The 56,435-nt window shown below is 61.7% G+C and carries 53 protein-coding genes and 2 pseudogenes (2 of these 55 only partly in view); 30 read left to right on the forward strand and 25 right to left on the reverse strand.

Features of this window, described 5'->3' with window-relative positions:
- Nucleotides 1–123 carry the beginning of an NCS1 family nucleobase:cation symporter-1 gene (locus tag AC3ITA_RS16105; protein WP_095944146.1) on the reverse strand. 1,362 nt of this gene lie to the left of the window's left edge, so 123 of the gene's 1,485 nt are visible here — the first part of the coding sequence; its start codon is at nt 121–123; its stop codon lies beyond the left edge, outside the window.
- A gap of 540 nt (nt 124–663) precedes the next feature.
- Between AC3ITA_RS16105 and hydA the strand changes: the two genes are divergently transcribed.
- The 3 genes from hydA to preA all read left to right on the forward strand — a co-directional run bounded on the left by hydA (nt 664) and on the right by preA (nt 4,901).
- Nucleotides 664–2,103, forward strand: a complete 1,440-nt coding sequence (hydA, locus tag AC3ITA_RS16110) for a dihydropyrimidinase (protein WP_489277826.1) — start codon at nt 664–666, stop codon at nt 2,101–2,103.
- 155 nt (nt 2,104–2,258) lie between these two features.
- Nucleotides 2,259–3,626: an NAD(P)-dependent oxidoreductase gene (locus AC3ITA_RS16115; protein ID WP_489277828.1), complete on the forward strand. Its 1,368-nt coding sequence runs from the start codon at nt 2,259–2,261 to the stop codon at nt 3,624–3,626.
- Nucleotides 3,627–4,901 (forward strand): NAD-dependent dihydropyrimidine dehydrogenase subunit PreA, encoded by a 1,275-nt coding sequence (preA, locus tag AC3ITA_RS16120; RefSeq protein WP_095944143.1) that lies wholly within the window; start codon nt 3,627–3,629, stop codon nt 4,899–4,901. It begins immediately after the preceding gene.
- A 114-nt stretch (nt 4,902–5,015) separates the two neighbouring features.
- Here preA and AC3ITA_RS16125 read toward each other — a convergent pair whose 3' ends face one another.
- The gene (locus AC3ITA_RS16125; RefSeq protein WP_095944142.1) at nt 5,016–5,636 is read right to left on the reverse strand and encodes a TetR/AcrR family transcriptional regulator; all 621 of its coding nucleotides are present in this window, start codon (nt 5,634–5,636) and stop codon (nt 5,016–5,018) included.
- A gap of 212 nt (nt 5,637–5,848) precedes the next feature.
- On the opposite strand from AC3ITA_RS16125, the gene AC3ITA_RS16130 reads away from it, so the two are divergent.
- The 7 genes from AC3ITA_RS16130 (at nt 5,849) to AC3ITA_RS16160 (ending at nt 13,057) form a co-directional block, all read left to right on the forward strand.
- The gene (locus AC3ITA_RS16130) at nt 5,849–7,144 is read left to right on the forward strand and encodes an OprD family porin (protein WP_191628399.1); all 1,296 of its coding nucleotides are present in this window, start codon (nt 5,849–5,851) and stop codon (nt 7,142–7,144) included.
- A gap of 263 nt (nt 7,145–7,407) precedes the next feature.
- Nucleotides 7,408–8,232 (forward strand): NAD-dependent epimerase/dehydratase family protein, encoded by an 825-nt coding sequence (locus AC3ITA_RS16135; RefSeq protein WP_414928848.1) that lies wholly within the window; start codon nt 7,408–7,410, stop codon nt 8,230–8,232.
- A 52-nt stretch (nt 8,233–8,284) separates the two neighbouring features.
- Entirely contained in the window at nt 8,285–9,172 is an 888-nt protein-coding gene (locus AC3ITA_RS16140; RefSeq protein WP_489277832.1) for an SMP-30/gluconolactonase/LRE family protein, read from the forward strand.
- Between the two features lie 76 nt (nt 9,173–9,248).
- Nucleotides 9,249–10,220 carry a TRAP transporter substrate-binding protein gene (locus tag AC3ITA_RS16145; protein ID WP_150673233.1) on the forward strand — a complete coding sequence of 324 codons (972 nt, stop codon included), beginning with the start codon at nt 9,249–9,251 and terminating at the stop codon, nt 10,218–10,220.
- Nucleotides 10,221–10,298: 78 nt separating this feature from the next.
- Entirely contained in the window at nt 10,299–10,826 is a 528-nt protein-coding gene (locus tag AC3ITA_RS16150) for a TRAP transporter small permease (RefSeq protein ID WP_095944138.1), read from the forward strand.
- Nucleotides 10,827–12,107: a TRAP transporter large permease gene (locus AC3ITA_RS16155; RefSeq protein WP_095944137.1), complete on the forward strand. Its 1,281-nt coding sequence runs from the start codon at nt 10,827–10,829 to the stop codon at nt 12,105–12,107.
- 59 nt (nt 12,108–12,166) lie between these two features.
- A complete protein-coding gene (locus AC3ITA_RS16160) occupies nt 12,167–13,057 on the forward strand; it encodes an aldose 1-epimerase (RefSeq protein ID WP_489277835.1) in 891 nt (296 codons plus the stop codon).
- Here the strand turns inward: AC3ITA_RS16160 and AC3ITA_RS16165 are convergent.
- From AC3ITA_RS16165 to pedF, 13 genes are all read right to left on the reverse strand, one after another.
- Nucleotides 13,033–14,769, reverse strand: a complete 1,737-nt coding sequence (locus AC3ITA_RS16165; RefSeq protein WP_489277837.1) for a PAS domain-containing hybrid sensor histidine kinase/response regulator — start codon at nt 14,767–14,769, stop codon at nt 13,033–13,035. The genes AC3ITA_RS16160 and AC3ITA_RS16165 overlap by 25 nt on opposite strands.
- Entirely contained in the window at nt 14,753–15,916 is a 1,164-nt protein-coding gene (gene ercA, locus AC3ITA_RS16170) for an alcohol dehydrogenase-like regulatory protein ErcA (protein WP_057715188.1), read from the reverse strand. The genes AC3ITA_RS16165 and ercA overlap by 17 nt, the downstream gene beginning before the upstream one ends.
- A 202-nt stretch (nt 15,917–16,118) precedes the next feature.
- Nucleotides 16,119–17,261 carry a pyrroloquinoline quinone biosynthesis protein PqqE gene (pqqE, locus tag AC3ITA_RS16175; protein ID WP_150673235.1) on the reverse strand — a complete coding sequence of 381 codons (1,143 nt, stop codon included), beginning with the start codon at nt 17,259–17,261 and terminating at the stop codon, nt 16,119–16,121.
- Nucleotides 17,239–17,511, reverse strand: a complete 273-nt coding sequence (gene pqqD / locus AC3ITA_RS16180; RefSeq protein WP_095944134.1) for a pyrroloquinoline quinone biosynthesis peptide chaperone PqqD — start codon at nt 17,509–17,511, stop codon at nt 17,239–17,241. The genes pqqE and pqqD overlap by 23 nt, the downstream gene beginning before the upstream one ends.
- Nucleotides 17,508–18,260, reverse strand: a complete 753-nt coding sequence (gene pqqC, locus AC3ITA_RS16185; RefSeq protein WP_150673236.1) for a pyrroloquinoline-quinone synthase PqqC — start codon at nt 18,258–18,260, stop codon at nt 17,508–17,510. The genes pqqD and pqqC overlap by 4 nt, the downstream gene beginning before the upstream one ends.
- 120 nt (nt 18,261–18,380) lie before the next feature.
- Nucleotides 18,381–19,295, reverse strand: a complete 915-nt coding sequence (pqqB, locus tag AC3ITA_RS16190) for a pyrroloquinoline quinone biosynthesis protein PqqB (RefSeq protein ID WP_095944132.1) — start codon at nt 19,293–19,295, stop codon at nt 18,381–18,383.
- Nucleotides 19,296–19,350: 55 nt separating this feature from the next.
- Nucleotides 19,351–19,422, reverse strand: a complete 72-nt coding sequence (pqqA, locus tag AC3ITA_RS16195) for a pyrroloquinoline quinone precursor peptide PqqA (protein WP_003253598.1) — start codon at nt 19,420–19,422, stop codon at nt 19,351–19,353.
- Nucleotides 19,423–19,680: 258 nt separating this feature from the next.
- Complete coding sequence (exaC, locus tag AC3ITA_RS16200; RefSeq protein WP_046037291.1) at nt 19,681–21,201, reverse strand: acetaldehyde dehydrogenase ExaC; 1,521 nt, start codon at nt 21,199–21,201, stop codon at nt 19,681–19,683.
- A gap of 259 nt (nt 21,202–21,460) precedes the next feature.
- Nucleotides 21,461–23,236, reverse strand: a complete 1,776-nt coding sequence (locus AC3ITA_RS16205; protein ID WP_095944131.1) for a PQQ-dependent methanol/ethanol family dehydrogenase — start codon at nt 23,234–23,236, stop codon at nt 21,461–21,463.
- Nucleotides 23,237–23,514: 278 nt separating this feature from the next.
- Entirely contained in the window at nt 23,515–24,453 is a 939-nt protein-coding gene (locus tag AC3ITA_RS16210; RefSeq protein WP_489277842.1) for a quinoprotein relay system zinc metallohydrolase 1, read from the reverse strand.
- A gap of 31 nt (nt 24,454–24,484) precedes the next feature.
- A complete protein-coding gene (locus AC3ITA_RS16215) occupies nt 24,485–25,246 on the reverse strand; it encodes a quinoprotein dehydrogenase-associated SoxYZ-like carrier (protein WP_095944129.1) in 762 nt (253 codons plus the stop codon).
- Nucleotides 25,247–25,256: 10 nt separating this feature from the next.
- Nucleotides 25,257–26,132, reverse strand: a complete 876-nt coding sequence (locus AC3ITA_RS16220; protein WP_095944128.1) for a substrate-binding periplasmic protein — start codon at nt 26,130–26,132, stop codon at nt 25,257–25,259.
- 3 nt (nt 26,133–26,135) lie between these two features.
- Entirely contained in the window at nt 26,136–26,597 is a 462-nt protein-coding gene (gene pedF, locus AC3ITA_RS16225; protein WP_095944127.1) for a cytochrome c-550 PedF, read from the reverse strand.
- A gap of 210 nt (nt 26,598–26,807) precedes the next feature.
- Here pedF and AC3ITA_RS16230 point away from each other — a divergent pair, with 210 nt between their 5' ends.
- From AC3ITA_RS16230 to AC3ITA_RS16255, 6 genes are all read left to right on the forward strand, one after another.
- A complete protein-coding gene (locus AC3ITA_RS16230) occupies nt 26,808–27,992 on the forward strand; it encodes an ABC transporter substrate-binding protein (RefSeq protein ID WP_489277845.1) in 1,185 nt (394 codons plus the stop codon).
- Between the two features lie 30 nt (nt 27,993–28,022).
- A complete protein-coding gene (locus AC3ITA_RS16235; RefSeq protein WP_095944125.1) occupies nt 28,023–28,982 on the forward strand; it encodes a YVTN family beta-propeller repeat protein in 960 nt (319 codons plus the stop codon).
- Nucleotides 28,979–29,710: an ABC transporter ATP-binding protein gene (locus AC3ITA_RS16240; protein WP_095944124.1), complete on the forward strand. Its 732-nt coding sequence runs from the start codon at nt 28,979–28,981 to the stop codon at nt 29,708–29,710. The genes AC3ITA_RS16235 and AC3ITA_RS16240 overlap by 4 nt, the downstream gene beginning before the upstream one ends.
- Nucleotides 29,707–30,498: an ABC transporter permease gene (locus AC3ITA_RS16245; protein ID WP_489277848.1), complete on the forward strand. Its 792-nt coding sequence runs from the start codon at nt 29,707–29,709 to the stop codon at nt 30,496–30,498. The genes AC3ITA_RS16240 and AC3ITA_RS16245 overlap by 4 nt, the downstream gene beginning before the upstream one ends.
- A gap of 222 nt (nt 30,499–30,720) precedes the next feature.
- Nucleotides 30,721–31,278: a PQQ-dependent catabolism-associated CXXCW motif protein gene (locus tag AC3ITA_RS16250; protein WP_489277850.1), complete on the forward strand. Its 558-nt coding sequence runs from the start codon at nt 30,721–30,723 to the stop codon at nt 31,276–31,278.
- Nucleotides 31,279–31,334: 56 nt separating this feature from the next.
- Nucleotides 31,335–32,000, forward strand: a complete 666-nt coding sequence (locus AC3ITA_RS16255; protein WP_095944121.1) for a response regulator transcription factor — start codon at nt 31,335–31,337, stop codon at nt 31,998–32,000.
- Nucleotides 32,001–32,110: 110 nt separating this feature from the next.
- On the opposite strand, the gene nahK is transcribed toward AC3ITA_RS16255, so the two are convergent.
- From nahK to AC3ITA_RS16285, 6 genes and pseudogenes are all read right to left on the reverse strand, one after another.
- Entirely contained in the window at nt 32,111–34,744 is a 2,634-nt protein-coding gene (gene nahK, locus AC3ITA_RS16260) for a hybrid sensor histidine kinase/response regulator NahK/ErcS' (protein ID WP_095944120.1), read from the reverse strand.
- The gene (gene nosP, locus AC3ITA_RS16265) at nt 34,674–35,831 is read right to left on the reverse strand and encodes a nitric oxide-sensing protein NosP (protein WP_150673247.1); all 1,158 of its coding nucleotides are present in this window, start codon (nt 35,829–35,831) and stop codon (nt 34,674–34,676) included. The genes nahK and nosP overlap by 71 nt, the downstream gene beginning before the upstream one ends.
- A gap of 154 nt (nt 35,832–35,985) precedes the next feature.
- Nucleotides 35,986–37,170: a porin gene (locus AC3ITA_RS16270; protein ID WP_095944118.1), complete on the reverse strand. Its 1,185-nt coding sequence runs from the start codon at nt 37,168–37,170 to the stop codon at nt 35,986–35,988.
- Between the two features lie 208 nt (nt 37,171–37,378).
- Nucleotides 37,379–38,185: a sulfite exporter TauE/SafE family protein gene (locus tag AC3ITA_RS16275; RefSeq protein ID WP_095944117.1), complete on the reverse strand. Its 807-nt coding sequence runs from the start codon at nt 38,183–38,185 to the stop codon at nt 37,379–37,381.
- Nucleotides 38,186–38,197: 12 nt separating this feature from the next.
- Nucleotides 38,198–38,347, reverse strand: a pseudogene (locus AC3ITA_RS16280) (pyridine nucleotide-disulfide oxidoreductase); the annotation flags it as partial.
- Nucleotides 38,348–38,489: 142 nt separating this feature from the next.
- On the reverse strand, nt 38,490–38,831 hold the full coding sequence (locus tag AC3ITA_RS16285) for an ArsR/SmtB family transcription factor (RefSeq protein WP_008052731.1): 342 nt from the start codon (nt 38,829–38,831) through the stop codon (nt 38,490–38,492).
- 103 nt (nt 38,832–38,934) lie between these two features.
- Between AC3ITA_RS16285 and AC3ITA_RS16290 the strand changes: the two genes are divergently transcribed.
- Nucleotides 38,935–39,798: an MBL fold metallo-hydrolase gene (locus AC3ITA_RS16290; protein ID WP_095944116.1), complete on the forward strand. Its 864-nt coding sequence runs from the start codon at nt 38,935–38,937 to the stop codon at nt 39,796–39,798.
- Nucleotides 39,799–39,813: 15 nt separating this feature from the next.
- Nucleotides 39,814–39,900, forward strand: a pseudogene (locus AC3ITA_RS16295) (outer membrane lipoprotein carrier protein LolA); the annotation flags it as partial.
- Here AC3ITA_RS16295 and bkdR read toward each other — a convergent pair.
- Entirely contained in the window at nt 39,896–40,381 is a 486-nt protein-coding gene (gene bkdR, locus AC3ITA_RS16300) for a Bkd operon transcriptional regulator BkdR (protein ID WP_095944115.1), read from the reverse strand. The pseudogene AC3ITA_RS16295 and the gene bkdR overlap by 5 nt on opposite strands.
- Before the next feature lie 185 nt (nt 40,382–40,566).
- Here bkdR and AC3ITA_RS16305 point away from each other — a divergent pair, with 185 nt between their 5' ends.
- The 5 genes from AC3ITA_RS16305 to AC3ITA_RS16325 all read left to right on the forward strand — a co-directional run bounded on the left by AC3ITA_RS16305 (nt 40,567) and on the right by AC3ITA_RS16325 (nt 46,760).
- Nucleotides 40,567–41,802, forward strand: a complete 1,236-nt coding sequence (locus tag AC3ITA_RS16305; RefSeq protein WP_095944113.1) for a 3-methyl-2-oxobutanoate dehydrogenase (2-methylpropanoyl-transferring) subunit alpha — start codon at nt 40,567–40,569, stop codon at nt 41,800–41,802.
- Nucleotide 41,803: 1 nt separating this feature from the next.
- Entirely contained in the window at nt 41,804–42,862 is a 1,059-nt protein-coding gene (locus AC3ITA_RS16310) for an alpha-ketoacid dehydrogenase subunit beta (RefSeq protein ID WP_095944112.1), read from the forward strand.
- Complete coding sequence (locus AC3ITA_RS16315) at nt 42,863–44,134, forward strand: dihydrolipoamide acetyltransferase family protein (protein WP_095944111.1); 1,272 nt, start codon at nt 42,863–42,865, stop codon at nt 44,132–44,134.
- Nucleotides 44,135–44,137: 3 nt separating this feature from the next.
- Nucleotides 44,138–45,520 carry a dihydrolipoyl dehydrogenase gene (gene lpdA, locus AC3ITA_RS16320; RefSeq protein WP_489277855.1) on the forward strand — a complete coding sequence of 461 codons (1,383 nt, stop codon included), beginning with the start codon at nt 44,138–44,140 and terminating at the stop codon, nt 45,518–45,520.
- 220 nt (nt 45,521–45,740) lie between these two features.
- Complete coding sequence (locus tag AC3ITA_RS16325; RefSeq protein WP_095944109.1) at nt 45,741–46,760, forward strand: branched-chain amino acid aminotransferase; 1,020 nt, start codon at nt 45,741–45,743, stop codon at nt 46,758–46,760.
- A 162-nt stretch (nt 46,761–46,922) separates the two neighbouring features.
- Here AC3ITA_RS16325 and AC3ITA_RS16330 read toward each other — a convergent pair whose 3' ends face one another.
- The gene (locus AC3ITA_RS16330) at nt 46,923–47,687 is read right to left on the reverse strand and encodes an ArsR/SmtB family transcription factor (protein WP_489277857.1); all 765 of its coding nucleotides are present in this window, start codon (nt 47,685–47,687) and stop codon (nt 46,923–46,925) included.
- Between the two features lie 78 nt (nt 47,688–47,765).
- On the opposite strand from AC3ITA_RS16330, the gene AC3ITA_RS16335 reads away from it, so the two are divergent.
- From AC3ITA_RS16335 to AC3ITA_RS16345, 3 genes are all read left to right on the forward strand, one after another.
- Nucleotides 47,766–48,890, forward strand: a complete 1,125-nt coding sequence (locus AC3ITA_RS16335) for a cytochrome P450 (protein WP_489277859.1) — start codon at nt 47,766–47,768, stop codon at nt 48,888–48,890.
- Between the two features lie 112 nt (nt 48,891–49,002).
- Nucleotides 49,003–50,064, forward strand: a complete 1,062-nt coding sequence (locus tag AC3ITA_RS16340; RefSeq protein ID WP_489277861.1) for a M4 family metallopeptidase — start codon at nt 49,003–49,005, stop codon at nt 50,062–50,064.
- On the forward strand, nt 50,061–50,384 hold the full coding sequence (locus AC3ITA_RS16345) for a protealysin inhibitor emfourin (protein ID WP_489277863.1): 324 nt from the start codon (nt 50,061–50,063) through the stop codon (nt 50,382–50,384). The genes AC3ITA_RS16340 and AC3ITA_RS16345 overlap by 4 nt, the downstream gene beginning before the upstream one ends.
- Nucleotides 50,385–50,401: 17 nt before the next feature.
- On the opposite strand, the gene AC3ITA_RS16350 is transcribed toward AC3ITA_RS16345, so the two are convergent.
- The gene (locus AC3ITA_RS16350; protein ID WP_150673256.1) at nt 50,402–50,740 is read right to left on the reverse strand and encodes an FKBP-type peptidyl-prolyl cis-trans isomerase; all 339 of its coding nucleotides are present in this window, start codon (nt 50,738–50,740) and stop codon (nt 50,402–50,404) included.
- A gap of 173 nt (nt 50,741–50,913) precedes the next feature.
- Between AC3ITA_RS16350 and AC3ITA_RS16355 the strand changes: the two genes are divergently transcribed.
- The 3 genes from AC3ITA_RS16355 (at nt 50,914) to AC3ITA_RS16365 (ending at nt 55,257) form a co-directional block, all read left to right on the forward strand.
- Nucleotides 50,914–51,987, forward strand: coding sequence for a sensor domain-containing diguanylate cyclase (locus AC3ITA_RS16355; RefSeq protein WP_095944103.1), 1,074 nt, complete (start codon nt 50,914–50,916; stop codon nt 51,985–51,987).
- A gap of 220 nt (nt 51,988–52,207) precedes the next feature.
- Nucleotides 52,208–54,016, forward strand: coding sequence for a monovalent cation:proton antiporter-2 (CPA2) family protein (locus AC3ITA_RS16360; protein ID WP_095944102.1), 1,809 nt, complete (start codon nt 52,208–52,210; stop codon nt 54,014–54,016).
- Between the two features lie 143 nt (nt 54,017–54,159).
- The gene (locus AC3ITA_RS16365; protein ID WP_489277866.1) at nt 54,160–55,257 is read left to right on the forward strand and encodes a DNA alkylation repair protein; all 1,098 of its coding nucleotides are present in this window, start codon (nt 54,160–54,162) and stop codon (nt 55,255–55,257) included.
- A 105-nt stretch (nt 55,258–55,362) separates the two neighbouring features.
- Here the strand turns inward: AC3ITA_RS16365 and AC3ITA_RS16370 are convergent, their stop codons facing one another.
- Entirely contained in the window at nt 55,363–56,253 is an 891-nt protein-coding gene (locus AC3ITA_RS16370; protein ID WP_095944100.1) for a LysR family transcriptional regulator, read from the reverse strand.
- Between the two features lie 132 nt (nt 56,254–56,385).
- Here AC3ITA_RS16370 and AC3ITA_RS16375 point away from each other — a divergent pair, with 132 nt between their 5' ends.
- Nucleotides 56,386–56,435 carry the 5' portion of a GMC family oxidoreductase gene (locus AC3ITA_RS16375; RefSeq protein WP_489277868.1) on the forward strand. The gene runs 1,600 nt beyond the window's last position, so the window shows 50 of its 1,650 coding nt (coding positions 1–50); its start codon is at nt 56,386–56,388; its stop codon lies beyond the right edge, outside the window.

Below are 56,435 nucleotides of genomic sequence, written 5' to 3' on the forward strand. Positions count from 1 at the left end.
GCGTTCGTGCACCTTGGTCGGTGCGATGTCGTGGTTGTAACGGGGACTGTCAAGGACATCGCTGCCGGCTTCGAGCTCGAACAAGCCGTCGCGCTCGGTCACTTGCGATCTGATCTGTTGCATGGCCGCTCCACTGTTCTTTTGATTATTGTTGCTCATCAGGGTCTGGCGACATCAATAAACGTGCCGTGTACCCCGATCAAGCATCGGGCAGTTCCATAAACACATTGCAACCCACTGATGTTTATCAGTTTTATTCGCTGACTCGACTATTTGTCAGGCCACTCAGGCCGAATGCCAGGCAAGTTGTCGAAACAGTCAGGACTCAAACTGGTGCGTTGATCTTTTTTCAATGGCTGCGCATCAACCATAGACCATACTCAAACAGCTGATTTCACATAGGAAATCTTGACTATTTTTCGATCCTGTCAAGTGCGTCAAAATGGTGAGCGGCCTCACCATTTTGGTGATTCTTGAATTTAATCGTTAAATATCAATTAGTTGATAACCGTATAAGCTTATAAAAAATATTCTTGCCGATTCGGATAACTGCAGCTAGCGTTTAATCCTGACAGCGCTGACAGGAATCAATCTGTCCGGGCTGTTTTTATATAGAACATCTAGAACCGGCATAAGCCGGTCATTGCCTGCGAGGAACTCGGAATGTCTCTGTTGATCCGTGGCGCCACCGTTATTACCCATGATGAAAGTTATCGCGCCGATGTGTATTGCGCAGACGGCGTGATCAAGGCCATCGGCGAAAATCTCGATGTTCCTGCTGGCGCCGAAGTGCTCGACGGCAGCGGCCAATACCTGATGCCCGGCGGCATCGATCCGCACACCCACATGCAGCTGCCGTTCATGGGCACCGTGGCCAGCGAAGACTTTTTCAGCGGCACGGCGGCGGGACTGGCCGGCGGCACCACGTCGATCATCGACTTCGTGATTCCCAATCCTCAGCAATCCTTGCTCGAAGCCTTCCATCAGTGGCGCGGCTGGGCCGAAAAGTCGGCGTCGGACTATGGCTTTCACGTCGCCATCACCTGGTGGAGCGAACAGGTCCGCGAGGAAATGGCCGAGCTGGTCAGCCAGCACGGCGTCAACAGCTTCAAGCATTTCATGGCCTACAAGAACGCGATCATGGCCGCCGACGACACCCTGGTGGCGAGTTTCGAACGTTGCCTGGAACTGGGCGCGGTGCCGACCGTTCACGCGGAAAACGGTGAACTGGTGTATCACCTGCAACGCAAGTTGATGGCCCAGGGCATCACCGGGCCGGAAGCGCATCCCCTGTCGCGCCCTTCCCAGGTTGAAGGCGAAGCCGCGAGTCGGGCGATCCGCATCGCCGAAACCCTGGGCACGCCGCTGTACCTGGTCCACGTCTCGACCAAGGAAGCACTGGACGAAATCACCTACGCCCGGGGCAAGGGCCAGCCGGTCTACGGCGAAGTGCTGGCCGGGCACCTGCTGCTGGACGACAGCGTCTACCGCGATCCGGACTGGCAGACCGCCGCCGGGTACGTGATGAGCCCACCGTTCCGTCCTCGCGGCCATCAAGAGGCGCTCTGGCATGGCCTGCAATCGGGCAACCTGCACACCACCGCCACCGACCACTGCTGCTTCTGTGCCGAACAAAAAGCCGCTGGCCGCGACGACTTCAGCAAGATCCCCAACGGCACCGCCGGCATCGAAGACCGCATGGCGGTGTTGTGGGATGAAGGCGTGAACAGCGGACGCTTTTCGATGCAACAATTCGTCGCGCTGACCTCCACCAACACGGCGAAGATCTTCAATCTCTACCCACGCAAGGGCGCGATTCGTGTGGGCGCCGATGCCGACCTGGTGCTGTGGGACCCGCAAGGCACGCGGACCATTTCCGCCAAGACCCACCATCAGCAGGTGGACTTCAACATCTTCGAAGGCAAGACCGTGCGCGGCGTGCCCAGCCACACCATCAGCCAGGGCCATGTGGTCTGGGCCGACGGCGACCTGCGGGCCGAACGCGGCGCCGGGCGCTACATCGAACGGCCGGCGTACCCGGCGGTGTTTGATTTGCTGAGCAAGCGGGCTGAGTTGAATCAGCCGGTTGCTGTGAAACGCTGAAATCGAGGCCTACGGCCATCGCGAGCAGGCTCGCTCCCACATTTGAAATGCATTCCCCTGTGGGAGCGAGCCTGCTCGCGAAGAGGCCGGTACAGACAACACAAAAACAATGCCCATTCAGAGGCAGCACCTCAAATAACCGTGAGGCCAAAACCGTGATCAAGACCCTGGACCACCTCCCGCATCCCCAAGAGAATGCGGCCGCCCTCGCCAGCCACTTCACCGATCTGGCGCCACAGCTCAACGAGCGCCAGGCGCACCTGGAAGCCTCGCGCTGCCTGTATTGCTACGATGCGCCCTGTGTGAATGCCTGTCCGAGCGAGATCGACATTCCCTCGTTCATCCGCAACATTTCACAGGACAATGTGCAAGGCGCCGCGCAGAAAATCCTCTCGGCCAACATCCTCGGCGGCAGTTGCGCACGGGTTTGCCCGACGGAAATCCTTTGCCAGCAAGCCTGCGTGCGCAACAACGCTCACGAATGTGCGCCGGTGATGATCGGCCTGTTGCAACGCTACGCCGTGGACAACGCCCACTTCAGCACTCACCCCTTCCAGCGTGCTGCCGCCACCGGCAAACGCATCGCCGTGGTGGGTGCCGGTCCGGCAGGTTTGTCCTGCGCCCACCGCAGCGCCATGCACGGGCATGACGTGGTGATCTTCGAGGCGCGGGAAAAGGCTGGCGGCCTTAACGAGTACGGGATCGCCAAATACAAACTGGTGGATGACTATGCGCAAAAGGAACTCGACTTCCTGCTGGAAATCGGCGGCATCGAAATCCGCCATGGGCACAAGCTCGGGGAGAACCTGACCCTCAGCGAATTGCATCAACAGTTCGATGCGGTATTCCTCGGTCTCGGGCTCAATGCCAGCAAACAGCTGGGCCTGGCCCACGAAGACGCACCGGGCCTGCTGGCCGCCACCGACTACATCCGCGAACTGCGCCAGGCCGATGACCTGAGCCAACTGCCCCTGGCCGATCACTGCATTGTCCTCGGCGCAGGCAACACCGCCATCGACATGGCGGTGCAAATGGCCCGCCTCGGCGCCCGTGATGTGAATCTGGTGTACCGCCGTGGCATCGAGGACATGGGCGCCACCCATCACGAGCAGGAGATTGCCAAGGCCAATCAGGTGCGGCTGATGACCTGGGCTCAACCCGAAGAAGTGCTGCTCGATGACCAAGGCCGTGTGCGCGGCATGCGTTTCGCCCGCACCCGTCTGGTGGAAGGTCGCCTGCAAACCACTGGTGAAACCTTCGAACTGGCCGCCGATGCGATCTTCAAGGCCATCGGCCAGGCCTTCGACAGCAGCGCCCTCAGCGATCCGCTGGCCCGTGAGCTCAAGCGCCAAGGCGAACGGATTGAAGTCGATGAAAACCTGCGCACCAGCATCCCCGGCGTGTATGCCGGCGGCGACTGCACCAGCCTCGATCAAGACCTCACCGTGCAAGCCGTGCAGCATGGCAAGCGCGCCGCCGAGGCGATCAATGCTCAACTGATGCTCAACGTGGAGGCTGCGTAAATGGCCGATCTGTCGATTGTCTTCGCCGGCATCAAAGCACCCAACCCATTCTGGCTGGCCTCCGCGCCGCCGACCGACAAGGCCTACAACGTGGTCCGCGCCTTCGAGGCCGGCTGGGGTGGCGTGGTCTGGAAAACCCTGGGGGAAGACCCGGCAGCGGTGAACGTGTCGTCGCGTTACTCGGCGCACTTCGGGGCTAACCGGGAGGTACTGGGCTTCAACAACATCGAGCTGATCACCGACCGCTCGCTGGAGATCAATCTGCGGGAAATCACCCAGGTCAAAAAGGACTGGCCGGACCGTGCGCTGATCGTGTCCTTGATGGTGCCCTGCGTCGAAGAATCCTGGAAACACATCCTGCCGCTGGTGGAAGCCACTGGCGCCGACGGCATCGAGCTGAACTTCGGTTGCCCCCACGGCATGCCGGAGCGCGGCATGGGCGCGGCGGTCGGCCAGGTGCCGGAATACGTGGAACAGGTCACCCGCTGGTGCAAGACATATTGCTCGTTGCCGGTGATCGTCAAGCTCACGCCGAACATCACCGACATCCGCGTCGCCGCCCGCGCCGCCCACCGTGGCGGTGCCGACGCGGTGTCGTTGATCAACACCATCAACTCGATCACCAGCGTCAACCTCGAACGCATGGTCGCCAACCCCATGGTCGGCAGCCAAAGCACCCACGGTGGTTACTGCGGCTCGGCGGTCAAGCCGATTGCCTTGAACATGGTCGCCGAAATCGCCCGCGACCCGCAGACCCAGGGCCTGCCGATCAGCGGCATCGGTGGCATCGGCAACTGGCGCGACGCCGCTGAATTCATCGCCCTGGGCAGTGGCTCTGTACAGGTGTGCACGGCGGCGATGCTGCATGGCTTCCGGATTGTCGAAGACATGAAGGACGGTTTGTCACGCTGGATGGACAGTCAGGGCTACGCCAGCATTTCGCAGTTTACCGGCCGCGCGGTGGGTAACACCACGGACTGGAAGTACCTGGACATCAACTACCAGGTGATCGCGAAGATTGATCAGGAGGCGTGCATCGGTTGCGGTCGTTGCCATATCGCCTGTGAGGACACCTCGCACCAGGCCGTGGCCAGCCTCAAGCAAGCGGACGGCACTCACACGTATCAAGTGATCGATGAGGAATGCGTGGGCTGCAACCTGTGCCAGATCACCTGTCCGGTGCAGGACTGTATCGAGATGGTGCCGGTGGAGACCGGCAAGCCGTTCCTGGACTGGAATCATGATCCGAGGAATCCGTATCACGTCAGCCCTTGAGGTCAGCAGCGCCTGAACTGACGCCATCGCGAGCAGGCTCGCTCCCACATTGGATTGCATTTCAATGTGGGAGCGAGCCTGCTCGCGATGAGGCCCGCCGCTACACCACAAATCTCAAGGCTCCAGCCCAATCCCCCGCAAAATCACACTGGTCACCGTCTGCACCGCTTTCTCGAACTGCATGTCCGACAGTGGCTGATGATCATTGAGAATGTTCACCTGGTGATCGAAGTCGGCATAGTGCTGGGTCGAGGCCCAGATCATGTACAGCAGGCTCGAGGGCTCCACCGGCAGGATGCGTTTGTCCTCCACCCACTGGCGGATTTTCGCTTCCTTCATCTTGGCCCAGTCGTACAGGCTCGCGTCCAGCGCTGCGCCGAGGGTCGGCGCGCCATGGATGATTTCGTTGGCCCAGACTTTCGAGCCATACGGCCGGCTGCGGGAATGGTTCATCTTGGCGCGGATGTAGCTGCTGAGCACCACGCGCGGGTCGTCGAACATCTCGAAGCACAGCGCGTCCTGCTTCCAGACTTCCAGCAGGTCGAACAGCACGGCGCTGTACAACTCGGTCTTGGTGCTGAAGTAATAGTGCAGGTTGGAACGCGGCAGTTGCACCTCGGCGGCGATGTCGGCCATGGCGGTGCTGCCGAAGCCCTTTTCAGCGAAGACCTTTTCCGCCCCCAGCAGGATTTTTTCGACGTTACTGCGACGAATCTCGATCTTGTGATTGCCCATGCGGATCCCCGACAACAACGTTGAGCAAGACTAGCATCCGCTCTAGCTCGCGGCGACAGGGTCAAACCAAACATTTCACTCCCCCGCCTCCCGGACAAGTCATCGTATAACTTCCGATTGACAACACTGAAACGGCCTGTAAATAATCGCCGCCAATGTTGTACGACGACGTATGACAAACAATAAAAACAAAAAAGAAAGGGAGCGTCACAGTGAGCAAGCTCGCCCGCAATTCGTCCATCCGTCGTTCACGGCCTATCCTCACCCGTCGCCATTCACTGAGCCTGATCGGCTGCAGCGGCCTGGCCCTCGTCCTGCCCATCACCTGCCAGGCCGAAGGTTTCACCGACGACGCCAAGGCCACGCTGAATCTGCGCAACGCCTACATCAACCGCAACTACACCAACCCGGCCTACCCCCAGGGCAAGGCTGAAGAGTGGACGCAGAACTTCATTCTCGATGCCCGCTCCGGGTTCACCCAGGGCACCGTGGGTTTTGGTGTCGATGTACTGGGCCTGTACTCGCAGAAGCTCGATGGCGGCAAAGGCACTGGTGGCACGCAGCTGTTGCCGATCCACGACGACGGCCGCCCCGCCGACAATTTCGGCCGGCTCGGCGTGGCGCTCAAAGGCAAGATCTCGAAAACCGAATTGAAGGTCGGTGAATGGATGCCGGTGCTGCCGATCCTGCGTTCCGACGATGGCCGCTCGCTGCCGCAGACCTTCCAGGGTGCTCAGGTGACCTCCACCGAAATCAGCGGCCTGACGCTCTATGGCGGTCAATTCCAGAAAAACAGCCCGCGTAACGACGCGAGCATGGAAGACATGTTCATGAACGGCAAAGCGGCGTTCACCTCGGACCGTTTCAACTTCGGCGGCGGTGAATATGCCTTCAACGAAAAGCGCACGCAGGTCGGCGTCTGGTACTCGGAACTCAGTGACATCTACCAGCAGCAATACTTCAACCTGACCCACAGCCAGCCCCTCGGCGACTGGACCCTGGGCGCCAACCTCGGCTACTTCATCGGCAAGGAAGACGGCAGCGCCAGGGCCGGTGACCTCGACAACAAAACCGCGTTCGCCCTGCTCTCGGCCAAGTACGGCGGCAATACCTTCTACGTCGGCCTGCAAAAACTCACCGGCGACGACGTCTGGATGCGGGTCAACGGCACCAGCGGCGGCACCCTGGCCAACGACAGCTACAACTCCAGCTATGACAACGCCCGGGAGAAATCCTGGCAGGTGCGCCACGACTACAACTTCGCCGCCCTGGGTGTTCCGGGCCTGACCCTGATGAACCGCTACATCAGCGGCGACAATGTGCACACCGGGAAAATTACCGACGGTGAAGAATGGGGTCGCGAATCGGAGCTGGCCTACACCGTGCAGAGTGGTGCGCTGAAAAACCTCAACGTGAAATGGCGTAATGCAACTATTCGCAAGAGCTTCAGCACCAACGAGTTTGATGAGAACCGGATTTTCATCAGCTATCCGATTTCGTTGTTGTAATCCGGTGTGAACACGTCCTCCCCCCTGTAGGAGCGAGCCTGCTCGCGATGGTCGCCAACGATAACGCTGGCTGCCTGGCACCCCGCGGTGTTCATGAGTTCTTCGCGAGCAGGCTCGCTCCTACAGGAAAACAGGAAAATGACCCTCCGTCCCTTTCAACCAAAGTCGCGTTGACAAGAGCCGGAAACCCTAACGATACTTCGCCACAGTCGTACGACAACCTACAACGAACCTAAAATAATAACCAAGCGCCCGGGATTCCCATGACGACCACTGCAACCGCCCGCACCCCTTTCAATCGCCTGCTGCTGACCGGCGCCGCCGGTGGCCTCGGGAAAGTCCTGCGCGAAAGCCTGCGCCCTTACGCCAATGTGATTCGCCTGTCGGACATCGCCGATATCGCACCTGCCATCGATGATCGCGAAGAAGTCGTGCCCTGCGATCTGGCCGACAAGCAAGCGGTGCATCAACTGGTCGAAGGCGTGGACGCGATCCTGCACTTCGGCGGCGTGTCGACCGAGCGCTCGTTCGAAGAGATCCTCGGCGCCAACATCTGCGGCGTGTTCCACATCTACGAAGCCGCGCGCCGCCACGGGGTGAAGCGGGTGATTTTCGCCAGTTCCAACCATGTGATCGGCTTCTACAGGCAGGACGAAGTGATCGATGCCCACTCCCCTCGCCGCCCGGACAGTTACTACGGATTGTCCAAGTCCTACGGCGAAGACATGGCCACCTTCTACTTTGACCGCTATGGCATCGAAACCGTCAGCGTGCGCATCGGCTCGTCGTTCCCGGAACCGCACAACCGCCGGATGATGAGCACCTGGCTGAGCTTCGGCGACCTGACCCAACTGCTCGAGCGTGCCTTGTGCACCCCGAACGTCGGCCACACCGTGGTCTATGGCATGTCCGACAACAAGGACATCTGGTGGGATAACCGCTATGCCACAGCCCTGGGTTTTGCCCCGCGGGACAGCTCCGAAGTGTTCCGCGAAAAAATCGAAGCCCAGCCGATGCCGGCCGCCGATGACCCGGCGCGGCTGTATCAGGGCGGCGCCTTCTGCGCAGCCGGCCCGTTCGGCGACTGAACCTTCACGCGTTGCTTGATCCCCACAACAAAAACCAAGGGAATGAGTTGCCATGCTTGCCGAATTGATTGTCGACGCCCGCAACGCGGTCGGTGAAAGCCCGGTCTGGGTACCTCAGGAAAACGCCCTGTACTGGGTGGATATTCCCGCTGGCGCTTTACAACGCTGGAGTGCCGACACCGGGCAAGTGGATGCCTGGACAACCCCGCAGATGCTCGCTTGCATCGCCCGTCACCGTGACGGTGGCTGGGTCGCGGGAATGGAAAGCGGGTTTTTCCGCCTGCATCCGCGCAATGACGGCAGCCTCGATACAAATCTGTTGGCCCACGTCGATCACGCCCGCGACGACATGCGCCTGAACGACGGCCGTTGCGACCGTCAGGGGCGTTTCTGGGCCGGCAGCATGGTGTTGAACATGGGCGCCAACGCCGCCAACGGAACCTTGTATCGCTACAGCGCCGGTCATAGCGGGTCGCTCGAGACCCGACTGAGCGGCTTCATCGTGCCCAACGGCCTGGGCTTCAGTCCGGACGGGCGCACGATGTACCTGTCCGACTCCCACCCGCAGGTCCAGCAGATCTGGGCCTTCGACTACGACATCGACACCGGTACGCCTTCGAATCGCCGCGTGTTCGTGGATATGAACCAATACGAAGGTCGCCCCGACGGCGCGGCGGTCGACGCCGATGGCTGCTACTGGATTTGCGCCAACGACGCCGGGCTCATCCACCGCTTTACCCCCGACGGCCGACTCGACCGTTCCCTCGCGGTACCTGTGAAAAAACCCACCATGTGCGCCTTCGGTGGCCCTCGACTGGACACGCTGTTCGTGACCTCGATCCGCCCTGTCGACGACCATGACCCGCAATCACTGGCCGGTGGCGTGTTCGCCCTCGACCCCGGCGTCAAAGGTTTACCCGAAACCCTGTTCAACGACTGACTTTCTCGAAAGAAAAACGCTCCTGCCGGATCGCTGTGCCTTGAATAAAAACAACAACAAAACTGGAGACACCCCCATGGACTTCAAACGCACCTTGCTCGCCGCTGCACTTCCATTAGCCTTCTCCCTCAGCAGTGCCGCCCAGGCACTGGAAATAAAATTCGCCGACATCCACCCCGCCGGTTACCCGACCGTGGTGGCTGAAGAGCAACTGGGCAAAACCCTGGTGGCCGACAGCAACGGCGCGCTAACCTTCAAGATGTTCGCCGGTGGCGTGCTCGGCTCGGAAAAGGAAGTGGTCGAACAGGCCCAGGTCGGCGCCGTGCAGATGGCCCGGGTCAGTCTCGGCATCGTCGGGCCGGTGGTGCCGGACGTGAACGTGTTCAACATGCCCTTCGTGTTCCGTGACCAGGCCCATATGCGCAAAGTCATCGACGGCGCGGTCGGCGACGAAATCCTCGACAAGATCACCCACTCCGAATTCAACCTGGTCGCCCTGGCCTGGATGGACGGCGGCACGCGCAACCTCTACACCAAGAAACCGGTGCGCAGCCTGGAAGACCTCAAGGGCATGAAGATCCGCGTGCAAGGCAACCCGATGTTCATCGAAACCATCAATGCCATGGGCGGCAATGGCATCGCGATGGACACCGGCGAAATCTTCAGCGCCCTGCAGACCGGCGTGATCGACGGCGCGGAAAACAACCCGCCGACCTTGCTCGAACACAACCACTACCAGAACGCCAGGTTCTACAGCCTGACCGGCCACCTGATCCTGCCAGAGCCGATCGTGATGTCGAAAATCACCTGGGAAAAGCTCACCCCCGAGCAGCAAGCTCTGGTGAAGAAAGCCGCCAAGGCGGCCCAGGCCCAGGAACGCACCCTGTGGGACGCGAAATCGGCCAGCAGCGAGGAAAAACTCAAGGCCGCCGGCGTCGAGTTCATCACCGTCGACAAGAAACCTTTCTACGAAGCGACCGCCTCGATCCGCGAAAAATACGGCGCGCCCTACGCCGACCTGATCAAACGCATCGAAGCCGTTCAGTAACCCTCCCTGCATTCAAGAAAGGCCCGGCGCCGCTGAAGTTGGTGTACGTCAGCGCGCGCCCGGTTACGGTGGAACCCGATGAAGAATCTGCTGCTAGGCATCAATGACAAGCTCTACATGACCTGTATCTGGGTCGCCGGGCTCTCCGTTCTGGCCATTGCGTTAATCATTCCCTGGGGCGTGTTCGCCCGCTACGTCCTCGGCACCGGTTCCAGTTGGCCGGAGCCCACGGCAATCCTGCTGATGATGGTGTTCACCTTCATCGGCGCCGCCGCCAGCTACCGCTCCGGCTCGCACATGGCAGTGGCGATGCTCACCGACCGCATGCCGGCGCATTTGCGCAAAACCATGAGTGTGCTTTCGCAATTGCTGATGGCAACGATCTGCCTGTTCATGGCCATCTGGGGCAGCAAGCTGTGCCTGTCCACCTGGAACCAGTTCATGAGCGCCCTGCCGACCCTGCGGGTGGGCATCACCTACATGCCGATTCCGGTGGGCGGCGTGCTGACGCTGGTGTTTGTCCTGGAAAAACTCTTGCTCGGTGACCAGAGCAACCGTCGGGTCGTGCGTTTCGACCTCGTTGAAGAAAACGAAGGGGCTGCCTGAATGGACGCTTTTATTCTGTTGGGCAGTTTTATCGCATTGATCCTGATCGGCATGCCGGTCGCCTACGCCCTGGGGTTTGCCGCACTGATCGGCGCGTGGTGGATCGACATCCCGTTCCAGGCTTTGATGATTCAGGTGGCCGGGGGCGTGAACAAGTTCTCCCTGTTGGCCATCCCGTTCTTCGTCCTGGCCGGCGCGATCATGGCCGAGGGTGGCATGTCCCGGCGCCTGGTGGCGTTCGCCGGGGTGCTGGTGGGCTTCGTGCGTGGCGGCTTGTCGCTGGTCAACATCATGGCCTCGACCTTCTTTGGCGCGATCTCCGGTTCCTCGGTGGCGGACACCGCCTCGGTCGGTTCGGTGCTGATCCCGGAAATGGAGCGCCGTGGCTATCCCCGGGAATTCGCCACGGCGGTGACCGTCAGCGGTTCGGTGCAAGCGCTGCTGACACCGCCCAGCCACAACTCGGTGCTCTACTCCCTGGCCGCCGGTGGCACGGTGTCGATTGCCTCGCTGTTCATGGCCGGCGTGGTGCCGGGCCTGTTGATGAGCGCGTGCCTGATGGTGCTGTGCCTGATCTTCGCGAAAAAGCGTGACTACCCCAAGGGTGAAGTCATCCCGATGCGCGAGGCGCTGAAAATCTGCGGCGAAGCGCTGTGGGGCCTGATGGCGATGGTGATCATCCTCGGCGGCATCCTGTCGGGTATTTTCACCGCGACCGAGTCGGCGGCGATTGCGGTGCTGTGGTCGTTCTTCGTGACCATGTTCATCTACCGCGACTACAAATGGAGCGAGCTGCCAAAACTGATGCACCGCACCGTGCGCACGATCTCGATCGTGATGATCCTGATCGGTTTCGCCGCCAGCTTCGGCTACATCATGACCCTGATGCAGATCCCGGCGAAGATCACCACGCTGTTCCTGACCCTGTCGGACAACCGCTACGTGATCCTGATGTGCATCAACGTCATGCTGCTGTTGCTCGGCACCGTGATGGACATGGCGCCGCTGATCCTGATCCTCACGCCGATCCTGATGCCGGTGATCCTCGGCATTGGCGTGGACCCGGTGCAGTTCGGCATGATCATGCTGGTGAACCTGGGCATCGGCCTGATCACACCACCCGTGGGTGCGGTACTGTTCGTGGGGTCGGCGGTGGGCAAGGTCAGTATCGAATCCACCGTGAAGGCCCTGCTGCCGTTCTATGGCGTGCTGTTCCTGGTGCTGTTGGCCGTGACCTACATTCCGGCAATCTCACTGTGGTTGCCGCATCTGGTGTTGTGAAGTTCAAGGCAAGGGAGGCGCATCCTCCCTTGCCACCACCCTTTTTGAAGCAGGTCAACATGTCGCTAACACTGATCGAACTCGAAGACGAACTCACCCACCTCACCCTCGCCCCGGAACTCGGGGCGAGCATCGTCAACTGGACCGTGCACAGCACCGGCCAGCCCTTGTTGCGACACACCGATGGAGACGCCTTGAACACCGGCCTGCCCGGCAAGCTCGGCTGCTTTCCCTTGGTTCCCTGGTCCAACCGCATCGCCAATGGCGGTTTCGATTGCCCCGATGGCTGGCTGGCATTGGCGCCCAACAGTCGCACTGATCCCCTGCCGATTCACGGCAGCGCCTGGCAGCAGCCTTGGGAGGTGGTTTCACAATCGGAAAATGAAGTGGTCCTGCAACTCGACAGCACAACCCCCTTCGCTTATCGCGCCCGGCAACGTTTCCATTTGAGCGCGGGCAAACTGGGCATCGAACTGCACGTCACGCACCTGGCTGAACACGCTGCATGGCATGGCCTGGGATTGCATCCGTATCTGCCGCGCACCGCGAACACCCGACTACAGGCACCCGCCCGACACGTGTGGTTGTGCGACGGGGCAAAACTGCCGACAGAACTCAGCCCATTGCCGGTCGAGTGGGATTTTCAGCAACTGAAGGCATTGCCCGAAGCGCTGGTGGACAACGGTTTCTGTGAATGGGACGGTCACTGCCTGATCCGCCAGCCCGACCTCGGCTATGAACTCGACTGCCAGGCCACCGGCAGCGATTACTTCCTGCTCTATTGCCCCGTGGGCCTGGAGTTTTTCTGCATCGAACCGGTGAGCCACCCGGTCAACGCGCATCACCTGCCCGGTCGGCCAGGCTTGCGTTTGCTGGAACAGGGTCAATCCACCGAACTGGGCTTCACCCTGCAGTACCAGTCGCTTCAGGCAGAGGCCCCCAACAGTTGACTCAACACCGCTCGCAACTTGCCGGGCTTCACCGGTTTGTTCAGCAAGGGGGCGTTGAGCCGCTGCAACGCACGCCGACAATGGTCGGTGCGGTCGGCGGTAATGATCACCGCTGGAATGTCCTGGTGGAAATGCTCGCGCAAATGTCGCACCACATCACAGCCGACCACCCCGTGATCGAGGTGATAGTCCGCGAGAATCAGTTCCGGCGCCTGCCCGCGCAGCGCCGCCAGCGCAGCCGCTTCATCGGTGGCGACCAGAACGTCGCAGCCCCACTGCCCGAGCAACGCGCCCATGCTGTCGAGAATGCTCACTTCGTTGTCGATCACCAGTAAACGGCGGCCCGGCAGCGGATTGCCGGTACCCGGTTGTGGCACCGCCTGGCTCACGGGCAGCGGAACCTCGTCGGATATCGGCACCTCGATGCTGAACATCGAACCCCGCCCCGGCAACGAGTACACGCCGATTCTATAGCCAAGGATCTTGGCGATGCGCTCGACAATCGCCAGCCCCAGGCCCACGCCCTTGCGGTCGGCGGCCCGACCGACGTCCAGCTGGTTGAACTCGAGGAAGATCGAATCGAGCCGGTCGTCGGCGATACCACGCCCGGTGTCCCAGACCTCCAGGCGCAGCATCTTGCCCCGACGCCTTGCCGCCAGCAGGATGCTGCCTTCATCGGTGTAGCGGCAGGCATTGCTGAGGAAGTTACGCAGGATCCGCGTCATCAGGCGCAAGTCGGTGCTGATGGCGTACTCGACCATGCGCACCCGCAGGTTCAAGCCGGCCGCCTGGGCGACGGACTGAAACTCCGAGACCAGCGGCCCGAGCAGTTCGTCGAGGCGGTACGACGCGATGTCCGGCTTGACCGCGGCCTGATCGAGCCGGGAAATGTCGAGCAGATCCGTCAGCAGGTCTTCGGCCCCTTCCAGGGCCTGGTGAGTGCGTTCCACCAGCACCTGTTCGGCTTCCGGCAACGTGCGTTCGCGCAAGGTCGAAATCAGCAACCGCGCGGCGTTCAGCGGTTGCAGCAGGTCGTGGCTGGCGGCGGCGAGGTATTTGTCCTTGCTGTGATTGGCGGCCTCGGCGGCATCGCGGGCGTCGCGCAAGGCCTTGGCGATCTGTTTACGCTGGGTGATCTGCTGCTGAAGGTTACGGTTGGCCTCGAGCAATTCATCGGTGCGCGCGACCACGCGCTGCTCCAGTTCGTCATTGAGTTGCTGCAGGCGTCGCTGGGCCAGCTTGCGCTCGGTGATATCGGAGACGAACCCTTCCACCAGCCCTTCCTGACCGGGCTTGAGCAACAGGTTCATCAATACATCCAGGTGACTGCCGTCCTTGCGCCGCAAACGGGTTTCATAGCCGTGCAGGCTGCGCTGGTGCCGGAGGATTTCGCCGATGGTTTCCAGCTCCTGCGCGCCGTCGACGAACAGGGTGCTGGCCAGGTCGGTCAGGGAGAACAGCACCTCCTGCGGGTCCTGGTAACCGAGCATGCGTGCCAGCGCCGGGTTGGCGGCGCGCATGCCGTCGTGCAGGCTGGCCTGGAAGATCCCGTGAACCGCGTTCTCGAACAGCCACTTGTAGCGGTTACGCTCGGCTTCCAGATCATCCAGGCGCGCGGCCAGTTCCGGGTAATGACTCTTGCGCGCCGAATGGCTGCCCAGCCCCAGCAGCCCGGCCAGAGCCCGTTGCTGCTCGTCAGAGGGCTTCGCCATAGACGACCTCGACATCACGCTGGCTGGATTCGCGCGGGTTGGTCAGGATGCACGGATCGTGCATCGCATGCTGCGACAGGAACGGAATGTCCGAGGTCCGCACGCCATGCAAACCGAGGGTTTCGTGAAAGCCGATGGCGTGCTTGAGGGCGATCAGGTGTTCGACCAGGCGCCCGCAGATCTGCCGGTGATTCAGGCCTCGGCAGTCGATGCCGAAGGTCTCGGCGATCACCTTGAAGCGCTCCGGCGCCGAGTTGTAGTTGAAGGCCACCACGTGCTCGACGAGCACCGCGTTGCACAGGCCATGGGGCAGATCGAGAAAGCCGCCGAGGCTGTGGGACATGGCATGCACCGCACCGAGGATGGCGTTGGAAAACGCAAGCCCGGCCTGCATGCTGCCGAGCATGATCTTCTCGCGCAGGGCGATGTCGGTCGGGTTGGCGATCATTTGCACCAGGTTGCCATTGATCAGGCGCATCGCCTCCAGCGCGTGGGGGTCGGTCAGCGGCCCGTGACCGGTGGACACAAAGGCTTCGATGGCATGCACCAACGCGTCGATGCCGGTACAGGCCGACAGGAACGGGTCCATGCTCAGGGTGGTTTCCGGGTCGATCAGCGAAACGTCCGGCACCACGGCCTTGCTGACGATGGAGAACTTCATGCGTTCCTGCTGGTTGGAAATGATCACGAATTGCGAGACGTCGGCCGAGGTGCCGGCGGTGGTCGGGATCAGGATCAGCGGCGGGCTGGGTACGCGGATGGTGTCCACGCCCTCGAAATCGAGAATGCTGCGACCATGGGCGACGACGATGCCGATGCCTTTGCCGCAGTCCATCGGGCTGCCGCCACCGACGGCGACGATCACGTCACAGTGGTTTTCCCGGTACATCTCGGCGCCGAGCATCACCTCTTCGACCCGAGGGTTGGGCGAGACATCACTGTAGAGGCAGTATTCGATGCCCAGGGCCTGCAGGCTGGCTTCGACATCGGCGACCCAACCGGCGGCAATCACGCCGGGATCGCTGACCACCAGGACCTTGCGCGCGCCAAAGGTCTTGGCGTAATTGCCGACACTGTGCCGGCTACCGGCACCGAAGATGATTTCAGGTGAAACGAACTTACGCAGCTGGTTGAGACTCTGGCTCATTGGAAAGCCTGTTTTTATTGTTTTGGAAGGTAGAAACCACACTAAACCATCCAGCTGCGAATGCAATCAGACCAAAGATCAAAGCGCCGCCCTTGTAGGAGTGAGCCTGCTCGCGATAGCGGTTCAACATTCAACATGTTTGTTGGCTGACACTCCGCCATCGCGAGCAGGCTCGCTCCTACAGGGGATTTGTGTCGCTTGGCTAGCCGCGGTAGATCAGTTGCGAAGCCTTCTCGTTGCGCAGTGTCAGGTGTTCCATCCCCAACCCCGGCGCCTCGGCTTCTTCGCGTGCCTTGAGGATCACGCCGTGATGGGGCGACTTGCTGCACACTGGATCGGCATTGCCGGCATCACCCGTCAGCATGAACGCCTGGCAACGGCACCCGCCCAGGTCCTTGTGTTTTTCGTCGCAGGAGCGACACGGCTCCTTCATCCAGTCATCGCCGCGAAAACGATTGAAGCCGAACGAGTCGTTCCAGATGTGCGAGAGGCTGTGCTCGCGCACATTGGGAAACTGTACGGGCAACTGCCGGGCGCTGTGGCAAGGCAGCGCCGTGCCGTCGGGGGTGATGTCGAGAAACAGGTTGGCCCAGCCGTTCATGCAGGTCTTGGGACGCTCCTCGTAGTAATCCGGGGTGACGAAGATCAACTTGCACGGGTGGCCCTGGGCTTCCAGGCGCTCGCGGTACTCGTTAGTGATGCGCTCGGCACGCTGCAATTGCTCGCGGGTGGGCAACAGGCCGACGCGATTCAGTTCGGCCCAGCCATAGAACTGGCAGGTGGCCAATTCGACGAAGTCCGCCTCCAGCTCCAGGCACAACTCGATGATCTGCGCGATCCGGTCGATGTTGTGCCGATGGGTGACGAAGTTCAGCACCATCGGATAGCCCTGGGCTTTCACCGCACGGGCCATGGCGAGTTTCTGGGCAAAGGCCTTGCGCGAGCCGGCGAGCATGTTGTTCACCGCCTCGTCGGCGGCCTGGAAGCTGATCTGGATATGGTCCAGCCCGGCCACCTTGAAGTCGCGCACCTTCTGCTCGGTCAGGCCAATGCCGGAGGTGATCAGGTTGGTGTAGTAGCCCATGTCCCGGGCGGCCTTGATCAGTTCGGCGAGGTCCTGGCGCACCAATGGCTCGCCGCCGGAAAAGCCCAATTGCGCGGCACCCATGTCCCGCGCTTCACGGAATACGCGAATCCATTCTTCCGTGCTCAGTTCTTCGTCGTGCCGGGCAAAGTCCAGTGGATTGGAGCAATAGGGGCATTGCAGCGGGCAGCGGTAGGTCAGCTCGGCGAGCAGCCACAACGGCGGTCCGGGCAGCGCCTCACTCGATCCAGAATTGCGCATGGGCCACCTCCAGAAACGCCAGCACGTCTTCGTCGATCCCGGGTACGCCGGGGAAACTGGCGTTCAATCGATCAATGATCGCCGCCACGCTGCGCTGGCCATCGACCAGGTCGAGAATCTGTCCGGCACTGGCGTTGAGCTTGATCATGCCTTCGGGGTACAGCAACACATGGCAGTCCTGGCGGGGCTCCCATTGCAGACGAAACCCGCGACGCAAGGCCGGTGACTGCTGGCGATCGATCAGGCTCACAGGACGATCCCCCGGTGCCAGACGTTGTCGCCGGTGACCGTGTGATACGGCGGGCGACCAAGCTCGTAGGCCATGCTCATGGCATCGAGCATGCTCCACAGCACGTCGAGCTTGAATTGCAGGATCTGCAGCATGCGTTGTTGCCCCTCGGCCGTCACGTAGTGCGCCAGGGTGATGCGCAAGCCATGCTCGACATCGCGCCGTGCCTGGCTCAGGCGCGTGCGGAAATAGTCGTAGCCGGCGACGTCGATCCACGGGTAATGGGTCGGCCAGGCATCGAGTCGCGACTGATGGATCTGTGGCGCGAAGAGTTCGGTCAGCGAACTGCTGGCCGCTTCCTGCCAGCAGGCGCGACGGGCGAAATTGACGTAGGCGTCCACCGCAAAACGCACCCCGGGCAGCACCAGTTCCTGGGAGAGGATCTGCTCGCGATCGAGCCCCACCGCTTCGCCCAGGCGCAGCCAGGCTTCGATTCCGCCCTCGCTGCCGGGGACGCCGTCGTGGTCGAGAATCCGTTGCAGCCATTCCCGGCGCACGTCGCGGTCCGGGCAGTTGGCGAGAATCGCGGCGTCCTTCAGCGGAATGTTGATCTGATAGTAGAAGCGGTTGGCGACCCAGCCCTGGATCTGCTCGCGGCTGGCGCGGCCGGCGTACATGGCTTGGTGGAAGGGATGATGGATGTGGTAGTAGGCGCCCTTGGCGCACAGGGCGGTTTCGAATTCTGTGGGGGTCATTGCGTTGTCAGTCATTTCGGTTCTCCGGGAAGTTCTGCGGCGTCTGCACTGCCCTCATCGCGAGCAGGCTCGCTCCTACAGGGTTTGGTGTTTGCCGCAGATCCCTGTGGGGCCTGCTCGCGATAGGGCCAGCGGCTACAGCTCAATACTCATGCCGTCATAAGCCACTTCAATACCCCGCCGCTCCAGCAACGCCCGCTCGGCCGAGTCTTCATCAAGGATCGGATTGGTGTTGTTGATATGGATCAGCACCTTGCGCTGGCGGTTGAAACCCTCCAGCACTTCCAGCATCCCGCCGGGGCCGCTTTGTGGGAGGTGCCCCATTTCGCTGCCCAGGCTCTGGCCGACTTCGCAGATACGCATCTCGTCGTCGCGCCACAGGGTGCCGTCCAGCAACAGGCAATCGGCACGCTGCATCCAGCCCAGCACTTCTTCGTCGATTCGGCCAAGGCCCGGCGCATAGAACAGCGACGTGCCGTTGCGCAGGTCTTCAATGAACAAGCCAATGGTGTCGCCCGGTTGCGGGTTGCCGCGATTGGGCGAATACGGCGGCGCGTTGCTCACCAGGGGAATCGCGCGAAATTGCAAATGCCCGCAGGCCGGGATGCTGAACGGCTGACGATCGAGGCCGACCGGTTGCCAGTGCAATCCGCCGTTCCAGTGCCCGAGCATGTTGAACAACGGGAAACCGCTGCTCAGGTCCTGGTGCACGCGCTCGGTGCACCAAACGTCATGCGGGCAGCCTTCACGCAGGCTGAGCAAGCCGGTGCAATGGTCGATCTGGCTGTCGAGCAGCACGATGCCGGCGATGGCGCTGTCACGCAGGCGCCGCGCCGGTTGCAGTGGCGCGAAACTCTCGAGTTGCGCGCGAATGTCCGGTGACGCGTTGCACAGCACCCACTCCACGCCGTCGTCACTCAGGGCAATCGACGATTGCGTACGGCGCTGTGCCCGCAGGCTGCCATTGCGCACGCCGGCGCACTGGCGGCAGTTGCAGTTCCACTGCGGGAAACCACCGCCGGCGGCGGAACCGAGAACGCGGATGTGCATGGCGGATGCTCCAGAAGGCAGGCCCGGCCAACGCAGCGGCTGGCCGGGTGATCAATCAACGGTTGGCGAAATACATCGTCACTTCGAAGCCAATGCGCAGATCGGTAAACGCGGGTTTAGTCCACATGGGTCATTCCTCTTCTTGTGCCCGGGTGATTCCGGTAGAGCCATTAATGCACGGGGCGATGAGGGCCCGAATGCTACTTTCGAAGGAGTTGGCGGGGTGATTTGGTAGGGGGTGTTGCGCGGTCACTGGCATCACGCAAACCCCATGTAGGAGTGAGCCTGCTCGCGATGAGGTCAGCACATTCAACATTAATGTTGACTGTCGGACCGCTATCGCGAGCAGGCTCGCTCCTACAGTTTTTGCGTCGTGTTCAAGGAATCAGAAGAACCCCAGCGGATTGATGTCATAGCTCACCAGCAGGTTTTTGGTCTGCTGGTAATGATCGAGCATCATCTTGTGGTTTTCCCGACCGACGCCGGACTTCTTATAGCCACCGAACGCGGCGTGCGCCGGGTACAGGTGGTAGCAGTTGGTCCATACGCGACCGGCCTTGATCGCCCGACCCATGCGGTAGGCGCGGTTGATGTCGCGGGTCCACAGGCCGGCGCCGAGGCCGAACTCGCTGTCGTTGGCAATCGCCAGGGCTTCGGCTTCGTCCTTGAAGGTGGTGATACCCACCACCGGGCCGAAGATTTCTTCCTGGAACACACGCATCTTGTTATGACCCTTGAGCAGTGTTGGCTGGATGTAGTAACCACTGGACAGATCACCTTCCAGACGCTCGGCCGCGCCGCCGGTGAGCAGCTCGGCGCCCTCCTCCTGGGCAATGGTCAGGTACGAGAGGATCTTGTCGTATTGCTGCTCGGACGCCTGGGCGCCGACCATGGTTTCGGTGTCCAGCGGGTTGCCGCGCTTGATCTTGACGATCTTCTTCATCACCTCGGCCATGAACGGCTCGTAGATCGATTCCTGCACCAGCGCCCGGGACGGGCAGGTGCAGACTTCGCCCTGGTTGAAGAACGCCAGCACCAGGCCTTCAGCGGCTTTTTCGATGAACGCCGGTTCCGCGTTCATGATGTCTTCGAAGAAGATGTTCGGCGACTTGCCGCCCAGTTCGACGGTGCTCGGGATGATGTTCTCAGCGGCGCAATGCATGATGTGCGCGCCCACCGGGGTCGAGCCGGTGAAGGCGATCTTGGCGATGCGCTTGCTGGTGGCCAGGGCCTCGCCGGCTTCGCGACCGAAGCCCTGGACGATGTTCAGCACGCCGGCCGGCAGCAGGTCGGCGATCAGCTCGGCGAAGACCATGATCGACAGCGGCGTTTGCTCGGCCGGCTTGAGCACGATGCAGTTGCCTGCGGCCAGGGCCGGGGCGAGTTTCCAGGCGGCCATCAGCAGCGGGAAGTTCCACGGAATGATCTGCCCGACCACGCCCAGGGGCTCATGGAAGTGATAGGCCGTGGTCAGCTCGTTGATCTCCGCAGCCCCGCCTTCCTGGGCGCGGATGCAACCGGCGAAGTAACGGAAGTGGTCGGCAGCCAAGGGGACGTCGGCGTTCAGGGTTTCGCGCACGGCCTTGCCGTTGTCCCAGGTTTCGGTGACGGCCAGCACCTCAAGGTTCTGCTCGATGCGATCGGCGATTTTCAGCAGCACCAGGGAGCGGTCCTGGGCCGAGGTCTTGCCCCAGGCATCGGCAGCGGCATGGGCGGCGTCGAGGGCCTTGTCGATGTCGGCGGCGCTGGAGCGCGGGAACTCGGCGATCACTTCACCGTTGACCGGCGAGGTGTTGGTGAAGTACTCGCCATTGATTGGAGCGACAAACTCGCCACCGATGAAGTTGCCGTAGCGCGGTTTGAAGGTAATGACGGCGCCTGGGGTTCCGGGTTGTGCGTAGATCATGGTGGGCCTCTGTCTGGGTCGATGCCTGTCGTACTGACAGGCGATGAGCCGATACTAGAGAGCCCCGCGTGCCAGACGAATGCATCGTTGGCAGGAGGGGCTCTCGTTATTTGGTCGTAGATTTCACATAGATCACTGTAGGAGCGAGCCTGCTCGCGATGGTCGTCAACGATGACGCTGGGCACCTGACACCCCTCGGTGTTCTCAGGTTCATCGCGAGCAGGCTCGCTCCTACAGGGGGAATGCGGTGATTTTTGAATCAGTGCCTGGCCACCAGATCCTTGGGCAGCTTGAAGGTCCAGAGCATGCCGCCCTGGTTGAAGTCCTTCACCCGTTTGGCTACTTCGCCGCCCCACAGCGGTACCGCGCCGCCCCAGCCGGAGAGCACCGAGACGTACTGTTCGCCGTCCATTTCCCAGGTCACGGGGGAGCCGAGCACGCCGGAGCCCGTCTGGAATTCCCAGACCTTTTCGCCGGTCTTGGCGTTGAACGCCTGCAGGAAACCTTCAGGCGTGCCGGTGAACACCAGGTTGCCCTTGGTGGTCAGCACCCCGCCCCACAGCGGCGCGTAGTTCTTGTGGCGCCAGACTTCCTTGCCGGTTTTCGGATCGATGGCCCGCAGCACGCCGATGTAGTCTTCGTTCAACGGCTTGATGGTGAAGCCGGCACCTAGGAACGCCGCGCCTTTCTTGTAGGCGATGCCTTCGTTCCAGATGTCCATGCCCCATTCGTTGGACGGCACATAGAACAGCCCGGTGTCCTTGTTGTAAGCCATCGGCATCCAGTTTTTCGCGCCGAGGAACGCCGGCGCCACGAACACCGAGCTGCCCTTGGCTTCGGAACCCGGGGCACCGGGACGGCTGGCTTCGTTGTAGATCGGCCGGCCGTTCTTATCCAGGCCGGTGGCCCAGGTGATCTTGTCCACGAACGGGAAGCCACGGATGAATTTGCCGTTGGTGCGGTCCAGCACGTAGAAGAAACCGTTACGGTCGGCAGTGGCTGCCGCCTTGATTTCCTTGCCGCCTTCGCTGTAGTTGAACGACACCAGCTCGTTCACACCGTCGTAGTCCCAACCGTCGTGGGGCGTGCTCTGGAAGTGCCACTTGATGGTGCCGTCGTCCGGGTTGAGCGCCAGGCGCGACGAGGAGTAGAGGTTGTCGCCAGGGCGCAGGTGCGAGTTCCACGGTGCCGGGTTGCCGGTACCGAACAGCAGCAGGTTGGTTTCCGGGTCGTAATAGCCGCCAAGCCAAGGGGCCGCGCCGCCGGTTTTCCAGAGATCGCCCGGCCAGGTCTTGCCCGCCTCGCCGCCGGAGATGCCGTTCTCCACCGCTTTGCCGTCCTTGTAGACGTAGCCCATATGGCCTTCGACCGTTGGCCGGGTCCACAGCAGGTCACCGTTTTTCGGGTCGTAGGCCTCGATCTTGCCCACCACGCCGAACTCGCCACCGGCCACGCCGGTAATCAGCTTGCCGTTGATCACCAGCGGCGCGGCGCTGATCGAGTAGCCTTCCTTGTGGTCGGCGACTTTCTTGCTCCACACCACCTTGCCGGTGTCCTTGTTCAGCGCCACGAGCTTGGCGTCGAGGGTGCCGAAAATCACCAGGTCGCCATACAGCGCGACGCCACGGTTGATCACGTCGCAGCAAGGGCGGATGTCATCGGGCAGGCGTGCATCGTATTGCCAGAGTTTCTTGCCGGTGCGGGCATCCACGGCGAACACCCGGGAGTAGGAACCGGTCATGTACATCACGCCGTCCTTGACCATCGGCTGCGCTTGCTGGCCCCGCTGTTTTTCACCGCCGAAGGAAAACGCCCACGCCGGGCGCAGCTCCTTGACGTTGTCGACGTTGAGAATATCCAGCGGGCTGTAGCGCTGCCCTTGAACGCCGAGGCCATTGGTCACGACCTGTTCCGGGTTCTTCGGGTCCTGGAGAATGTCCTGGTCGGAAACCCCGGCCAATGCCTGGCCGGACAACAGCATGGCAGTGAGCAGCAGGCTCAAGACGAAGGGCTGGCGACGTGCGGGTTGGGTCATGACGGCTTCCTCTGCGGATTTTTGTTATGTCCGGAAAATTTTCCCGGTCTGGTGCAGATTCTTGAGCGCCGCCGCCCTGGCAACAATTGCCCGCAATGAGGAGATTGCTAGTTCCTTGGTACAGGTTCGGAGGAGATGGACACGAGATTTTGTGAACGGCACCGGCCCCCTGTAGGAGCGAGCCTGCTCGCGAAAAACGTCAGACCACCGCGTTCATCCAGGCAGCTTGCGTTTTCGTTAACGTCCATCGCGAGCAGGCTCGCTCCTACAGAAAAGCATCATTTTCCGGCGGCGGAATCCACCCGCGTCATCCGTTCCCGCTCGTATCGCGGGTACAAATGACTGACGCTACGGATCAGTTCGTAGCGGCTCAGGCTGATCCCGGCGAAACGTTCGGGGATGGGGCTGCGGATCATCTCGGCCATGTCGCTGCCATTGGCGGCGCCGTCGCGCATCAGCCGATCGAGCCAGGTCAGGTAATCGCGCATCTGCTCGAAGGGCTGCGGGTCACTGGCCACCGGGCCGTGGCCGGGCACCACCTGCGTCCAGGGCAAGCCTTGCAGGGTCGCGATGTCCGTCAGCCATACGGCCAGGCCCGGGCTATTGGGCGTGGTCAGTGCCCGTTGATAAAACACCAGGTCCCCGGCAAACAGCACGCCGGTTCGCTGGTCGAGAATAGCCAGATCCGCGCCCGTATGCCCACCCAGGCTCAGCAGACGCAGATCGTGATTCCCAAAACTTTTCACGCCGGCTGTCAGCGTCTGGGTCGGCAGCACCACTTCGGTGCCACGCATCCAGTCGCCGACCATCCGGTACATGTTCTCGGCCATGGCATCGCCTTGCCGGTGCAGCAATTCAGTGGTGCCGGCCAGGGCGCCGATCGGCACGTCGCTGAAGGCTTGATTGCCCAGCGCATGATCCGGGTGGTGATGGGTCAGCAAGACCTCGATCACCGGCTTGTCGGTGGTGGCGGCAATGGCCTTGCGCATCGCTTCGCCGTAACGCCGGGACGGCCCGGTGTCGATCACCACCACACCGCGTTCGGTGACGATGAACGCGGTGTTGACGATGTTGCCGCCGTTGGCCTTGGCAAAATTATCGGTGCTGCCTTCCAGCAGCCAGGTGTCCTGGGCGATCTGCCGGGGCTTGAGTGAGTAGTCGAGATCGGCCAGGGCCGGCAGACTGACGCTTAACACCATCAACAGGATCCAGCGCATGCCACGCTCCTTGGGGTCACGCTTCTTGGGATCAGAGAATCGACGCATCGAATTCATTGCCGCTGTTGTCCCGTAGTAGCAGCCGCGTTTGCCCTGTTCCTTCGATGTCGAAGGCCAGGTTGGGGTTTTCGCTGACCGCCGGAAACAGTTCCAGCCGGGCCAGCACTTGCTCGTTGCGGTCGCGCAGCTCGGCATGGTTGATGAAGAATTCCGGGATGCCGCTGACCATGCCGTTGTCCATGGGATGGGCCACCTGCAAACGCAAACGGCTGAACTCACCCCGGGGATAGCGCCCGCCGAGTACTTCACCGATATGCTCCTCCCAGCCCGGTTGAGTCCGCACCACGCTTGGCGCGGTGCAACCACCACCCGCTGCGTCGATCAGGGTCGAACCGACATGCCACACACCGTCGCGGGTCAACACCGCCGCGCGCAAGGGCGTGGCCTGTTCGATACGAATGCGCAACGACAGCCAGGGCAAAACCGAATTCAGCGGCTGGAAGTCGACGATTTTCGGCAACGGGTTCAGTTCTGCCCAGGCGAGGATTTTCACCACCTCGCCCTTGAACGCCCGGGCGTCGATTTCCAGCGGCACCTGCCGGGCATCTTCGGCAAACGGCGGCGCCAGCAACTTGACCCGCTCATCGAAAACGAACGGCGCATTGCCCAGAAACTGCTGCTGATAGAAGGCCCACATCACCGATGGCACCGGGTCTTTACCGGGATCGATAGCGCCAGCCTGTGCCGTCAGGCTTAACCAGCAGGCCAACAGACAACTCCCTCGCCATTTCATCGCCTGCTCCTTATTGATACATCTCGGGCACGTCGTAACGCAGGCCGTAATGGCCGTAGATGGTCTTCACCGAACCCTCGCGGATCAGGCTTTCCAGCGCCTCTTCCACGGCATAGGCCAGTTGCCGGTTGCTTTCGTGCACCGCCATGCCAATTTCCCAGAGCTGTTTGCCCATGTTCGGGTAGGCATTTTCTGCCAGCGCCACTTGCGGGTCGGCCGCTTCGTGAACTTGCCAGTCGATCTCGCCACGCATGGCCATCACCGCGTCGACCTCACCGGCCTTCATCGCGGCAAACGCCTGGGGTACGCCCGGATAGTGATGGGTCTTGCCAGCGAGCATGCCGTTGAACACCGAGGTCAGGTAGAAAGACGGCACGCTGTCAACTTCGACACCAATCGGGTGATGCTCGAACACCGCAACGCTGGCGACCTTGTCCAGCCTTCGGCGGTCATAGGCCACCTGCCATTGTTCGTTCTGGTACGGACCGAACATCACTACCTGGCCGTTGACCCGTTCGCCGAACTCGTTACGCTTCTGCGCGTAATCACGGTCGTAGGGCACGCGCATCATCAGGTCGGCCAATTGCTGGTTGTGCAAGGCACTGGCACGCCAGATGTAGTCGCGCAGGTCGTCGTCGAGCTTTTCCCCGGCCGGCGCCCAGATCAGCGTCAGGCGCACGCCGAGTGCCTTGGCCAGGGCCTCGGCGAGTTCGACATCGACACCCTGGGGCTTTCCGGCGCGTTCAAAGCTGTAGGGGGCGAAGTCCTTGTAGACCGCCACCTTCAGTTCCCCGGCGGCGATCATTTCATCGAAGTTGCGAACCTGCGCCTGCGCCGCCTGGCAGCACAGCCACAGAGCGCTGATCAGCACCGCGAGCAGGCGCATGGGTCACTCCTCGACGTGCACAGTGTCCAGATAAGTGCGCACCGCCCACAGAGCTTCCTGGCTCAGGTAGTCGGCCATCTTCGGCATGTACACCCGGCCGTCGCGCACCGCGCCATGGCGCACCCGTTCGGCGAACCATTCATCACCCGCCTCACCGACATCGAGCATGCGCAAGTCGGGAGCGATACCGCCGGACTTGGCTTCCAGGCCATGACAGGCCGCGCAGTTCTGGGTATAGGCCGAGGAGCCGATTTCCACTGCCTTGTCGTGTTCCGGGGCAGTGCGATACGGGTTCACCGCGGCCCAGCCGTCGGCATCGAGTTGCACGCCAGCGTCCTTGATTGGCGTCAGCCCCTTGGTTTCCACGGCCTGTGGCACCACGTTGCCGTGGGCCCACACGGAGCCTGCGCTGATAAGACCGGCCAATAGCCCGGTCACGAGCAAGGCGTTGCGTTTTGTTGTCATTGTTATGCCCTCTGGATTGCACGCAAAACCTCTTGGCAGAGGCTATGGCAGCTATCTTAGAAACGGCATTGCACTCGCCCCATGCTGCTTTGGTGGTCGCCACCTAGTCCCTTGGTAGTAAGGCGCTGGATGGACACCACCGGTACTTTCTGCATATTTCCTCAGCTTCACGGGCTACCTAAGCTGGCGCTACCTGTAATGGAGTGCCCCATGCGCCAGCTCATCCCTTACGCCCTGATCTACCTGCTGGCGATTGCCTGCGCCGCCGGCCTGGCTACCCAGAGCCAGGCCGGCGATGCGCCCTTGCAGGTGCGGATCGGCTACCTGGGTTATCGCCCCGACCCCGGGCCGTTGCTGTCCAACGTCATCCCCGAGCCCAGTGATGCCGGGCTGCGCGGCGCCGAACTGGCGATCACCGACAGCAACAGCACCGGGCGTTTTCTCAACCACGGCTACAGCCTGGTCAGCGCCAGTGTCGACAGCCCCGAGGCCTTGCTCGAGGCGGCAAAGGCTCAGCACGAACAAGGCCTGCGTCTGTTTGTGGTGAACGCACCTGCTGCCAGCCTGCGCCAACTGAGTGCGGCACTGCCCGACAGTTTGCTGTTCAACGCCGGCAGTGCCGATGACAGCCTGCGCACCACCGACTGCCTGTCGAACGTGCTGCACACCTTGCCGAGCCGGGCGATGCTCGCCGATGCACTGGCGCAGTTTCTGGTGCTGCGCAAGTGGCAGCGGGCGCTGCTGATTGTCGGCCCGACCCCGGACGATCAAGCCTATGCCGCCGCCCTGCGCCGCGCCGCCAAGCGCTTCGGCTTGCAACTGGTGGCGGAAAAACCCTGGAGTTTTGATAACGACCAGCGACGCAGTGCTCAGGCCGACATGCCGCTGTTCACCCAGAGCGCCGAGTACGACGTGGTACTGGTGGCCGATGAGCGCGGCGACTTCGGTGAATACGTGCCCTACCAGACCTGGTATCCGCGCCCGGTCGCCGGCACCCAGGGCCTGACCCCGGTGGGCTGGCACAAGACCGTGGAAACCTTCGGCGCCGCGCAGTTGCAAAAACGCTTCGAAGCCCTGACCGGGCGCTGGATGAACGACCGCGATTTCGCGGCATGGATGGCCGTGCGCAGTATCGCCAGCGCCGTGAGCAAACTGCGCCAGGCCGAGCCGACGTCGATCCGTACGCTGGAAGTCAGCGACCAGTTGCCCCTCGACGGTTTCAAGGGCCGCAAGCTCAGCTACCGGTCGTGGAACGGTCAGTTGCGCCAGCCGATTCCCATCGTCCAGCCCCGGGCGCTGGTCAGCACCTCTCCCCAGGACGGCTTTCTGCACCCCTTCAACGAAATGGACAGCCTTGGCTACGACAAACCCGAGGTCAGTTGCCGTTTTCCCTGATCCGAACATCACAACAACAAGGAATCCGCCATGCGCCGCACCCTGCTCTCTTGCACCTTGCTGCTCGTCGCTGGCCATGCCGTTGCCAGCACTGCCTGGGTCTCCAACGAAAAGGACAACAGCCTGAGCCTGATCGACCTGCAGACCCTGCAAGTCACCGACACCCTGCCCGTCGGCCAGCGCCCCCGCGGTCTGCTGCTGTCCCATGACAACAAGCTGCTGTACATCTGCGCCAGCGATTCGGACCGGGTCCAGGTGATGGACGTGGCCACGCGCAAGATCATCAAGGAACTGCCCTCGGGCAAAGACCCTGAACAATTCGCCCTGCACCCCAACAACCGCTGGTTGTACGTCTCCAACGAGGACGATGCGCTGGTCACGGTGATCGACACCGAGACTTCCAAGGTGCTCGCCCAGATCAACGTCGGCGTCGAACCTGAAGGCATGGCCGTCAGCCCCGACGGCAAGTGGGCGGTCAACACCAGCGAAACCACCAACATGCTGCACTGGATCGACACCGGCACCCAGACCCTGGCCGATAGCACCCTGGTGGACCAGCGCCCGCGCTTCGTCGAGTTCTCCCCCGATGGTGCCCAGCTCTGGGCCTCGGCGGAAATCGGCGGCACCGTGACCATTCTCGATGTCGCCAGTCGCACCGTGCTCAAGACCCTGAACTTCCAGATCAAGGGCGTGCACCCGGACAAGGTCCAGCCCGTCGGCATCAAGCTCAGCGCCGATGGCAAGTACGGCTTCGTCGCCCTTGGCCCGGCCAACCATGTGGCGGTGATCGACGCCAAGACCTTCGAGATTCTCGACTACCTGCTGGTGGGTCGACGGGTTTGGCAGATGGCATTCACCCCGGATCAGAAGCAACTGCTGGCTACCAACGGCGTCAGCGGCGATGTCTCGGTGATCGATGTCGACAGCCTCAAGGTCAGCAAGTCGGTGAAGGTCGGGCGCTATCCCTGGGGCGTGGTGGTGACGCCATGAACGCCCTTGAAGTCAGCGACCTGAGCTTCGCCTACGGCGCTCGAGAGGCCTTGCGCAAGGTGAGTTTCAGCCTGGAGCCGGGGCGTTTCGCCGCGCTGCTGGGCCCCAACGGCGCGGGCAAGTCGACCCTGATTGCCCTGCTGACCCGGCTCTATGATCTGCAGCAAGGCGAGATCCGCATCGGTGGCTGCTCATTGCGCAGCGCCGCACGCCCGGCACTCAGGCAGTTGGGTGTGGTGTTCCAGCAAAGCACTCTGGACCTGGACCTCAGCGTCGAGCAGAACCTGCGTTATCACGCTGCATTGCATGGCTTGTCCCGGCGCCAGACCGACCTTCGGGTCGACGCCGAACTGGCTCGCCAGGCCCTGACCGAACGCCGCCGTGAACGGGTGCGTGAACTCAATGGCGGCCATCGTCGTCGGGTGGAAATTGCCCGCGCTCTGTTGCATGAGCCGCGTCTGTTGCTGCTCGACGAAGCCAGTGTCGGCCTCGACCCGGCGAGTCGCCTGGCGCTCAACCAGCACATCCGCAGTCTGTGTCGCGAGGAGCGCATCAGCGCGCTCTGGACCACCCACCTGCTCGACGAAGTACAGCCCAGCGATGACTTGCTGATCCTGCATCAAGGCCGGCTGGTGGCCAGCGGACAGGCCGATGCCCTGAGCCTTGAACACGGAGGCGATCTCGGTTCGGCCTTCACCCGCCTGACAACAGCAGGAGCTGCCCAATGAACGCTTACTGGCAATGCTTTAGCGGTATCGTGCTGCGCGAATGGCTGCGCTTTGTGTTGCAACGCACGCGTTTTCTCAGCGCCCTGGTGCGGCCGTTGCTGTGGCTGCTGGTGTTCGCCGCCGGTTTTCGCGCAGCGCTGGGGATCGCGATCATCGAGCCCTATGACACCTACATCCCCTATGAGGTCTACATCATCCCCGGCCTGGCCTGCATGATCCTGCTGTTCAACGGCATGCAGGGCTCACTGTCGATGGTCTACGACCGCGAGATGGGCAGCATGCGCGTGCTGCTGACCAGCCCCCTGCCCCGCACCTTTCTGCTGTGCAGCAAGCTGCTGGCCACCTCACTGATTTCGCTGTTGCAGGTGTATGCGTTCCTGACGATTGCCTGGGTCTATGGCGTGCGGCCACCGGCCATGGGCCTGTTACTGGCGTTGCCCGCGCTGCTGCTGGTGGCGTTGATGCTCAGCGCCCTGGGCCTGTTGCTGTCGAACGCTATCCGCCAACTGGAGAACTTTGCCGGGGTGATGAATTTCGTGATCTTCCCGCTGTTTTTCCTGTCATCGGCGCTGTATCCGTTGTGGAAGATGCGCGAGGCCAGCGAGTGGCTGTACTGGCTGTGCGCGGTGAATCCGTTTACCCATGCGGTGGAGCTGGTGCGTTTTGCCCTGTATGAACGCTTCAATCCGCTGGCACTGGCGGTGTGCGCCGGGCTGACGCTGCTGTTTGCCTTGCTCGCCGTACTGAGCTTCAACCCGCAGCATGCGGCCTTGCGCAAGGCCAACTGACAACACAATCCCCCTGTAGGAGCGAGCCTGCTCGCGAAGGTGGCACATTCAATAAATGAGTTGACTGACACAACGCTTTCGCGAGCAGGCTCGCTCCTACAGAGGGATTTTGATTGAACAGGGTGAAATTACTACTTTAGTACTGGTCTCCCTGTCTATCGTCGCATTCCCAACGCCCCCCGACTGGCATGTAATAGGTCCATAACTATAAGGACCGACCCCATGCCACGTGCCCGACGTTGCCTGTTGCGCCCTGCTCTCACCGCCCTGTCCCTGAGCCTGCTGCTGAGCACCGCGCAGGCCGACACAGTGCTGTTCTCCGCCGAGGGCTATCGCATCGGCCTGTACCGCAGCCCGACGCCCGACCAACTGCAAGGCGCAACCATCGTCGACACCCCCGCCCTGCAAACCCTGCTCGGCCAAACCCCGCGCCCGGTGTTGATCGACGTCTACCGCCGTCAGTGGCTGCAAGGGCAATTCATCGAAGACCAGCCCCATGAAAACCTGCCCGGCAGCCATTGGCTGGCCAATACCGGGGACGGCGACTTGACGCCGCAATGGCAGGACTATTTCGCCGCCAACCTGAAAAAGCTGACCGCCGGCGACCCGACGCGACCGCTGGTCTTCTACTGCCGCTCCGACTGCTGGTTGAGCTGGAATGCGGTCAAGCGCGCCGCCACCATGGGCTATAGAACTCTGTATTGGTATCGCGATGGCCTGGACGCCTGGCAAGCGGCCAACCTGCCGGTTTCGCCAGCCAGGCCCGAACCCTTTCCCTGAGCTTTACGCGTGCGTGTTATTGCCACACCATAATCAAAATAATGAGGTGAAAGGCCATGTACAAAATCCTGATTGCCGACGATCACCCGCTGTTTCGCGAAGCCATCCACAACGTCATCAGCGACGGTTTTGTCGGCAGCGAAGTAATGGAAACCGCCGACCTGGACAGCGCTCTGGCCCTGACCCAGGAACACGACGACCTGGACCTGATCCTGCTCGACCTGAACATGCCCGGCATGCACGGGCTCAATGGCCTGATCAACCTGCGTAACGAAGCACCGACCATTCCGGTGGTGATCGTCTCCGCCGAGCAGGACAAACAGATCGTGCTGCAAGCCATCACCTACGGCGCGGTGGGTTTCATCACCAAGTCGTCACCCCGCACCCAGATGACCGATGCCATCCAGCAGATTCTCAATGGCAACGTCTACCTGCCCCCGGACATCATCCGCACCGCCAAAAGCAGCACCCACCGGCGGATGAACGACACCCCGAGCTTCCCGCCCGAACTGCTCCAGGCCCTGACCCGCAAGCAACTGCAGGTGCTGGAACGCATGACCAAGGGCGAGTCGAACAAGCAGATCGCCTACACCCTGGAAATCGCCGAGACCACGGTCAAGGCCCACGTCTCGGCGATCCTGCGCAAGCTCAACGTGCACAACCGGGTGCAGGCGATCCTGAGTGCCGGGGATATTGATTTCGGGTCATATCTGCGGCGTTGAGTCGGCAAGACCGCGTCGCTCTTATCGCGAGCAAGCTCGCTCCTACAGGATTGCGATGTACCTGTAGGAGTGAGCCTGCTCGCGATAGCGGTGGTGAAAACACCGAGATATCAAGGCCTGCCAAGTAGATGACTCATCGCCGTCTTCAGCTTCATCGGCCGTACCGGCTTGTGCATCAGGGTGTGGCCCAGTTCGCGGATCTGCTGCTTGAGTTCATTGCTGTAGTTGGCCGTGATCATCATCGCCGGAATCGGTGACGCGCGCCGGGCATTGATCCGGGCCACCGCATCGACACCGTTCTGATCGTTGTCCAGGTGGTAATCGGCAATCAGCAGGTCGACCTCGGCATGATAATTGTCCACTTGCCGCGCCAGGTCTTCCTCCGACAGCGCCGTCACCACCCGACACCCCCACCCCTCCAGCAAGGTGCGCATGCCTTCACAGATGGTCGCGTCGTTGTCCAGCACCCATATCCGCGCGCCGCGCAGGCGCTCAAGCATCGGTTCGCTCATCTGCAACGTCGGCGGTGGCTTCGGCGCGGTGGCGCTTAACGGCACTTCGACCGAGAACATCGAACCCCGGCCCGGCCATGAGCGCACATGAATGGGATGCCCGAGGATGCCGGCAATCTTTTCGACGATCGCCAGGCCCAGGCCCAAACCGCGATCCTGATCGGGCCGCTGCACATCACCGCGCTTGAACTCCTGGAAAATCTCCTCCAGGCGATGCTCGGCAATGCCCATGCCGCTGTCCCAGACTTCGATCGTCAGGCACTGATGATGCCGCCGGCAACCGAGCACCACGCGACCGCTGTAGGTATAGCGAATCGCATTGCTCAGCAGATTGCGCAGAATCCGCGCGAGCAGCTGGATGTCGCTGCGCACCAGTGCCGAACAGCCGATGAAGTGCAGTTGCAGGCCTTCACTGCGCGCCACCTGGGTGTATTCGGCGGCCAGGTTGTCCAGCAGTTCACTGAGGGCGAACGGCGCGATGTCGGCCTTGATCACCCCCGCATCGAGCTTGGAAATGTCCACCAGGGTGCCGAGCAGGTTCTCCACGTCTTCCAGGGAATTGCTCACGTTGCGCACCAGAATCTCGCTGGACATCGGCTCGCGCCGTTCCAGCAAGGCACTGGTAAACAGGCGCGCGGCATTCAACGGTTGCAGCAGGTCGTGGCTGACGGCGGCGAGGAACTTGGTCTTCGACAGGTTGGCCTGCTCGGCTTCCTGCTTGGCCTCGCGCAAGCGTGACTCGACCAGGCGTCGCTCATCGATCTCGCGCAGCAGCTGGTCGTTGAGGGTGGTCAATTCCGCCGTGCGCTCGCGTACCCGCAGTTCCAGGTTCTGATACGCCTGATGCAGCGCCTCGGCAGTGCGGCGGCGTTCGGTGATGTCGCGGATCAGCACGAAGATCCCCACCACCTCACCACTGGCCAGACGGTTGGGCACATAGGAGCGCAGCATGTAGCGCTCCTGGTTGTTGACGTTGGTTTCGGCGAACTCGAAGGTCACGCTCTCGCCGGCCAGCGCCCTGGTCACGTAGGACTCCAGTCGCTGGTAATGCTGTTCGCTGTGCACCTCGCGCAGGCTCTGGCCGAGCATCACGCCCCGGGGCCAGCAGTACCACTCCTCGTAAACCTTGTTGGTGAACTCGTAGACCAGGTCGGCATTGAGGTAGGCAATCAATGCGGGTACGTGATCGGTGATCAGGCGAATCCAGTGTTCGCTTTCGCTCAGCGCCTCGGCGTGCTGGTAGCGTTCGGTGATGTCGGTGAACGTGTTGACGAAACCGCCGGTGGGCAACGGATGGGTGCGGATCTCCAGGACCCGGCCATCGTACAGGCGCTGCTCGCATTCGCGCACCGGTCGTCCGTTGCCATCGCGACTGGCCGGGGTCAGCAGTTTCAACTCGCTGTCGGCGATCACTTCGGCAAACGGGCGATGGGCCGCCACCGGCGCCAGGCCGCTCAGCTCCAGGAAACGCCGGTTCCACAACTCCAGGATGCCCTCGGCGCTGACCATCGCCACCCCTTGGGACAGGTTGTCGACCGCCCGTTGCAACAGGTGCGACTTCTGCGCCACCGCCTGTTCACGGCGCATGGTTTCGCTGAGTTTGACGTCGGTAATGTCGGTGAACAGAATCACCCGCCCGCCTTCCTGGGTCGGCCGTTCGCTGACTTGCAGCCAGCGCCCGTTCTGCAGGCGGTAAAGCGGGTTTTCGTCGGCATGCCCCCGAGGCTCTTCGGTGAACAGGCCGTTGTTCATTATCAACCGCTTGACCTCGGTCAGGCGCATGCCGGCGTTGATCCGCACCCGGCTGTTGCTCCAGAACGCCTTGAAGCGACTGTTGAACAGCACGATGCGCTGCTCGGCGTCGAACAGCACGAAGGCGTCGGAAATGCTTTCGATGGCATCGATCAGGTGTTGATGCGCCGTTTCCGCGCGCAGGCGGGCTTCGCTGAGCAAATGATTACCGGCCTTGAGTTCGGCCATGGCCTGGTTCAAGGCATCGGTGCGTTCGCGCACTTGCTCGGCCAGCACCACCGAATGCTGGAATGCCGCGTAGGGATCGTTGCCGCGGGTCCCCCCGGACTCGACCCGTTCGATCAGCGCACCATTGATGCGCTGCAGTTTATGGTTTTCCAGGCGCAGCCTGGCCAGTTCGGCCTGCAGCTCAGCGATGTCCTGGGGCACGGCCACGGGCAATGGCAACGCCGGTGAAGGTCTGGTTGATGTGCATGCCATTGAACTGTTCTCCATAGGTGTTGAACCCCATCACCCGTTGCTCGCGCAAAAACGTGCCGATCTGATCGAGACTGCCGTCGTCTTCGAGTTCCAGACGCCGCAGGAAACAGTCGCAACCGATGGTCAGCAGCAAATCCCCCAGGCGTTCCTGCAACCCTTCGAACAGGCTCTGCAGGTTTGGCAGCATCGGCCCAGGGGTCATGGCGGTGAGGACGATGCCGTTTTCCACGGCGCAGTAGAAACTCAGGCTCAGGTCCGGATGCACCTGCTGGATGGCCCGCACGTAGTACTGCTGGTTGATCCGCACCGCCAACGGGTGCGCGGCGAAGATCCGGTGATCGAGCTGCGCCACCGGCACGCCGATGTGCCGGGCGTACTCCTCGGCGGCCGGCTCGGCATTGAGTTCGAAGACCCGGCGCAAGGCGCTGTCGGCCCCGGTGACCACCAGCTTCTCGGCGCGGGGCAACACGTGGTGGGTGGTGAACACTTCGAAATCCAGCCAGGTATTGACCAGCACCACCACGGCCGCGCCGCTGTGGAACTCGCCATCGAAGTACACATGGGTATGGGTCAGGTAGTTGTCGTCGCCGGCCGAGCCGCCGAAATGCGGAATGTCGCCCAATGCCGCGCTCAAGGCCGCCAGGACCATTTCTTCGCGGCTGGACAGGCCATCGAGCAGGGTCAGGGCAAAGCTGTTGCCCTTGATCGGGGCCAGGGTGTTGCTGCGACAGCCACTGACCAGGCGCTCGACCATTTGCTGGGCGTCGATCAGGCTGAAGTGCTCCATCTGGTCGATCAGCTCGATCGCGATGGAAAAGTGCCGGTGATCGAAACCCACCGCTGTCACGCAATTGCGCCCGTAGCCCAGCGGGGTGATTTCCCCGGCGCTGGTGCAGCCCGCCAGGCGAATGCCGCCGAAACTTTGCTGCAAGGCCTGGCCCAGCGCCTGCAAGTCGTACTCGGCGGAACAGAAGAACAGCACGAACCCCAGGTGCGGATGCAACAACTGGCGTGCCAGTTCCTGCGCGACCTGCCGGGCATCGGTGGCCTGGGACATTGCACTGACGACGCCTTCGCTCTGCTGCATCCTTACCTCCCGCAGGTGCGTGTGTATGAGGCACGAGTGTACGAAGTCTGTGGGGTGCGACGAATGCTACTTGGGTAGCGGGTAGCCGCTTCGATGGGATGAGACGGTTGGCGACCCTCGCCGCGATGCGCACGGCCAGGGCCACCTCCCGGGGTTACCAGGTCAGCACCGCGCCCACGGCAAAGGTGTCGGTGTCTTCGTTCTGCTCGTCGGTGTCGTGGCCGTTGATTTCGAACTGGTTGTACTCGGCCACCAGCTTGAGGTTGTCGTTGACGTCATGGAACAACGCGATGCCGCGGGTCTCGTAGTCCGCGCCGCTGCCGACCACGCCGTTGCCATCGTCATTGGTCTTGCCATAGGACAAGGCCAGGCGGTTCTTGCCCAGTTTGTAGGACCCCTGCATCAGGTAGCCGTCGCTGTCGACGTTGCGCAGGGTCGGCTCGCCGGCATTGTTGGTGAAAAACGGGTTGATGCCCTTGGCCTGGAAACCGGACCCGGTGAGGGACAAGCCGCCCATCTTCGCCTGCACGCCGTACCCGACACCCTTGGAGGTGACGGTCTCGACCGTGGAATCGGTGTTGTCCGAGGTCTGGTAGCTGCCGTTGACCCAGCTGTAGATCTTGGCCCCGGCCAGGTCGAACTGATAGGTGACCTCGCTCTCGGTACGCGGGTTTTCCTGGTAGGCCTTGCCCGTCGGGCTGCTGTCGTTGGTGTCCACCGGGTCCATGATGCCGACCGCCACGCGCAGACCGTCCATCACCGGGGTGCGATAGGTGATCTGCGAGGTCGGGAACGGATACGGGTAACCGGTGCCGATGTTGCCGAACGACACCCCGCCGCCATCCACCAGCCCCAGCGTATCGCTGACCTGACCGTAACCGGCGAGCATTTCGTCGAGCAGGATATTGGAACGGGCGAACAGCCCGAAGTCTTTGCCGATCAGCACTTCGCCCCACTCCGGGTTGGCCACGGTGCCGAAGAACTGCCGCACATCGATGGCGGTGTCGGTGCCGTTGGTCTGGCTGTCGTTGATGGTGACCCAGAACGAGGCGCGGGCACCGAGTTTGAGGTCGTCTACCTGCTTGCCCATGTTGAACCCCAGGTAGTTGGGCAAAAAGCCCATTTTGACCCGCGACTGTCGACGGTCGAACTGATCGCCGGCGCGGTCGACATCGCTGTTCACGTAGAAGGCGTTGATGTAGCCGTCGGTGGAGAACGTGGTCTGGTCCTTGTCGTACAGCATGATATCCGCCTCGGCCATCTGGCTCAGGCCGAGAGCAGACAGGCTGGCGATGAAGGCCGGCAGAAAACGATGCGTGACGTTCTTATTGTTGTGCATGGCGCGCTCCGAAACGGGGACTGAGTGTCGGAGGCGATTATCGAAACCTGACGAGCGGTGCCATACGCTGCCTTGGGGCTGGTTTGCAGGTGCTTTGGATGGGCCGGCGGTGCGTGACCACTATGGTGTAAGACCGCTGGTCGGCAAGGCTCGCCACTTAGGGCGTAGGCCTGTGGACCCCACTGGCGTCCACAGGAACCGCTACCGATCAGGCGTTGGCCCTGAACAGCATGTAGCCGGCGACCACGATGCAGATGCTGGCAAACCCGAGCTGCAACGCCCGCGCCGGCACCCGGGCGCAGAGCTTGCGGCCGATGATCATGCCAACGATGCTGGAGACGATGAAGGCAATGCCCAAGCCATCGATGCGCACCCCGGCATTGAACGCGCCGATCACGCCGATAGCCGAAATCAGGCTGATCACCATCAGCGAAGTGGCGATGATCCCGCGCATCTGCACGTCGGTCAGTTGCTTGAAGGCCGGGACAATCAGAAAGCCGCCGCCCACCCCCAGTAATCCCGAGACCACGCCGGTCACTGCCCCGAGCGCGGCAAGGGTCGCGGTGCATTTGGCGGTCCAGGAAAAGCGCCCGGTCTGTTGATCGAGCATGCAGTTCTTCTGGCCCCAGTTGGCCTGGCCGTGGTCGCTGGGGCCCTGGTCCTTGCGCTCGCGGCGCAACATCCGCCCGGCCACCACGACCATCAGCAGACTGAACAGGATCATCAGGATTTTTTCTGGCAACCGGTGGGCAAAGTAGATGCCCAGCGGCGAAAACACTGCGCCCAGCGCGGCGATCAGCAGCGCCGCGCGATAACGCACCAGACCATGGCGCAAACCGTCGATGGCACCGACCGCGGCCGCACTGCCCACCGCGAACAACGCCACCGGAGCGGCCTGGGTCATGCTCCAGCCCAACCCCAACACCAGCGCCGGGACCGCAAGGATACCGCCGCCGGCGCCCGTCAAGCCGAGCACCAACCCCATCACTACACCAAACAGACTTGCCAGCAACATAAGGAATTCTCAGTAGTGCCGGGAGTCGGGTTCGATCACGGTGATGTTCAGATGCGGACTACGCTTGAGCAGGCTGGCGAAAAAGCCGATACCCGCCGTACCGCCGCCGTCGATGACCACGATATCTGCACTGATGGATGGGCCCCAGTGTTGATCGTTCATTGCTTGTTCCTTTTGCTGCACTGTAGGAGCGAGCCTGCTCGCGATGGTCGCTAACGATCACGCGTGTTATCTGTATACACGCGGTGCCATTACGTCCATCGCGAGCAGGCTCGCTCCCACAGGTTCGGTGTGTTGAACAGGATCAGGGTTGAACCCAGCTTTTAAGCACCGCCCCGCAATAAAGCCCGGAGAGGGTTTTCATCACCTGGATCACTTCGTGACTGGCGAGACCGTAAAAAATGTACTTGCCTTCACGACGGGTGGCGACCAGTCCTTCATCGCGCAGGATCCCCAATTGCTGGGACAGGGTCGGTTGACGCACGCCGGTCATTTTTTCCAGCTCGCCCACATTGCGTTCGCCCTGGGTCAACTGGCACAGGATCAGCAGGCGATCCTCATTGGCCAGGGCCTTGAGCAGCGCACACGCCTTGGAGGCCGAGGCGCGCAATTGGGCGACTTCACATTCGTTCAGACTGGATTGCATTTGCAGGATGCCTTCAACGTCACTTAAGCTGCGAACATTATGTCTTTACATAAAGTGTTGCAACCCATGACTGACTTTTCTCCCCCTGCACAGGTTCGTGTCCATGCCCGCGCTGATTGAAGCTTTCCTCGACCCCGCCTCCTCGACCTACAGCTACGTGGTCTACGAGGCCGATGGCGGGCAGTGTGCGATTGTCGACCCCGTGCTCGACTACGACGGTGCCGCCGGGCGTACCGCAACCACCCAGGCCGAGAAAATCATCGCCTTCGTCCGCACCCACAATCTGCAAGTGCAATGGTTACTGGAAACCCACGCCCATGCCGATCACCTGTCCGCAGCGCCGTATCTGCGCAGGGTGCTTGGCGGCAAAATTGCCATTGGCGAGTCGATCAGCAAGGTCCAGGACGTGTTCAAGGCGCTGTTCAATCTGGAGCCATCCTTTCGCATCGACGGTTCGCAGTTCGATCACCTGTTCACCCCCGACGAATCGTTCATGATCGGCAACCTCAAGGCGACCGCCCTGCACGTGCCCGGCCATACCCCGGCGGACATGGCCTACCTGATCGGCAACGATGTGATCCTGGTCGGCGATACACTGTTCATGCCGGACGTGGGCACCGCGCGCTGCGACTTTCCCGGCGGCAATGCCAACCAGATGTTTGCCTCGATCCAGAAACTGCTGGCCTTCCCCGCCAGCGTGCGCCTCTACGTGTGCCACGACTACCCGCCCGAAGGCCGCGCACCGGAGTGCATGACCACCGTTGGCGACCAGCGCAAGAACAACATCCACGTGCGCGACGGCATTGATGAAACCGCCTTCGTTGCCATGCGCACCCGGCGTGATGAGGGGTTGGGAATGCCGACGCTGTTGCTGCCGGCGATCCAGGTGAATGTGCGGGCGGGGAATTTGCCGCCAGCCGAAGACAATGGCGTGACCTACCTGAAAATCCCCTTGAACAAACTCTGACCTGTAGGAGCGAGCTTGCTCGCGAAAAACGTCAACGATAACGCGGCAAACCTGACGCCCCGCGGTGCCCTCAGGTTTTTCGCGAGCAAGCTCGCTCCTACGGCAACGTCAACCCATTGGCCGGCAACGGTAGCGCGGTTTTGTACCGCACCTGCTTGAGCGCAAAGCTCGAACGGATGTTCGCCACCCCCGGCACCTTGGTCAGAAAGTCCATCATGAAGCGCTCCAGCGACTGTATGGTCGGCACCAGCACCCGGATCAGATAGTCCGGGTCGCCGGCCATCAGGTAGCACTCCATCACCTCGGGGCGATCGGAAATCGCCTCTTCGAAATGCTGCAACGCCTCCTCCACCTGTTTCTCCAGGCTGACGTGAATGAACACGTTCACATGCAGCCCCAGCAGATCGGCATCGAGCAGCGTCACTTGCTCGCGAATCACCCCCAGTTCTTCCATGGCCTTGACCCGGTTGAAACACGGGGTCGGCGACAGGTTCACCGAACGCGCCAGGTCGGCGTTGGTGATGCGTGCGTTCTCCTGAAGGCTGTTGAGAATGCCGATGTCGGTACGGTCCAGTTTGCGCATGAGATAAAACCACCTGTTTTTTATGTTTATGCAGGTTTTTTATCTGCAAATGAGCTTCAACGCAATGAAACAGAGAGAAATATTCTTCTTGGCCGGGCCTATGATTGTTGTAGGACAAGATTTCTTCTACCGAACGAAATCTGTCAGCTCACTACAAGAAATTCACAAGATCGAGCGTAGAAGCCATGACCCAAGCGTATGAACCGCTGCGCCTGCACGTCCCAGAACCCTCGGGCCGTCCAGGATGCAAAACCGACTTCTCCTACCTGCATCTGACCGACGCGGGCACGGTGCGCAAACCCCAAATCGATGTTGAACCGGCTGACACCGCTGACCTGGCCCGCGGCCTGATCCGCGTGCTCGACGACCAGGGCAACGCCCACGGCCCCTGGGCTGAAGACGTGCCGGTGGCGATACTGCGCAAGGGCATGCGTGCCATGCTCAAGACCCGCATCTACGACAACCGCATGGTGGTCGCCCAGCGTCAGAAAAAGATGTCGTTCTACATGCAGAGCCTTGGCGAAGAAGCCATCGGCAGCGCCCAGGCCCTGGCCCTGAACATCGACGACATGTGTTTCCCGACCTACCGCCAGCAAAGTATCCTGATGGCCCGCGACGTACCGCTGGTCGACCTGATCTGCCAGTTGCTGTCCAACGAGCGCGATCCGCTCAAGGGCCGGCAATTGCCGATCATGTACTCGGTCAAGGACGCCGGTTTCTTCACCATTTCCGGCAACCTCGCCACCCAGTTCATTCAAGGCGTGGGCTGGGGCATGGCTTCGGCGATCAAGGGCGACACCAAAATCGCCTCGGCGTGGATCGGCGACGGCGCCACCGCCGAGTCGGACTTCCACACCGCCCTGACGTTCGCCCACGTGTACCGCGCGCCGGTGATTCTCAACGTGGTCAACAACCAGTGGGCTATTTCGACCTTCCAGGCGATTGCCGGCGGTGAAGCCACCACCTTCGCCGGTCGTGGCGTCGGTTGCGGTATTGCCTCCCTACGGGTCGACGGCAACGACTTCTACGCGGTCTACGCCGCCTCCGCCTGGGCCGCCGAACGTGCGCGCCGCGGTCTGGGCCCAACCATGATCGAATGGGTCACCTACCGCGCCGGCCCGCACTCGACGTCTGATGATCCTTCCAAATACCGTCCCGCCGATGACTGGAGCCACTTCCCGCTGGGTGATCCGATTGCGCGCCTCAAGCAGCACCTGATCAAGATCGGCCAGTGGTCCGAAGAGGAACACGCCGCCGTCAGCGCCGAGCTGGAAGCCGAAGTGATCGCCGCACAGAAAGAAGCCGAACAGTACGGAACCCTCGCCGGTGGCCAGATTCCGAGCGCCGCGACCATGTTCGAGGACGTCTACAAAGAGATGCCGGAGCACTTGAAGCGCCAGCGTCAAGAGTTGGGGATCTGACATGAACGATCACAACAACAATATCGAGCTGGAAACCGCCATGACCACGACCACCATGACCATGATCCAGGCCCTGCGCTCGGCCATGGATGTGATGCTTGAACGTGACGACAACGTCGTGGTCTTCGGCCAGGACGTGGGCTACTTCGGCGGCGTGTTCCGCTGCACCGAAGGCCTGCAGACCAAGTACGGCACCTCCCGGGTGTTCGACGCGCCGATCTCCGAAAGCGGCATCGTCGGTGTCGCCGTGGGCATGGGCGCCTACGGTCTGCGTCCGGTCGCTGAAATCCAGTTCGCCGACTACGTGTACCCGGCCTCCGACCAGATCATTTCCGAAGCCGCCCGCCTGCGTTACCGCTCGGCCGGCGAGTTCACCGCACCGATGACCCTGCGCATGCCTTGCGGCGGCGGCATCTACGGCGGCCAGACCCACAGCCAGAGCATCGAGGCGATGTTCACCCAGGTCTGCGGCTTGCGCACGGTGATGCCGTCCAACCCGTACGACGCCAAGGGCCTGTTGATCGCCTCCATCGAAAACGATGACCCGGTGATCTTCCTCGAGCCGAAACGCCTGTACAACGGCCCGTTCGACGGTCACCACGACCGCCCGGTAACCCCGTGGTCGAAGCACCCCGCCGCGCAAGTGCCGGACGGTTACTACACCGTGCCGCTGGACGTCGCTGCGATCACCCGTCCGGGCAAGGACGTGACCGTGCTGACCTACGGCACCACCGTGTACGTGTCGCAAGTCGCTGCTGAAGAAAGCGGCGTCGATGCCGAAGTCATCGACCTGCGCAGCCTGTGGCCGCTGGACCTGGAAACCATCGTCAAATCGGTGAAAAAGACCGGCCGTTGCGTGGTGGTGCACGAAGCCACCCGAACCTGCGGGTTCGGCGCCGAACTGGTGTCGCTGGTGCAAGAACATTGCTTCCACCACCTGGAAGCGCCGATCGAACGCGTCACCGGTTGGGACACCCCTTACCCGCACGCGCAAGAGTGGGCGTATTTCCCAGGCCCGTCCCGAGTGGGCGCGGCATTGAAACGGGTCATGGAGGTCTGAATGGGCACGCACGTCATTAAAATGCCGGACATTGGTGAAGGCATTGCAGAAGTTGAATTGTCGGTATGGCACGTCAAGGTCGGCGACATGGTCGTCGAAGATCAGGTGCTGGCCGATGTCATGACCGATAAAGCGATGGTGGATATTCCGTCGCCGGTGCATGGCAAGGTCATCGCCCTTGGCGGCCAGCCGGGCGAAGTCATGGCGGTCGGCAGCGTGCTGATCAGCATTGAAGTCGAAGGCGCGGGCAACGTTAAGGAATCGGCGCAGCCGGCACCTGTTAAAGAAGCGCCCGTGGCTGCACCTAAAGTTGAAGCCGTGGCTGAAAGCAAACCGGTTGTTGCCCCGGCACCGAAAGTTGCCGTCTGCCAGGGCCCGATGGTTGCTCGCCAGGCCGATGAGCGTCCGTTGGCCTCTCCGGCCGTGCGCAAGCATGCACTGGACCTCGGCATTCAATTGCGCCTGGTACGTGGCAGCGGCCCGGCCGGTCGCGTACTGCATGAAGACCTCGACGCCTACCTGGCCCAGGGTCAGTCGAACGCCTCGACGGTCAGCAGCGCTTACATCCAGCGTACCGATGAACAGCAGATCCCGGTGATCGGCATGCGCCGCAAGATCGCCCAGCGCATGCAGGATGCCACCCAGCGTGCCGCCCACTTCAGTTATGTCGAAGAAATCGACGTCACCGCCGTGGAAGAGCTGCGCGCGCACCTCAATGAAAAACACGGCGCGGCCCGTGGCAAGCTGACGTTGCTGCCATTCCTGGTCCGCGCCATGGTCGTCGCCCTGCGCGACTTCCCGCAGATGAATGCCCGCTACGACGACGAAGCCCAGGTCATCACCCGCCTCGGCGCGGTGCATGTGGGCGTCGCGACCCAGAGCGACGTCGGCCTGATGGTGCCGGTGGTGCGTCACGCCGAAGCCCGCAGCCTGTGGGACAGCGCAGCGGAAATCGCTCGCCTGGCCACTGCCGCGCGCAACGGCAAGGCCAGCCGCGACGAACTGTCCGGCTCGACTATCACCCTGACCAGCCTTGGCGCCTTGGGCGGCATCGTCAGCACGCCGGTGCTGAACCTGCCGGAAGTGGCGATTGTCGGCGTGAACAAGATCGTCGAACGGCCAATGGTGATCAAAGGCCAGATCGTGATCCGCAAGATGATGAACCTCTCCAGCTCCTTCGATCACCGCGTGGTCGACGGCATGGACGCGGCGCAATTCATCCAGGCCATCCGTGGCTTGCTCGAACAACCCGCTACCCTGTTTGTGGAGTAACGAATGCAAACTTTGAACACCACGCTGCTGATCATCGGCGGCGGCCCCGGCGGTTATGTGACGGCGATCCGTGCCGGCCAGTTGGGCATCCCGACCATCCTGGTTGAAGGCCAATCCCTGGGCGGCACCTGCCTGAACATCGGCTGCATTCCGTCCAAGGCACTGATTCACGTTGCCGAGCAGTTTCATCAGACGCAGCACCACCATCAGCTTTCGTCCCTGGGCATCAGCGTTTCGGCGCCGACCCTCGATATCACCAAGAGCGTCGAGTGGAAGGATGGCATCGTCGATCGCCTGACCACCGGCGTCGCGGCGCTGCTGAAAAAGAACAAGGTCCAGATCGTTCAAGGCTGGGCCACAGTGGTTGACGGTAAAACCGTCGACGTCGGCGACACGCGCATCCAGTGCGAGCACCTGGTGCTGGCCACCGGTTCGACAAGCGTGAACCTGCCGATATTGCCGATTGGCGGGCCGATCATCTCGTCCACCGAAGCCCTGGCGCCGACGTCCGTGCCCAAGCGCTTGATCGTGGTCGGTGGTGGCTACATCGGTCTGGAGCTGGGCATTGCCTATCGCAAGCTCGGCGCCGAGGTCAGCGTGGTGGAAGCGCAGGAACGCATCCTGCCGGCCTACGACGCCGAACTGACCCAGCCGGTGTACGACGAACTGAGAAAACTCGGCGTGAAGCTTTACTTGAAACACAGCGTGCAAGGTTTTGATTCACAAGAAAATACTTTGCAAGTACTGGCCCCGAACGGCGCGACCCTGAACCTGGAAACCGATCAGGTGCTGGTGGCCGTCGGTCGCAAGCCGAACACCCAGGGCTGGAACCTCGAAGCGCTGAACCTGGACATGAACGGTTCGTCGATCAAGATCGACCACCGCTGCCAGACCAGCATGCGCAACGTGTATGCCATCGGTGACCTGAGCGGCGAACCGATGCTCGCCCACCGGGCCATGGCCCAGGGCGAGATGGTCGCCGAGCTGATCAGCGGTAAGTCCCGCGAGTTCAACCCGACCGCCATCGCCGCCGTGTGCTTCACCGACCCGGAACTGGTGGTGGTCGGCAAGACCCCGGACGAGGCCAAGGCCGCAGGTTGGGACTGCATCGTGTCGAGCTTCCCGTTCGCCGCCAATGGCCGGGCGATGACCCTGGAGTCGAAAAGCGGCTTCGTGCGGGTGGTCGCCCGCCGCGACAATCATGTAATTGTCGGCTGGCAGGCGGTGGGCGTTGGCGTGTCGGAATTGTCCACGGCGTTTGCGCAAAGCCTTGAAATGGGCGCGCGGCTGGAAGACATCGGCGGCACGATCCATGCGCATCCGACGCTGGGTGAGGCGGTGCAGGAAGCGGCGTTGCGTGCCCTTGGGCACGCATTGCACCTCTAGCCCGAACCTGTAGGAGCGAGCTCGCTCGCGAAAAACTCAGGACAACGCGGTCACTCAGACGAGGCGCGTTATCGTTGACGTCCATCGCGAGCAAGCTCGCTCCTACAAGGAATGCAATCCGGGCTGCGAAATGGGCCCGGAATGAAGTATTGTTGTCCCCATCCAAAAAACGTCAGAAGCCTTGAACCGTTTCGACGGTTGTTCAGTGATAGAGGGTGTCATGGGTAACGAAAGCATAAATTGGGACAAGCTGGGTTTTGACTACATCAAGACCGACAAGCGCTATCTGTCGTATTTCCGCAATGGCGAGTGGGACAAAGGCACCCTGACCGAAGATAACGTGCTGCACATCAGCGAAGGCTCCACCGCCCTTCACTATGGCCAGCAGTGCTTCGAAGGCATGAAGGCCTATCGTTGCAAGGACGGCTCGATCAACCTGTTCCGCCCGGACCAGAACGCTCTGCGCATGCAACGCAGCTGCGCCCGCCTGCTGATGCCGACAGTCGACACCGAGCAGTTCATCGAAGCCTGCAAGGCCGTGGTCCGCGCCAACGAGCGTTTCATCCCGCCGTACGGCACCGGCGGCGCGCTGTACCTGCGCCCGTTCGTGATCGGCGTGGGTGACAACATCGGCGTGCGTACCGCCCCCGAGTTCATCTTCTCGATCTTCTGCATCCCGGTCGGCGCCTACTTCAAGGGCGGCCTGACCCCGCACAACTTCCAGATCTCCAGCTACGACCGCGCCGCGCCACAAGGCACCGGTGCCGCCAAGGTCGGTGGCAACTACGCCGCCAGCCTGATGCCGGGTTCCAAGGCCAAGAAAGCCCACTTCGCCGACGCCATCTACCTGGATCCGATGACCCACACCAAGATCGAGGAAGTCGGTTCGGCCAACTTCTTCGGGATCACCCACGACAACAAGTTCGTGACCCCGAACTCGCCTTCGGTACTGCCGGGCATCACCCGTCTGTCGCTGATCGAGCTGGCCAAGACCCGTCTGGGCCTGGAAGTGGTTGAAGGCGATGTGTTCATCGACAAGCTCTCCGACTTCAAGGAAGCCGGTGCTTGCGGTACCGCGGCGGTGATCACGCCAATCGGCGGCATCGACTACAACGACCACCTGCACGTGTTCCACAGCGAAACCGAAGTCGGCCCGGTCACCCAGAAGCTCTACAAAGAGCTGACCGGCGTGCAAACCGGCGACATCGAAGCGCCAGCGGGCTGGATCGTCAAGGTTTGACCTGACGCCACACGCACAAAAGCCCCCCATCGGGTGACCGATGGGGGGCTTTTTTGTTTGCATTGTACTGACAAACCCACCCCGCCCCCTGTGGGAGCGAGCCTGCTCGCGATGACGGCATTTCATTCAACACAAAGACAACTGGAATACACGTATCGTCAGTCAGCGAATATTCCCGAACTCCACCGATTCTGCTGCAGTTTTCGAAACTTTGACATTACCCTCAACCACCAACGGCAACCCGATTCCAAACCGCCTTCCAAACTCCTTGCGCCCCAACGCCGTCAACGCCAACGCCCGACTGTCCAGATCCTGAGTCACCCACTTGCGCTTGAGCGCCGTTTGCAACACCGCCGCGCCCAGCGACCCGCCCAGATGTGGCCGACGCATGCTCCAGTCCAGGCACGGGCAGGCAAAGCGGCGGCGCAAGGTGCTCAAGTCCTGTACCTCGATCCCGAGCCCTTGAAACATTGCCGTACCGCTGTCGCTCAAGCGATAGGCCTGTTCGTCGGTTTCCTCAAGCCAGCCCGCTTCAAGCATCCGGTCATGCAGCAGCACGGCCAGGGTGCCGGCCATGTGGTCGTAGCAGGTGCGGGCAAACTGCAGGCGGTCCGGGGTGCGCGAGTTAAAGGCCGGCGCAGCGTTTTGGCCAATCACCATCAATGCCTCCAACGCCCGGGCCACACGCTTGTCCGCCAGGCTGTAATAGCGATGACGGCCCTGAACGTGCAACCGCACCAGCGCCAGCTCCTTGAGTTTGGCCAGGTGGGCGCTGGCGGTCGATGCACTGACTTCGGCCACCGCCGCCAGTTCGGTGCTGGTGCGGGCGTGGCCGTCCATCAGCGAACAGAGGATTTTCGTCCGCGCCGGCTCAGCGATGGCCGCCGCCACTTGAGAAACACCGATGTCATGTTGTTCTACGTTCATATTTCGCTCCCGGACGAATCATCGCCTGTTCGGACTGGAGATAGTAGCAACACTTCCCGACAACAAAAGGCTGCGACCATGGACCCGATCACCGCTGCGACTCACACCGATCCTTATCCTTGCTATGCGCAATGGCGCGCCGAGGGTGGGCTGGTTTTTCACCAGAGCCTGAACCTGTGGGTCGCCAGCAGTGCCCACGCTGTGGCGGCTGTGCTGGCGCATCCTGACTGCCACGTTCGTCCGGCCTCCGAACCCGTGCCCAAGGCCATTGCCGACGGCATGGCCGGCAAGGTGTTTGGCCAATTGATGCGGATGAATGAAGGCGAACGCCAGCATTGCCCCCGTTCGGCAATCCAGCCGGAGCTGCAATTGATCGATGCGCAGGCAGTCGAGACATTGGTTGCAGCGCGCCTGATCACGCCGGGCGCGGACGGGATACAGGCCGCCATGTTCCGCGGCCCGGTCTGTGTAGTTGCAACGCTGCTGGGTTTTTCACCGGCACAGGGCCGCATCATCGCCGAGTTGACCGCGGATTTCGTCGCCTGCCTGTCACCGCTCAGCACCCCGGCACAACTGGTCGTCGCCGACGCTGCCGCCGAGCAACTGAGCGGCTACTTTGTCGAGTTGCTGGATGAACAGGCCGATCAAAGCCCCCTGCTCGCCGGCATCCGCCAGCGCTTTGCCTCGACATCCGCGCCATCCGAAGTGCTGATCGCCAACCTGATCGGTCTGCTGTCCCAAACATACGACGCCACGGCCGGATTGATCGGCAATGCCGTTCTGGCCCTGATGCAAAACCCGTCGTTGCGGCACGATGCGATGCATATCGGTGACCTGATCGCCGAAGTCCAACGCTTCGATCCCTCGGTACAAAACACCCGGCGCTTCGTCGCAACGCCTTGCGAAATAGAGGGTGTGAGCCTCAATCCTGGCGATGTGATTCTGGTGCTGCTGGCCTCGGCCAATCGAGATCCACAGCTCAATGACCGAGCCGACAACTTATGCCTTGACCGCGCGCAGCGCCGCAGCTTCACGTTCGGGGCGGGGCGTCATCACTGTCCGGGGCAGGCGCTGGCTCTGAGCATCGCCATCGCCTCAATCAGGCAGATACTGGCGGTGAACCCTGAGCTGGACCTGGATTGGCAGTACCGCCCGTCACTGAACGGGAGGGTGCCCCTCTTCAAGGATCTGCCGGCAGCCTGATAATCGTTGCCGATTGCCCTGCACATCACACTCGCCAGTACGCGGCACGGAACCGAACGCGCGGTGCCCGGATCACATCAGTATCGCCCGCTATCACGCCAGGGATGCACTGATGACCGACTCACGAGCACTGCGCAGTTTTATCCCGCCCTACATTCTCAATCGCATCATCGCCCACGGCTCAGAGCCGCAGCGCACGGCGGCGATGATCACCCTGCATCATGTGCAAAGTCTGCTGCCCAATCCCGGGCCACCTTCGCGGCCGCCGGAGCGGGCGATTCTGCCGCCGCGCGGCAAGCCGGGCGTCGCCCAGCGCAGCGTGCACGACGCCCAGAACAAAATGCTGCTGCCAGGTATGCCGGTGCGCCTGGAAGGTCAGCCGGCCACAGGCGATGCGGCCGTCGATGAAGCTTACGACGCACTGGGTGCCAGCTATGATTTCTTCTGGAAGGTGCTCGGCCGTGACTCGATCGATAACAACGGATTTGCCTTGGTCGGCAGCGTGCATTATGGCCAGGGATACGAAAACGCCTTTTGGAATGGTGCGCAAATGGTCTTCGGCGACGGTGACGGGGAAATTTTCCAGCGTTTTACCCGCTCGCTGGATGTAGTCGCCCATGAACTGGCCCATGGCGTGACCGAAAGCGCGGCCGGGTTGATTTACGCCAACCAGTCAGGAGCCTTGAACGAGTCGCTGTCGGATGTGTTCGGTATCCTCACCAAGCAATTCGTCCTCGGCCACACCGCCGAGCAGGCGGACTGGTTGATCGGCGCTGACTTGTTGAGCGCAAGGATCAACGGCAGAGGCCTGCGCTCGATGTCCCATCCGGGCACGGCCTACGACGACCCGCTGTTGGGCAAGGATCCGCAACCGGATCACATGCGTGAATTCGTCATCACCCAGGAGGACAATGGCGGTGTGCACATCAATTCCGGCATCCCCAATCGCGCGTTTTATCTGGTGGCCAGAGCGCTTGGCGGGTTCGCCTGGAAGAAAGCCGGAGTAATCTGGTACGACGCCCTGTGCGACAAACGCCTGGATCCGGACGCCAGCTTCGATGCCTTCGCCCGACTGACCGTCCACCATGCCGGCCAACGCTTCGGTGCGCGAGAAGTCGAGGCCGTGCGCCAGGGGTGGGCTCAAACGGGCATCGAAATCACGGAGACCCTATGAAAACCCTGCCTGCATTGGGCGACGACACCCGGGTTCGCCTCTCCCGCCAGGGTGGTTTCGCGGCGATTCACGCCTTGAGCCGCCCTCGGGAGATTGAATTTGCGCAATGCGACATCAGCCAGCGCACCCGCATCTGCTCGGTACTGGAGGGTTGCCTGACCCTGGACAGTTCGGTACCCGGGCGTGGCGACCAGCGCTTTTACCAGATAGAGGTGAACTATCGGCTAGGCGAGCGGGAAGACCGGATGGTGCTTAAAGTGCCGGAGGACCGGGCGCCGGGAGAACTGGTACATCTTTGGGATACGGGGGAGTTGCTGTAGATCCCCCCTGCCCGCGGTCAATCATCCCGCGTCAGCACTTCCAGCAACTCGATCTCGAAAATCAGGTTCGAATTCGGCGTGATCTTGCCCATGGTGCGCTCGCCATAGGCCAGGTGCGCCGGCACCAGCAACTTGCGCTTGCCGCCGACCTGCATGCCCATGATGCCCAGGTCCCAGCCCTTGATGACCCGCCCTGTGCCGATCACGCACTGGAAGGGCTTGCCACGGCTGTAGGAGGAATCGAATTCGGTGCCATCCTCCAGCCAGCCACGGTACTGGGTGGTGATGAGCGCGCCTTTTACGGCGGCTTTTCCGTCACCCACCTGAAGATCGATTACCTGAAGCTCGTCATTCATTGAATTCACTCGTATGCTCTCTCGCCCTCAAGGGCCGGATGGGCGCCGTTTTCCCAGATTTACCCTCGATTGGCAACCATTGCCGCCTCTGCGCGCAGCGTTTAAAGCTGTTTACTGAACTAAAATAATCAACAATTACCCGTACGGTTCACCGCCCTGATGGCCATCCCCGAATGATCCTGCTCTGGACCAGTCTCATCCTAGGTTCAACGACGCTCAGCCTGATCGTCGCGCTGGTCTGGCGCGGGCGCTCGTTGCAAAAGCGACTGGCGGAGTATCGCGCGATCATCAACAGCCTGGCCGAAAGCCGGAACATCCACCAGGATAGTGACGCAGAGCGCTTCAAACGCAGCCAGTACTTTGCCCGCATCGGCACCTGGGACTGGGATGTCGACACCGACCGGTTGTATTGGTCGGATGCGATTTTCGGCATGTTCGGCTTCAAGATCGGCGAAGTGACGCCCTCTTACGCCCTGTTCTGCTCCTGCGTGCATCCGGACGACCGCCTCAGGGTACGGGCCGGCGAACTGCGTTGCCTGGAAACCGGCGAAAACCATGACGAGGAATACCGTGTGGTCTGGCCCGACGGAACGATCCGCTGGCTGCGGGAAACCGGCAACGTGGTCAAGAATGACCACGACGATACGATCAAGATGATGGGCGTGGTTCGCGACATCACAGAAGAAAAGGCCTCGGCCAACTACCTCAAGCACCTGGCCCATTACGACCCGTTGACCGGCCTGCCCAATCGTCTGGTGCTCGAAGAGCGCCTGTCCGAAGCCCTGGAGCTGGCGCGCACCGGTGCCACGCGGGTGGCGCTGGTGTTTGTCGATCTCAATGGATTCAAGGCCATCAACGACCGCTATGGTCATGCGGCCGGCGACCGCGTGCTGGTCACGACCGCCACCCGGCTCAAGCGCATTCTGCGTGGCACCGACACCGTCGCCCGGATCGGTGGCGACGAATTCGTGGTCATCCTCCAGGGCCTGCCCCAGGGCAAAAGCCTGCAAGACGAAGCGCGCACCATTTGCCAGAAAATCTTCGTCGAACTCTCCCCGCCCGTGACCATCGGCAACGACCAGCGCCATATCGGCACCAGCCTCGGCGTCGCCGTGTTCCCCGATCATGCGCCGAGCATCGACCGCTTGCTGCACATTGCCGACCTGGCGATGTATGAGGCCAAGCGCAGCGGGAACAATCAGTATCGGCTGGGCACCGAGAGCGTGGTGCGGGCGCATAGCGAATAGCGCTTCGTCGACGGGAGCCTATCGCGAGCAAGCTCGCTCCCACAGTGATTTGTGCCGTACACAGAATTTGCGTACGACCAGGAAACATTGTGGGAGCGAGCCTGCTCGCGAAGGCCGCGGCCCGACTGTAAAGATCTAACTGACAACCCACGGTAGATCTTCGGCGAGCCCAGCCTTTATCCTTGACGCCCCCGCTGTGTCGAGTTCTGGAGTTTCACCCATGCCCCATGAAGGCAACCTGCTACAAGCCGCTGTCGTGTTTCTGATGGCGGCCGTGCTCATCGTTCCCTTGGCCAAGCGCCTGCAACTGGGGGCGGTTCTGGGCTATCTGTTTGCCGGAGTGATCATCGGCCCGTCGGTGCTGGGCCTGATCGACAATCCGCAAAGCGTCGCGAACATTTCCGAACTCGGCGTGGTGTTGCTGCTGTTCATCATCGGCCTGGAGCTGTCGCCGCGACGCCTGTGGGTGATGCGCAAATCAGTGTTCGGCGTGGGTCTGGCGCAAGTGTTGTTCACTGGCACGGTGATTGGCGTGGTCGCGCTGTGGCTGTTTGGCCAACCGTTGAACACCGCGATCGTCCTGGGCCTGGGCCTGGCGCTGTCGTCCACGGCGTTCGGCCTGCAAAGCCTGGCTGAACGCAAGGAACTGACCAGCCCCCACGGGCGGCTGGCGTTCGCGATCCTGTTGTTTCAGGACATCGCCGCGATCCCCTTGATCGCCATGGTGCCGTTGCTGGCCGGTGGCGACCACAGCACCACCGCCAGCGAAAACCTGAACCATGGCCTGCAAGTGCTGGCCAGCATCGCCGTGGTGGTGATCGGCGGGCGTTATCTGCTGCGGCCGGTGTTTCGCGTGGTGACCAAAACCGCGTTGCCAGAAGTCTCCACCGCCACGGCGTTGCTGGTGGTGATCGGCACCGCCTGGCTGATGGAGCTGGTCGGCATTTCCATGGCCCTGGGCGCCTTCCTCGCCGGCCTTTTGCTGGCGGACTCCGAGTATCGCCATGAACTGGAAGCCCAGATCGAGCCGTTCAAGGGCCTGTTACTCGGGCTGTTTTTCATCAGCGTCGGCATGGGTGCGAACCTGAGCCTGTTGCTGAGCATGCCGGTGGCGGTGCTGGGCCTGACCCTGCTGCTGATCGCGATCAAACTGCCGCTGCTGTTTCTGGTCGGTCGCCTGGCCGGGGGCTTGAAAAAAGTCAGTGCGATCCGCCTGGGCATCGTGTTGGCGGCCGGTGGTGAATTTGCCTTTGTGGTGTTCAAGATCGGGCGCGACCACGGGCTGTTCGCCACCGAACTGTATGACTTGCTGGTGCTGACCATCACCCTGTCCATGGCCGTGACGCCGCTGTTGCTGCTGGTTTGCGCGCGGTTGGTCAGCCCGAAAGTGCAACCGGTGGAAGTGCCGGAGAAGTTCCGCGAAATCGACACCGATGCGCCACGGGTGGTGATCGCCGGCATGGGTCGCATGGGCCAGATCATTGCGCGGATTCTGCGCGCACAGAACATCAAGTTCGTGGCCCTCGACACTTCGGTGGAAACCATCGAACTGTCCCGCAGTTTTGGTGGCGTGCCGGTGTTCTATGGCGACCCGATGCGCCCGGAAATCCTCAACGCGGCCAAGGTCGGGGAAGCCGAGTATTTCGTGATCGCCACCGACGACCCGGACACCAACATCAAGACCGCGGAACTTGTGCGCAAGCTCTACCCGCACATGAAAATCATCGCCCGTGCCCGTAACCGTCAGCATGTGCACCGACTAATGGACGTCGGCGCTCACGCCGTGCGCGAAACCTTCCATTCGAGCCTGGAAATGAGCCGCCAAACCCTGATCGGTCTGGGATTGACCCAGGCCCAGGCGGATGCGCGGATCAAGCGTTTCAAGCAGCACGACGAAGAGGTGCTTGAAGCCCAGCATGCGGTGTACGACGACGCGGTGAAAGTGATGCAGACGGCGCAGGAAGCGCGGGTCGAACTGGGCCGGTTGTTCGAGTCGGATCAACTGCAGGAGCAAGCGGGCAAGAATTGAGGTGAATTTGAGCGCCTCATCGCGAGCAGGCTCGCTCCTACACTGGATCTTTGTCGCTTATACGCTCTTCTGTAGGAGCGAGCCTGCTCGCGATGAACGATAACGCGGTGTGATGGATCAACAACAATTGCCAGGGAGCCACCATGACTGACCAACAATCTCCGGCGCTGAAGGAAATCTTCAACCCCGAGCGCCTCCAGCACATCGCGAGCGAAATGACCGCGGTCTATCCGTCATTCGAGGCCAGGCGCTTCCTGAAGCTGGCCCAATCCGGCCTGGCAGACCTCAGCGTCATGCAACGCATGGCCCGGGTCAGCGAGTGCCTGCATGCGGTGTTGCCGCTGGACTTTGAAGCGTCGCTGCAGGTGCTGCGCGCCCTTGCCCCGCGCCTGAACAGCGGCTTCGTCAGCATGTGCCTGCCGCACTATGTCGCCAGCTACGGCGCCCATGCGTTCGATCAGTCGATGGACGCGCTGAAGTACTTCACCACTTTTGGCTCTTCGGAATTCGCAATCCGTCACTTCCTGCGCAGTGACCTCGAGCGCTCACTCAAGCTGATGCACGCCTGGTCCCTGGACGACAACGAGCATGTACGGCGCCTGGCCAGCGAAGGATGCCGGCCACGCCTGCCCTGGTCATTCCGCCTGGAACCCGTCCAGGCCGATCCGACACTGGCCGCGAACATCCTCGACAACCTCAAGGCCGACAGCAGCCTGTACGTGCGCAAGTCCGTGGCCAACCACCTCAATGACATCACCAAGGATCATCCCGACTGGGTGCTGGACCTGATCGAAAGCTGGTCGCTGGACAACCGGCACACCGCATGGATCGCCAAACACGCCCTGCGCAGCCTGATCAAACAGGGCAACCAGCGGGCACTGGCGATCATCGGCGCGGGCGGCAAGCCTGAAGTCGAGATCGTTGATGTGAAAGTCGAACCGCCGGTGATTGGCCTGGGAGAAAAGATCACCCTGTCGTTTGCCGTCAAATCCACCGTCCAAAGCAGCCAGCGCCTGGTGATCGACTACGCCATCGATTACGTCAAGGCCAACGGCAGCACCTCGGCGAAGGTGTTCAAGCTCAAGGCATTGACGCTGCCGGGCAACGCCGTCGAAGCCGTCAGCCGTGGTCAGCAGATCAAGGAACTCACCACCCGCCGGCATTATGCGGGGCGCCATGCGGTGCATATCATGGTCAATGGTGAGCGGCTGGCCAGCACGGCGTTCGAGATTCTCGGTTAAACCATAAGATCAATTCTGTATGTGCCGCCGCCATCGCGAGCAAGCTCGCTCCCACATTGGAATGCGGTCCCCTGTAGGAGCGAGCCTGCTCGCGATGGCGCCAGCTCAGGCACCGCCCAACAACAACCCCTGCTCCCGCTCACACATCTGCACCACATAATCCCACAACACCCGCAACCGCACCGACTTGTGCAGCTCCCGGCGGGTGCTGATCCAGTAGCTGCGCTGGATGCTTTCGTCCGGCAACAAAGGCACCAGACCGGGATCGGCACTGGCCATGTAGCACGGCAACACGGCAATCCCCAGGCCTGAGCGGGCCGCCTGTTGCTGGGCAATCACGCTGGTGCTGTGAAACACCACCCGCGGATTGCGGCAGAAGCTGTTGAGGAACATCAGTTCCTGACTGAACAGCAGGTCGTCGACATAGCCGATCCACGCATGACGCCCCAGGTCCTCACGACTGCGCAACGGCGGTGAGCGGTCGAGGTAGTCCTGGCTGGCATAGAGCGCCAGGCGATAATCGGTGAGTTTGCGGGTGACCAACATGTCGGCAGCCGGACGCTCAAGGTGGATGCTGATTTCCGCCTCGCGGTTGAGGATGCTGACAAAGCGCGGCACCGCCACCAGTTCCACCTCCAGCCCCGGATAGCGCTCGAACAAGCCGTTCATGCGACTGGCCAGGAACATGATCCCCAGCCCTTCCGTCACCCCGACGCGGATCTTGCCCAGCGGCGCGGTGGACTGGGTGATTTCCTCCTGGGCCAGCAGTGCCACGTTCTCCATCGCCTCGGCGTGTTTAAGCAATGCCTCGCCTGCCGGGGTCATCTCGTAACCCTGGGCATGCTGGACGAACAACGCCGTACCGAGGCTTTTTTCGATGGCCTCGATATGCCGCGCCACGGTGGCGTGGGTGGTATTCAAGCGACGGGCAGCCGTAAGCAAACGCCCGCTGCGCTGCAATTCGAGAAAAAACCGCAGGTCATTCCAGTCGAACATGAAGCGTCCTTGTTCTTTGCCGTTCGGGATGCTGTTTAAAAACGCACAGCGGCTGCGCAAAAACTAACATTCTTTTGACGAAAGCTAACAACTAGGATGACAGACAACAAGAACAACAACACGAGGTCAGGGATGCAGACTCCCCTGGATGAATACGATTACATCGTGGTCGGGGCCGGGCC

It is taken from the genome of Pseudomonas sp. GL_090 (genome assembly GCF_057837765.1).

What these genes read in the sequence shown, in the direction of transcription:
- hydA (WP_489277826.1), top strand. Translation starts at nt 664, where the DNA reads ATGTCTCTGTTGATCCGTGGCGCCACCGTTATTACCCATGATGAAAGT.
- preA (WP_095944143.1), top strand. Translation starts at nt 3,627, where the DNA reads ATGGCCGATCTGTCGATTGTCTTCGCCGGCATCAAAGCACCCAACCCA.
- AC3ITA_RS16125 (WP_095944142.1), bottom strand. Translation starts at nt 5,636, where the DNA reads ATGGGCAATCACAAGATCGAGATTCGTCGCAGTAACGTCGAAAAAATC.
- AC3ITA_RS16135 (WP_414928848.1), top strand. Translation starts at nt 7,408, where the DNA reads ATGACGACCACTGCAACCGCCCGCACCCCTTTCAATCGCCTGCTGCTG.
- AC3ITA_RS16140 (WP_489277832.1), top strand. Translation starts at nt 8,285, where the DNA reads ATGCTTGCCGAATTGATTGTCGACGCCCGCAACGCGGTCGGTGAAAGC.
- AC3ITA_RS16145 (WP_150673233.1), top strand. Translation starts at nt 9,249, where the DNA reads ATGGACTTCAAACGCACCTTGCTCGCCGCTGCACTTCCATTAGCCTTC.
- AC3ITA_RS16150 (WP_095944138.1), top strand. Translation starts at nt 10,299, where the DNA reads ATGAAGAATCTGCTGCTAGGCATCAATGACAAGCTCTACATGACCTGT.
- AC3ITA_RS16155 (WP_095944137.1), top strand. Translation starts at nt 10,827, where the DNA reads ATGGACGCTTTTATTCTGTTGGGCAGTTTTATCGCATTGATCCTGATC.
- AC3ITA_RS16160 (WP_489277835.1), top strand. Translation starts at nt 12,167, where the DNA reads ATGTCGCTAACACTGATCGAACTCGAAGACGAACTCACCCACCTCACC.
- AC3ITA_RS16165 (WP_489277837.1), bottom strand. Translation starts at nt 14,769, where the DNA reads ATGGCGAAGCCCTCTGACGAGCAGCAACGGGCTCTGGCCGGGCTGCTG.
- ercA (WP_057715188.1), bottom strand. Translation starts at nt 15,916, where the DNA reads ATGAGCCAGAGTCTCAACCAGCTGCGTAAGTTCGTTTCACCTGAAATC.
- pqqE (WP_150673235.1), bottom strand. Translation starts at nt 17,261, where the DNA reads ATGCGCAATTCTGGATCGAGTGAGGCGCTGCCCGGACCGCCGTTGTGG.
- pqqC (WP_150673236.1), bottom strand. Translation starts at nt 18,260, where the DNA reads ATGACTGACAACGCAATGACCCCCACAGAATTCGAAACCGCCCTGTGC.
- pqqB (WP_095944132.1), bottom strand. Translation starts at nt 19,295, where the DNA reads ATGCACATCCGCGTTCTCGGTTCCGCCGCCGGCGGTGGTTTCCCGCAG.
- exaC (WP_046037291.1), bottom strand. Translation starts at nt 21,201, where the DNA reads ATGATCTACGCACAACCCGGAACCCCAGGCGCCGTCATTACCTTCAAA.
- AC3ITA_RS16205 (WP_095944131.1), bottom strand. Translation starts at nt 23,236, where the DNA reads ATGACCCAACCCGCACGTCGCCAGCCCTTCGTCTTGAGCCTGCTGCTC.
- AC3ITA_RS16210 (WP_489277842.1), bottom strand. Translation starts at nt 24,453, where the DNA reads ATGCGCTGGATCCTGTTGATGGTGTTAAGCGTCAGTCTGCCGGCCCTG.
- AC3ITA_RS16215 (WP_095944129.1), bottom strand. Translation starts at nt 25,246, where the DNA reads ATGAAATGGCGAGGGAGTTGTCTGTTGGCCTGCTGGTTAAGCCTGACG.
- AC3ITA_RS16220 (WP_095944128.1), bottom strand. Translation starts at nt 26,132, where the DNA reads ATGCGCCTGCTCGCGGTGCTGATCAGCGCTCTGTGGCTGTGCTGCCAG.
- pedF (WP_095944127.1), bottom strand. Translation starts at nt 26,597, where the DNA reads ATGACAACAAAACGCAACGCCTTGCTCGTGACCGGGCTATTGGCCGGT.
- AC3ITA_RS16230 (WP_489277845.1), top strand. Translation starts at nt 26,808, where the DNA reads ATGCGCCAGCTCATCCCTTACGCCCTGATCTACCTGCTGGCGATTGCC.
- AC3ITA_RS16235 (WP_095944125.1), top strand. Translation starts at nt 28,023, where the DNA reads ATGCGCCGCACCCTGCTCTCTTGCACCTTGCTGCTCGTCGCTGGCCAT.
- AC3ITA_RS16240 (WP_095944124.1), top strand. Translation starts at nt 28,979, where the DNA reads ATGAACGCCCTTGAAGTCAGCGACCTGAGCTTCGCCTACGGCGCTCGA.
- AC3ITA_RS16245 (WP_489277848.1), top strand. Translation starts at nt 29,707, where the DNA reads ATGAACGCTTACTGGCAATGCTTTAGCGGTATCGTGCTGCGCGAATGG.
- AC3ITA_RS16250 (WP_489277850.1), top strand. Translation starts at nt 30,721, where the DNA reads ATGCCACGTGCCCGACGTTGCCTGTTGCGCCCTGCTCTCACCGCCCTG.
- AC3ITA_RS16255 (WP_095944121.1), top strand. Translation starts at nt 31,335, where the DNA reads ATGTACAAAATCCTGATTGCCGACGATCACCCGCTGTTTCGCGAAGCC.
- nahK (WP_095944120.1), bottom strand. Translation starts at nt 34,744, where the DNA reads ATGGCATGCACATCAACCAGACCTTCACCGGCGTTGCCATTGCCCGTG.
- nosP (WP_150673247.1), bottom strand. Translation starts at nt 35,831, where the DNA reads ATGCAGCAGAGCGAAGGCGTCGTCAGTGCAATGTCCCAGGCCACCGAT.
- AC3ITA_RS16270 (WP_095944118.1), bottom strand. Translation starts at nt 37,170, where the DNA reads ATGCACAACAATAAGAACGTCACGCATCGTTTTCTGCCGGCCTTCATC.
- AC3ITA_RS16275 (WP_095944117.1), bottom strand. Translation starts at nt 38,185, where the DNA reads ATGTTGCTGGCAAGTCTGTTTGGTGTAGTGATGGGGTTGGTGCTCGGC.
- AC3ITA_RS16285 (WP_008052731.1), bottom strand. Translation starts at nt 38,831, where the DNA reads ATGCAATCCAGTCTGAACGAATGTGAAGTCGCCCAATTGCGCGCCTCG.
- AC3ITA_RS16290 (WP_095944116.1), top strand. Translation starts at nt 38,935, where the DNA reads ATGCCCGCGCTGATTGAAGCTTTCCTCGACCCCGCCTCCTCGACCTAC.
- bkdR (WP_095944115.1), bottom strand. Translation starts at nt 40,381, where the DNA reads ATGCGCAAACTGGACCGTACCGACATCGGCATTCTCAACAGCCTTCAG.
- AC3ITA_RS16305 (WP_095944113.1), top strand. Translation starts at nt 40,567, where the DNA reads ATGACCCAAGCGTATGAACCGCTGCGCCTGCACGTCCCAGAACCCTCG.
- AC3ITA_RS16310 (WP_095944112.1), top strand. Translation starts at nt 41,804, where the DNA reads ATGAACGATCACAACAACAATATCGAGCTGGAAACCGCCATGACCACG.
- AC3ITA_RS16315 (WP_095944111.1), top strand. Translation starts at nt 42,863, where the DNA reads ATGGGCACGCACGTCATTAAAATGCCGGACATTGGTGAAGGCATTGCA.
- lpdA (WP_489277855.1), top strand. Translation starts at nt 44,138, where the DNA reads ATGCAAACTTTGAACACCACGCTGCTGATCATCGGCGGCGGCCCCGGC.
- AC3ITA_RS16325 (WP_095944109.1), top strand. Translation starts at nt 45,741, where the DNA reads ATGGGTAACGAAAGCATAAATTGGGACAAGCTGGGTTTTGACTACATC.
- AC3ITA_RS16330 (WP_489277857.1), bottom strand. Translation starts at nt 47,687, where the DNA reads ATGAACGTAGAACAACATGACATCGGTGTTTCTCAAGTGGCGGCGGCC.
- AC3ITA_RS16335 (WP_489277859.1), top strand. Translation starts at nt 47,766, where the DNA reads ATGGACCCGATCACCGCTGCGACTCACACCGATCCTTATCCTTGCTAT.
- AC3ITA_RS16340 (WP_489277861.1), top strand. Translation starts at nt 49,003, where the DNA reads ATGACCGACTCACGAGCACTGCGCAGTTTTATCCCGCCCTACATTCTC.
- AC3ITA_RS16345 (WP_489277863.1), top strand. Translation starts at nt 50,061, where the DNA reads ATGAAAACCCTGCCTGCATTGGGCGACGACACCCGGGTTCGCCTCTCC.
- AC3ITA_RS16350 (WP_150673256.1), bottom strand. Translation starts at nt 50,740, where the DNA reads ATGAATGACGAGCTTCAGGTAATCGATCTTCAGGTGGGTGACGGAAAA.
- AC3ITA_RS16355 (WP_095944103.1), top strand. Translation starts at nt 50,914, where the DNA reads ATGATCCTGCTCTGGACCAGTCTCATCCTAGGTTCAACGACGCTCAGC.
- AC3ITA_RS16360 (WP_095944102.1), top strand. Translation starts at nt 52,208, where the DNA reads ATGCCCCATGAAGGCAACCTGCTACAAGCCGCTGTCGTGTTTCTGATG.
- AC3ITA_RS16365 (WP_489277866.1), top strand. Translation starts at nt 54,160, where the DNA reads ATGACTGACCAACAATCTCCGGCGCTGAAGGAAATCTTCAACCCCGAG.
- AC3ITA_RS16370 (WP_095944100.1), bottom strand. Translation starts at nt 56,253, where the DNA reads ATGTTCGACTGGAATGACCTGCGGTTTTTTCTCGAATTGCAGCGCAGC.